Origin of the sequence: Pseudomonas sp. B37(2017) (assembly GCF_002112885.1) — a bacterium.
Taxonomy (GTDB): domain Bacteria; phylum Pseudomonadota; class Gammaproteobacteria; order Pseudomonadales; family Pseudomonadaceae; genus Aquipseudomonas; species Aquipseudomonas paraglycinae.
The window spans coordinates 1-57,671 of record NZ_NEIX01000005.1 but is presented as its reverse complement, the minus strand read 5'-3'; the positions used below and the strand labels follow the sequence as shown (position 1 = coordinate 57,671).

The following is a 57,671-nucleotide window of genomic DNA, read 5'->3' as shown; positions in this document are numbered from 1 at the left end:
GTCTTCGCCAATTCGGACGGCCGCCGGGCTGATGCTCGCAGCGCTGGCTGCATTATGGGTATTGCCTGCTCCGGCGGCGCAAGTGGTTCGGGTGGGCGCGGCGCATTTTCCGCCCTACACCATTCGCCCGGAAAACGGCGCTGATACAGGGCTGCTGCCGGAACTGGTCGCTGCTTTGAACAGCGCCCAGAGCGACTATCGTTTCGAACTGGTGCCCACCTCGATTCCTCGCCGGTTCGGCGATTTCAAGGATGGCCGCACCGACATGGCGATCTTCGAAAACCCCGATTGGGGCTGGAAAGACATTCCCCACATCACCGTAGACATGGGCCTGGAGGACGCGGAGATTTTCGTCGCGCAGAACAAGCCCGGTCGCCAGCAGAATTACTTCGCCGATCTGAAGGGCAAGCGCCTGGCGCTGTACAGCGGCTATCACTACGAATTCGCCAACTTCAACGCCGATCCCAAGTACCTCGCCGAAACCTACAGCGCCACGCTGACTTACTCCCACGACAGCAACCTATTGATGGTCTTGCGCGGGCGCGCAGACATTGCCTTGGTGACCCGCTCGTACCTGTTCGATTACCTGCTGCGCAACGAAAAGGTGCGCGACGAGTTGCTGGTGTCTCAGCGCATCGACCAGATCTACCACCACTACGCGATTCTCAGTCCGAAGGCCCCGATCACCGGCGAAGTGTTCGGCAAGCTGCTGCAAGGATTGCGCGACAACGGGCAGATGCTGAAGATCTTCGACCCTTACAAGATTGCGGTGGTACCGGTACCGCATCAGTGACCGGCGGTTTTTGCCCACCGGCCTAAATTTCCCGCCCCGGCTCACGTCCCATCGTTGAACTGTCGACGATTATCGTGAGCCCGACCCATGTCCAATCTGAATGACCTGACTGCCCTGGCCCTGCCTTCGGGCAGCCAACTGGTAGCCGATGCCACCGAAAGCCGTCTGAGCCTGAGCCTGGACGGGCAACCGCTGATTCGCCTGCGTCTTGATCGTGAAGGCCAGGGGCCGATCCAGATCGATGAACGCTATGCACTGCCGCCGGGCCAGGCGCTGTGGGCGGCCTGTTATTGGCTGTTTGCCCGTGATCCGGCGCGTCAGCAATTGATCTGGCAACTGGATCAGGCGCCCACCGAAGCCTTGCTCAGCGGTTTGCTGGTGGGCACCGAAGTGGCGGGCGAATATCGCTGTGAGCGCACGCTGTTCTGGCAACTGCCGCAGCCGTGGCTCGGCACCTCGCTGACGGGCAGTTATCCGCAGCAGATGGTCATCAGCAACGGCAAGCGCCATCCGCTGCGACCGGTCAAACCGCGTGGGGAAGTCTATCGGCGTTTCGATGCGCGCCTCGGTGCCTGGATTTCCCTGCGAACGGTGGAGATTGAGCAGGACCTGGCGCGTTTCAATCGCTGGCAGAACAGCCCGCGCGTCGCCAGTTTCTGGCAGGAAGAGGGCAGCCTCGAACAGCATCGCGAGTACCTGAGCAAACTCGATGCCGATCCGCATACGCTGACCCTGATCGGTTGTTTCGATGATCAGCCGTTTGCCTATTTCGAAGCCTACTGGGCCAAGGAAGATCGCATCGCGCCGTTCTACGATGCCGACAATTACGATCGCGGCATTCACATGCTGGTCGGTGAGGAAGACCATCGCGGCCCGCACAAAGTGGCGAGCTGGCTGTCGGCGCTGGTGCACTACCTGTTCCTGGATGATCCGCGTACTCAGCGAGTGGTCGCCGAACCGCGCGCCGATAACGCGAAGATGATCGGCCACATGCACAACCAGTGCTTCCATTGCGAGAAGGAATTCGACTTCCCGCACAAGCGCGCGGCACTGATGATCCTCGGGCGCGAGCGGTTTTTTGATCGCTGCAAATTGGCGTGATTTCCCGCTAAAACAAAAAAGATCGCAGCCCTTCGACGAAGGCTGCGATCTTTTTTTGCGGTCGGTTTTATCAGCGACGGTTCGCGGACACTGCATCGGCGCGGCTGCCGGATACCTTGCGGCAGTGCACTAGCGCATCACGGATCATGAAGTTGACCAGGGTCGGCGAAACGCCGAGTTCCTTGGCGATGTCCTTCTGCGGCACGCCGTGCAGACGGTACATCTCGAACGCATAGCGGGTGCGGACCGGCAGCTCGGTCAGCGCATCGGCGATGTGTTCCAGGGTCGAGAAATTGATGTGCGAGGTTTCCGGCGAAGCGCCCTGAATGACCACGTTCAACCCTTCCTCCTCGGGGCCGGCGTACTTCTGCTCCAGCGCCTGTTTGCGGTAGTGATCGATCGCCAGGTTGCGCACGATCTGGAACAGATAACTCAGCTGGGCCTTGATCGACGACGTGATCGGCGGTGCCGACTGCAGTCGGAAGAACGCATCCTGAACCACATCTTCGGCGCGTGACCGGCAGCCGGTAATGCGGGCTGCAATCTTGACCAGAATCAGTCGATTGTCGACGAATGCCTGAAGTAGCGGTGAATCGCACCTGCTTGTGGATACTTGTTCCGTCATGGAAATCACCTTGCTGCCAATAGGTTAGTGGGACGCCTGGGGGACGGGGCCGTCCTACACATCGAGCGACAAATTATGTTGAATGATAATGATTGTCAATTGAGAAAGAGAACTAATGATCCATAACAGTGCGATCTGAGAACTGCGACACGCCGCCGCACTCGCCCAAGCGCCCAGCCCCGTTGGCGATCCAGCCTGCCGACTAATTATTTCAAGACGTCATCCGTTCTCATTGGTGAATGGATCCGGGTACGCAGCCCCGGACCTACCGCATTCCAATGCCTTGCACGGTCGGCGAAGACCGTGTCCCGCATGCCTTGCACGGGCATGCCGCAGCCAACCCGATTCCACCAGCAAGCCGAATTCAGGCAGGAAACCTCATGACCGACGCGTTCGAACTCCCCAGCACCCTGGTCCAAGCCCTCCAGCGCCGCGCGGCCCTGACGCCGGATCGGCTGGCCTTGCGCTTTCTCGCCGAAACCGAGGAACAGGCTGTGGTGCTCAGTTATCGCGAACTCGATCGGCGTGCGCGCACCATCGCTGCCGCATTGCAGGCCGAGGCCGGATTCGGTGATCGCGCGGTGCTGCTGTTTCCGAGCGGCCCGGATTACGTGGCGGCGTTCTTTGGTTGCCTGTACGCGGGCGTGATCGCGGTGCCGGCTTATCCGCCGGAATCGGCCAAGCGTCACCATCAGGATCGCGTGCTGTCGATCATCGCCGACGCCGAACCGCGTCTGCTGCTGACCAGCGCCGACCTGCGCGACGCCCTGCAGCAAATCGAAGGCGCGCCACCGCTGTTGTGCGTCGATACCCTCGATACTGCGCTGGCCGAACGCTGGGTCGAACCGACCTTGCCGCAAGACCACATCGCCTTCCTGCAATACACCTCCGGCTCCACTGCGCTGCCCAAGGGCGTGCAGGTCAGCCACGGCAACCTGGTGGCCAACGAACTGCTGATTCGCCACGGCTTCGGCATCGACGTAAACCCCGACGACGTGATCGTCAGCTGGCTGCCGCTATACCACGACATGGGCTTGATCGGCGGTCTGCTGCAACCGATCTTCAGCGGCGTGCCGTGCATCCTGATGTCGCCGGCGTACTTCCTCGGCCGACCGTTGCGCTGGCTCGAAGCGATCAGCCAATACGGCGGCACCATCAGCGGTGGCCCTGACTTCGCCTACCGACTGTGCAGCGAACGGGTCAGCGAATCGGCGCTGGAGCGTCTCGACCTGAGCCGTTGGCGCGTGGCTTATTCCGGCTCCGAGCCGATCCGTCTCGACACCCTCGAACGCTTCGCCGAGAAATTCACCGCATGCGGTTTCAGCGAAGACAGTTTCATGGCGTCCTACGGTCTGGCGGAAGCGACCCTGTTCGTCGCGGGCACACCGCGCGGCACCGGCATTCCGGCCCTGCGCGTCGACGATCAGGCCCTGGCACAGAACCGCGCCGAAGCGGGCGAGGGCAGCCCGATCATGAGTTGCGGTATCAGCCAGCCCGATCATGCGGTGCTGATCGTCGAGCCGAACACGCTCGAAGAGCTGGCCGACAACGCCGTGGGTGAAGTCTGGGCCGCCGGCCCGAGCATCGCCCTCGGCTACTGGCGCAACCCCGAGGCCAGCGCCAAGACTTTCGTCCAGCACGCCGGCCAGACCTGGCTGCGCACCGGTGACCTGGGTTTCATCCGCGAAGGTGAACTGTTCATCACCGGCCGCCTGAAAGACATGCTCATCGTGCGCGGTCACAACCTCTATCCGCAGGATCTCGAGAAAACTGTCGAGAACGAAGTTGAGGTGGTGCGCAAGGGCCGCGTCGCCGCGTTCGCAGTCAATCATAATGGCGAAGAAGGCATCGGCATCGCGGCGGAAATCAGCCGCAGCGTGCAGAAAATCCTCCCGCCCGAAGCGCTGATCAAAGCCATCCGTCAGGCGGTGGCCGAGGCGTATCAGGAAGCACCGAGCGTGGTGGTGCTGCTCAATCCGGGTGCGCTGCCGAAAACCTCCAGCGGCAAACTGCAGCGTTCGGCCTGCCGCAATCGTCTGGCTGACGGCAGCCTCGACAGCTACGCCGTATTCCCATCAGCCACTGCTGAAACCGCTCAGGACTCGACCGCGTCCGCCTCCGAACTGGAGGCGTTGATCGGCAAAATCTGGGCCGAGCAACTCAACGTCAAACAGGTCAACGCCGACGATCACTTCTTCCTGCTCGGCGGCAACTCGATCGCCGCGACTCAAGTGATCGCCAAGGTCCGCGAAGAACTGAGCCTGGAGCTGAACCTGCGCCTGCTGTTCGAAGCGCCGACCCTGTCCGCCTTCGCCGCCGCCGTGGCGCAGCAGCAACAGGACGGCGGCAGCGCCCAGGGCGAAATCACCGCCCTGTCGCGCACCGAAGCGCTGCCGCAATCACTGGCGCAAAACCGTCTGTGGATCACCTGGCAGCTCGACCCACAGAGCAGCGCCTACAACATTCCCGGTGCCCTGCGCCTGCGCGGCGAACTGGACGAAGACGCCCTGCGCGCCAGTTTCCAGCAACTGATCGAGCGCCATGAATCCCTGCGCACGCGCTTCTTCGAACGCGACGGCGCGGCGCTGCAACAGGTCGAAGCAGCGGGCGAGTTCAATCTGCAACTGATCGACATCAGCGACCTGCCGGCCAGCGAGCGTGAAGCCCGCGCACAACAGATCCGCGAGGACGAAGCCCGCACCCAGTTCGATCTGGAGAAAGGCCCGCTGCTGTGGGTGACGCTGGTTCGCCTCGACGACGAAGATCACCAGTTGCTGGTGACCCTGCACCACATCATCGCCGACGGCTGGTCGCTGAACGTGCTGATCGACGAGTTCTCGCGCCTGTACGCCGCCGCTTCCCAAGGCCAGCGCGCGGAACTGGCGCCGCTGCCAACCCAATACGCCGACTACGGCAGCTGGCAGCGCCAATGGCTGGCGCAAGGCGAGGGCGAGCGGCAACTGGCGTACTGGAAAACGCAGTTGGGTGATGAGCATCCGACGCTGGAGCTGGCGACCGATCATCCGCGTTCTGCCAAGCAAAAGCACAGCGCCGCACGCCATAGCGTTCGTCTGGGGATCAGCCTCAGCGACGCGATCCGCCAGACGGCACAGGCTTATCAATCCACGCCGTTCATGCTGCTGCTCTCGGCGTTCCAGAGCCTGTTGCATCGCTACAGCGGCCAGCGCGACATTCGCATCGGCGTACCCAACGCCAACCGTCCGCGTCTGGAAACCCAGGGCCTGATCGGCTTCTTCATCAACACCCAGGTGCTGCGTGCCGACGTCGATTCGCGTCTGCCATTCACCGAACTGCTGGCGCAAACCCGACAAGCTGCACTCGGTGCTCAGGCGAATCAGGATCTACCATTCGAACAACTGCTCGAAGCCTTCCCGCAGGCCCGCGAACAAGGTTTGTTCCAGGTCATGTTCAACCACCAGCAGCGCGACCTGAGTGCGCTCAAACGTCTGCCGGGCCTGCTGGCCGAAGAACTACCGTGGCACAGCCGCGAGGCCAAGTTCGATCTGCAACTGCACAGTGAAGAAGACCGAAACGGTCGCCTGACGCTGTCCTTCGACTACGCCGATGAACTGTTCGACGCCGCGACCATCGAGCGCCTCGCCGAGCATTTGAGCAACCTGCTGCGTGCCGTCTGCGAACGTCCGGAACAAACCATCGGCGATCTGCAATTGCTGACCGCCGCCGAAAATACTCAGCAAAGCGAATGGAGCATCGCCCCGTGCACCCCGGCGCAACAATGGCTGCCGGAGCTGCTGAATGAACAGGGACGGCAAACCCCTGATCGCACTGCGCTGGTGTGGGACGGCGGCAGCCTGGACTTCGCCGAACTGCACACCCAGGCCAACCGTCTCGCCCACTACCTGCGCGACAAAGGCGTCGGCCCGGACGTCTGCGTGGCGATCGCCGCCGAGCGTTCGCCGCAACTGCTGATTGGCCTGCTGGCGATCATCAAGGCCGGTGGCGCCTACGTGCCGCTGGACCCGGATTACCCGGCCGATCGCCTGGCCTACATGCTCAGCGACAGCGGCGTCGAACTGCTGCTGACCCAGACTGCATTGCTCGACCGCTTGCCGGCCAGCGAAGGCGTCAGCGTGATCGCCATGGACACCCTGCACCTGGAAAACTGGCCGAGCCAGGCACCGGGTCTGCATCTGCACGGCGACAACCTCGCCTACGTGATTTACACCTCCGGCTCCACCGGCCAGCCGAAAGGCGTGGGCAACACTCACGCGGCGCTGGCCGAACGTCTGCAATGGATGCAGAACTCTTATCGCCTGAACGACACCGACGTGCTCATGCAAAAGGCGCCGATCAGTTTCGACGTGTCGGTGTGGGAATGCTTCTGGCCACTGATCACCGGTGCGCGCCTGCTGATCGCCGGTCCCGGTGAACACCGCGATCCGCATCGCATCGCGCAGCTTGTTCAAGAATATGGCGTGACCACGCTGCACTTCGTGCCGCCGCTGCTTTCGCTGTTTATCGATGAATCGTTGAGTGCCGAATGCACCAGCCTGCGCCGCGTGTTCTCCGGCGGTGAAGCGCTGCCGGCGGAACTGCGCAACCGCGTGTTGGCGCAACTGCCAGCGGTGCAACTGCACAACCGTTACGGCCCGACCGAAACCGCGATCAACGTCACTCACTGGCATTGCAGCATGGCGGATGGCGAGCGTTCGCCGATTGGCCGTCCGCTGGGCAACGTGGTCTGCCGCGTGCTCGATAGCGATCTCAATCCTGTGCCGGCCGGTGTGCCGGGTGAACTGTGCATCAGCGGCATCGGCCTGGCCCGGGGTTACCTCGGCCGCCCGGCGCTGACCGCCGAACGTTTCGTGGTCGATCCGCTGGGCGAGCAGGGGGCGCGTCTGTACCGCACCGGTGACCGCGCACGCTGGACGAATGATGGCGTGATCGAATACCTCGGCCGTCTCGATCAGCAGGTCAAACTGCGCGGCTTCCGCGTCGAGCCGGAAGAAATCGAAGCGCGTCTGTTGGCTCAGGACGGCGTGGCTCAGGCAGCCGTGCTGGTGCGCGAAACCGTCGCCGGCCCGCAACTGATCGGCTACTTCACCGCCACTGATGTCAGTGAAGATCAGGACGGGCAAATCGCGCGCTTGAAGGCCGCACTGGCCGCCGAGCTGCCGGAATACATGGTCCCGGCGCAACTGATGCGCCTGGACGCAATGCCCCTGAGCCCGAGCGGCAAACTCGACCGCCGCGCCTTGCCCGAGCCGCAATGGCAGGTGCGCGAACACGTCGAGCCGGTCACCGAGCTGGAACAGCAGATCGCCGCAATCTGGCGCGAAGTGCTGGGCCTGAAACAGGTCGGCCTGCGCGACGACTTCTTCGCCCTCGGCGGTCACTCGCTGCTGGCCACGCAAATCATCTCCCGCACCCGTCAGGCCTGCGACGTCGAGCTGCCGCTGCGTGCCTTGTTCGAACACAGCGAACTGGGTGATTTCGCCGAGCAGATCCGCCAGATCCAGGCCAGCGGTCGCACCAACAAACAGCCGCCGATCGACAAGGTTGATCGCAGCAAGCCGGTGCCGCTGTCCTACTCGCAGCAGCGCATGTGGTTCCTCTGGCAGATGGAACCGGACAGCCCGGCGTACAACGTCGGCGGCATGGCGCGCCTGCGTGGCGTGCTGGATGTCGGGCGTTTCGAGGCGGCGCTGCAAGCGTTGATCCTGCGTCACGAAACCCTGCGCACCACGTTCCCGAGCATCGATGGCGTGGCTCGTCAGCAGGTGCATGCCGAGACCGGCGTGCGCATGGATTGGAAGGATTTCTCGAAACTCGCCGCCGATGTGCGCGAGCAGAAAGTCCAGCAACTGGCCGACGATGAAGCGCACCTGCCGTTCGATCTGGAGACCGGCCCGCTGCTGCGCGCCTGTCTGGTCAAGACCGCCGAGCAAGAGCATTACTTCGTCCTGACCCTGCACCACATCGTCACCGAAGGCTGGGCGATGGACATCTTCGCCCGCGAACTCAGCGCACTGTACGAAGCGTTCGTCGACGATCGCGAATCGCCGCTGGAACCGTTGCCGGTGCAGTACCTCGACTACAGCGTATGGCAGCGCAACTGGCTGGAGTCCGGCGAGCGTCAGCGTCAGCTCGACTACTGGACCGCGCAACTGGGCCGCGAACATCCACTGCTGGAGCTGCCGGGCGATCGTCCGCGTCCGCCGGTGCAAAGTCACCAGGGCGAGTTGTTCCGTTTCGACCTCAGCGACGATCTCGCCGCACGGGTTCGGGCGTTCAACGCGCAGAACGGTCTGACCCTGTTCATGACCATGACCGCCGCACTCGCGACCTTGCTCTATCGCTACAGCGGCCAGACCGATCTGCGCATCGGCGCACCGGTGGCCAACCGTATCCGCCCGGAAAGCGAAGGCTTGATCGGTGCGTTCCTCAACACTCAGGTGCTGCGTTGCCAGCTCGACGGCCAGATGTCGGTCGGCGAATTGTTCGAGCAAGTGCGCCACACCGTGATCGAAGGTCAGTCCCATCAGGACCTGCCGTTCGATCATCTGGTTGAAGCCCTGCAACCACCGCGCAGTGCCGCGTACAACCCGTTGTTCCAGGTGATGTGCAACGTGCAGCGCTGGGAATTCCAGCAGAGCCGCATGCTCGCCGGCATGACTGTCGAGTACCTGGCCAACGATGCGCGGGCGACCAAGTTCGACCTCAACCTGGAAGTCACCGACCTCGACCATCGCCTCGGTTGCTGCCTGACGTACAGCACTGATTTGTTCGACGAGCCGACCATTGCGCGCATGGCCAAACATTGGCGCAACCTGCTGGAAGCGTTGATCGCCAACCCGCAACAACGCCTCAGCGAACTGCCGCTGCTCGATGCGCCTGAGCAACAGCAATTGCTCGACAGCCTTGGCGTCGAGCCGGGCGAGCGTCGTCTCGATCAGTGCATTCATCACCTGTTCGCCGAGCAGGCACTGGCGCGCAAAGATGCGCCGGCCCTGACCTTCGCCGGGCAGACTCTGAGCTACGCCGAACTCGACGCTCGCGCCAATCGCCTGGCCTGGGCCCTGCGTGAACGCGGTGTCGGCCCGCAAGTGCGGGTCGGGCTGGCGCTGGAGCGTTCGCTGGAAATGGTCGTCGGCCTGCTGGCGATCCTCAAGGCCGGCGGCGCCTATGTGCCGCTGGATCCTGAATACCCGCTCGACCGCCTGCATTACATGATCGAAGACAGCGGCGTCGGCCTGCTGCTCAGCGACCGCGCGATGTTCAAGGCACTCGGCGAACTGCCGTCGAACGTGGCGCGCTGGTGCCTGGAAGACGACAGCGCCGCGCTGGCCGATTACCCGGCTACCGAGTTGCCATTCATCAGCCTGCCGCAGCATCAGGCGTACCTGATTTACACCTCGGGTTCCACCGGCAAGCCGAAAGGCGTGGTGGTGTCCCACGGTGAAATCGCCATGCATTGCCAGGCGGTGATCGAGCGCTTCGGCATGCGTTCGGACGACTGCGAACTGCATTTCTATTCGATCAACTTCGACGCCGCCACCGAGCGTCTGCTGGTGCCGCTGCTCAGCGGTGCGCAGGTGGTGCTGCGTGCGCAGGGTCAGTGGGACGCGGAAGAAATCTGCGGCCTGATCCGCGAACATCGGATCAATATTCTCGGTTTCACCCCGAGTTACGGCAGCCAGTTGGCGCAGTTCCTCGCGACGCAGAACGACATCCTGCCGGTGCGCATGATCATCACCGGCGGCGAAGCGCTGACCGGCGAACACCTGCAGCGGATTCGCGCAGCATTTAAACCGAGCCTGTTCTTCAACGCCTACGGCCCGACCGAAACCGTGGTCATGCCGCTGGCCAGTCTTGCGCCTGAAGTGCTGGAAGAGGGCGCCGGCAGTGTGCCGATCGGTAGCGTGATCGGTGATCGCGTGGCCTACATTCTCGACGCCGATCTGGCGCTGGTGCCGCAAGGCGCGACCGGTGAATTGTTCGTCGGTGGCGCCGGTCTGGCGGTGGGGTATCACGAGCGTGCAGGCATCACTGCCGAACGTTTCGTCGCTGACCCGTTTGCCGTCGATGGCGGGCGCATGTACCGCACCGGCGACCTGGTGCGCCAGCGCGCCGACGGTCTGGTGGAATACCTGGGGCGGATCGACCATCAGGTGAAGATCCGTGGTTTCCGCATCGAGCTGGGCGAGATCGAAACCCGTCTGCTCGATCACCATTCGATCCGCGAAGCGGTGGTGCTGGCGCTGGATGCGCCGAGCGGTAAGCAACTGGTCGGCTATCTCGTGACCGAGGTCGCTTCGCGAAGCGAAGCCGAGCAGGCCGAACTGCGCGATGCGCTGAAGGCGCACCTGAAGACGCAACTGCCGGACTACATGGTGCCGACCCATCTGATTCTGCTGGCGAGCATGCCGCTGACCGCCAACGGCAAACTCGATCGCCGCGCCTTGCCGGCGCCGGATCCAGAGCTGAACCGTCAGGATTACGTGGCGCCAAGCAACGAGCTGGAGCAGACCTTGGCGCAGATCTGGTGCGAGGTGCTCAACGTCGAGCAGGTCGGTCTGAACGACAACTTCTTCGAACTGGGTGGCGACTCGATCCTGTCGATTCAAGTGGTCAGCCGGGCGCGTCAGCAGGGCATTCACTTCAGTCCGCGTGATCTGTTCCAGCATCAGACTGTGCAGACCTTGGCCGCCGTTGCCAGCCGCAGTGAAACCGTGACCGCCGAGCAAGGTCTGGTGACGGGCGAATCGCGTCTGACGCCGATCCAGCACTGGTTCTTCGACACCGAGATTCCCGAGCGTCAGCACTGGAACCAGGCGTTGTTGCTGGAGCCGACTGTGGCGCTGGAACCGCACCGTCTGGAGCAAGCGCTGTTGGCGATGATTGAGCAGCATGACGCCCTGCGTCTGCGCTTCACCGAGGTCAACGGCGCATGGCAAGCGACCCATCAACCGGTGACCGATGCTGCCGTGCTGTGGCAAGTTCGCGTGCCGTCGATGGACAAATGCGCCGCGCTGTTCGCCGATGCCCAGCGCAGTCTCGACCTTGCCCAGGGCCCGCTGCTGCGTGCCGTGCTGGTCGATGGGCCGGAAGGTCAGCAACGGCTGTTCGTTGCGATCCATCACTTGGTGGTCGACGGTGTGTCGTGGCGCGTTCTGCTCGACGATCTGCAAACCGTGTATCGCCAGCTCGACGCCGATCAGTCGGTGAAACTGCCGGCGAAAACCAGCGCCTTCAAGGACTGGGCGGCACGCTTGCAGGCCTACGCCGGCAGCGAATCCCTGCGTGAAGAATTGAGCTGGTGGCAAGCGCAACTGGCCGGCCCGAATGCCGATTTGCCGTGCGAACGTCCTGAGGGCGGTCGCGAGAATCGTCATGCGCAAACCGTCAGCGTGCGTCTGGATACCGAGCGCACCAAACAACTGCTGCAGCAGGCACCGAGCGCCTATCGCACGCAGGTCAACGACCTGTTGCTGACCGCGCTGGCCCGCGTGCTGTGCCGCTGGAGCGGTCAGCCGTCGGCGCTGATTCAACTGGAAGGCCACGGCCGCGAAACCCTGTTCGACGAGATCGACCTGACCCGCACCGTCGGCTGGTTCACCAGCGCCTATCCGCTGCGCCTGACCCCGCACAACATCGAAGAGGCCGCCGGGCAGGGCGCTTCGATCAAGGCGATCAAGGAACAACTGCGCGCCGTGCCACACAAAGGCCTCGGCTATGGCGTGCTGCGTTATCTGGCCGACGATGTCAGTCGTCAGAGCATGGCGGCATTGCCGAATGCACCGATCACCTTCAACTACCTCGGCCAGTTCGACCAGAGCTTCGGCAGCGATGCGCTGTTCCGACCGCTGGATGAATCGGTTGGCGCCGCCCACGATCCGCACGCACCGCTGCCGAACGAGTTGAGCGTCGACAGTCAGGTGTACGGCGGGGAACTGCTGCTGCGCTGGATCTTCAGCGCCGAACGGTACGACGCGCAGACCATCAACGAGCTGGCAGACGCCTATGTCGGCGAGTTGCAGAGCCTGATCGAACATTGCCTGCAGGACGAGGCCGGTGGTCTGACGCCGTCGGACTTCCCGCTGGCGAAACTGACCCAGGCGCAACTTGATGCACTGCCGGTGCCGGCGGCGCACATCGAAGACGTGTACCCGCTGACGCCGATGCAGGAAGGCATGCTGCTGCACACCTTGCTCGAACCGGGCACCGGTCTGTATTACATGCAGGATCGCTATCGCATCAACAGCGAACTCGACCCCGAGCGTTTCGCCCACGCGTGGCAAGCAGTGGTCGCCCGTCATGAAGCGCTGCGTGCATCGTTCTGCTGGAACGTCGGCGAAGACATGCTGCAAGTGATCCACACCCCGGGTCGCACGCCGATCGAGTACCTGGACTGGAGCGCCATCGCTGACGCCGAGCAAGAGCCGAAACTGCAAGCGCTGCTCAAAAGCGAGCGCGAGGCCGGGTTCGATCTGCTCAATCAGGCACCGTTCCACCTGCGCCTGATCAAGGTTGGCGCGGCGCGTTACTGGTTCATGATGAGCAACCACCACATCCTGATCGATGCCTGGTGCCGTTCGCTGCTGATGAACGATTTCTTCGAGATCTACACCGCCCTCGGCGAAGGTCGCGAAGCGCAACTGGCAGTGCCGCCGCGCTACCGTGATTACATCGGCTGGCTGCAACGCCAGAGCCTGGCCGAAGCGCGTCAGTGGTGGCAGCAGAACCTGCAAGGCTTCGAGCGCACCACGCCGATCCCGAGCGACCGTCCGTTCCTGCGTGAACACGCCGGCGAAAGCGGTGGCATGATCGTCGGCGACCGCTACACCCGACTGAATGTCGAGGACGGCGCCCGTCTGCGCGAGCTGGCCCAGGCCCATCAACTGACCATCAACACCTTCGCCCAGGCGGCGTGGGCACTGGTGCTGCGCCGCATGAGCGGTGACCGCGACGTGCTGTTCGGCGTGACCGTGGCCGGGCGCCCGGTGGAAATGCCGGAGATGCAGCGCACCGTTGGCCTGTTCATCAACAGCATCGCGCTGCGGGTGCAGATTCCGGCGGACGATCAGCGCGCCAGCGTGCGTCAGTGGCTGAGCGGTCTGCTCGACAGCAACATGCAACTGCGCGAGTACGAATACCTCCCGCTGGTGAACATCCAGGAACAGAGCGAACTGCCGAAAGGCCAGCCGCTGTTCGACAGCCTGTTCGTGTTCGAAAACGCCCCGGTGGAAGTCTCGGTGCTGGACCGTGCGCAGAGCCTCAACGCGACCTCGGATTCGGGCCGTACCCACACCAACTTCCCGCTCACAGCGGTGTGCTACCCGGGCGACGACCTGGGCCTGCACCTGTCTTACGACCAGCGTTACTTCGACGAGTCGACCATCGAGCGCATGCTCGGCGAGTTCAAGCGTCTGTTGCTGGCGTTGGTCGACGGCTTCCATGGCGACATGGCCGACCTGCCGCTGCTTGGCCAAGAGGAACTGGACTTCCTGCTCCACGGCTGCAACCAGAGTGAGCACGACTATCCGCTGGAACAGAGCTACGTCGAGCTGTTCGAAGCGCAGGTCGCACAACATCCGCAACGCATTGCCGCCAGTTGCCTTGATCAGCAGCTGAGCTATGCCGAGCTGAACCAGAACGCCAACCGTCTCGGTCATGCACTGGTCGCGGCCGGGGTGCAGATGGATCAACCGGTGGCGCTGTTGGGCGAACGTAATCTGGATCTGCTGGGCATGATCATCGGCAGCTTCAAGGCCGGTGCCGGTTACCTGCCACTGGATCCGGGCCTGCCGAGCCAGCGTTTGCAACGGATCATCGAGCTCAGCCGCACGCCGGTGCTGGTGTGCACCGAGGCTTGCCGTGAACAGGCGACGACCTTGCTGGATGAGTTCAGCTGTGCCAACCGTCCGCGCTTGCTGGTGTGGGAAGAGGTTCAGGCCGGCGCGATGTCGTCGGCGAATCCGGGAATCTTCAGCGGCCCGGACAATCTGGCCTACGTGATCTACACCTCGGGCTCCACCGGGTTGCCGAAAGGCGTGATGGTCGAGCAGCGCGGCATGCTCAACAACCAGTTGAGCAAGGTGCCGTACCTGAACCTGAGCGACGCCGATGTGATCGCCCAGACCGCTTCGCAAAGCTTCGACATTTCGGTCTGGCAGTTCCTCGCCGCGCCGCTGTTCGGGGCGCGAGTGGACATCGTGCCGAACACCATCGCCCACGATCCGCAAGGTTTGCTGGTGCATGTGCAGCAGCAGGGCATCACCGTGCTGGAAAGCGTGCCGTCGCTGATCCAGGGCATGCTCGCTTCGGATCGTTTGAGCCTCGACGGTCTGCGCTGGATGCTGCCGACCGGTGAAGCAATGCCGCCGGAACTGGCGCACCAGTGGCTGCTGCGTTATCCGGAGATCGGTCTGGTCAACGCCTATGGCCCGGCGGAATGCTCGGACGACGTGGCGTTCTTCCGCGTCGACCTGGCCTCGACTCGCGGCAGTTACCTGCCGATCGGTACGCCGACCGACAACAACTTGCTGTACTTGCTCGATGGCGCGCTGGATCTGGTGCCGTTGGGTGCGGTGGGCGAGTTGTGCGTGGCGGGCACCGGGGTCGGTCGCGGGTATGTCAGCGATCCGTTGCGCACCGCGCCGGTGTTCGTGCCGAATCCGTTCGGTGCGCCGGGCGAGCGTCTGTATCGCACCGGTGACCTGGCGCGCCGTCGCAGTGACGGGGTGCTGGAGTACGTCGGCCGGGTCGACCATCAGGTGAAGATCCGCGGTTACCGGATCGAGCTGGGTGAAATCGAGGCGCGTCTGCACGAGCAACCGGAAGTCCGTGACGGGGCGGTCGGCGTGCAGGAAGGCGTCAACGGCAAGCATCTGGTCGGCTACCTGGTGGCCGCAGATTCCGCACTGAATCAGAGCGAACGCCTGGAGCGGATCAAGCAGCGCCTGCGCGCCGAACTGCCGGAATACATGGTGCCGCTGCACTGGTTGTGGCTTGACCGGTTGCCGCTCAACGCCAACGGCAAACTCGACCGCAAGGCCTTGCCGGTGCTGGAGATCGGCCAGTTGCAGAGCCAGGATTACCTGGCGCCGCGCAGCGAGCTGGAGCAGACCCTGGCCGATATCTGGGCCGAGGTACTGAAGGTCGAGAAGGTCGGGGTACGCGACAACTTCTTCGAACTCGGCGGCCACTCGCTGCTTGCCACGCAAATCGCCTCGCGGGTGCAGAAAGCTCTGCAACGGGACGTGCCGCTGCGGGCGATGTTCGAGTGCAGCACGGTGGAGGAACTGGCCGGGTACATCGAAGGGCTGGCGGCCAGCGACATTACCGAGGAAAAGGTTGATCGGTTGAATGACCTGATGGCAGAGCTGGAGGGGTTGTAGTCTTCAGCGTCTGTGATCTCAACATCGATCAACCGGCACATGGATGTACGTTTGTATAGTTGACGATCCCGAACCGGCAGCCCAGTCTGCCGGTTCTCTTTTTTGTCGCGGGGGTGATCGATGGCTTTCTTCGAAGTTGACGGACAGGCGCTTCACTACATTGATCAAGGCACAGGCCCGGCGGTGTTGCTGGCTGGCAGCTACCTGTGGGACCAGGCCATGTGGGCGCCGCAGATCGCAGCGCTATCGGCGCACTATCGGGTGATTGCACTGGATCTGTGGGGGCACGGCGAATCCGGTCGCTTGCCTGAAGGCACCGCTTCGCTGGACGACATCGCCCGTCAGGCACTGGCCTTGCTCGATCATCTGGACATCGATCGGGTGACGCTGGTCGGGCTGTCCGTCGGCGGCATGTGGGGCGTGCGTCTGGCGTTGTCGGCACCGCAGCGGCTCAACGGTCTGGTGCTGATGGACACTTACGTCGGCGTCGAGCCGGAACCGACCCGCCAGTACTATTTCTCGCTGTTCAAACAGATCGAGGAAAGCGGTGGGATCTCCGAACAACTGCTGGATATCGTGGTGCCGATCTTCTTTCGCCCGGGCATCGATCGAGAGTCGGCGCTGTATCAGGACTTCCGCGCAAAACTGGCCGGGTATTCGGCTGACCGCCTGCGTGACAGCATCGTGCCGATGGGGCGGATCACCTTTGGCCGTGACGATCTGTTGCCGCGCCTGGGCGAGTTGAATGCGGCCACCACGCTGGTGGTCTGCGGCGATCAGGACAAGCCACGCCCGCCGTCGGAAGCACGGGAAATGGCTGAGCTGATTGGTTGTCCGTGTGTGCTGGTGCCGGAGGCGGGGCATATCTCCAATCTGGAGAATCCAACCTTCGTGACCGACACGCTGCTGAAATTTCTGGCTGAACTGAAGTAACGAAAACGCCCACGCATTGCGTGGGCGTTTTTTATTTCGGGCCGAGAATCTTCGCCAGTTTGTCCGGCGTCGGCGCGCCTTGCTGTTGTTGCAGTTCGCCCTTGTCGTCCATGTAAAAGATCGCCGGGGTGGCCTGCAAGTCCAGGTCTTCCATCAGTTGCATGTTCGCGGCAAGTTTGGTCTGCACGGCGACCGGAATGTCCTTCAAGGCCTTGAGGGTGCTGGCCTTGCCGGCCTTCTCATGATCCTCCAGGGCTTTGCTCGGGTCCTTGGCGGCGAGCAGGGCGGCGGATTTGGCCGGGCTGTCTTCGCGGATGATGCCGACCATGATATGCCGCAACTGCACCTTGCCGGCCTTGACCCATGGGCGGGCCTGTTCCCAGAACATGTTGCAATACGGGCAGTTCGGATCACTGAACAGGTACACGGTGCGCGGCGCATCCTTGTTGCCGTCCTGAATCCAGTTGCTCGCTTCGAACTTGGCCCAGACTTCCTTGGCCATTGGCGCGTACACCAGTTTTTGCAGCGGCGCGCTGCTCAGGTCGTTGCCGTCGGCGTCGTACAGATTGCCCAGCAGCACGTGCTTGCCGTCCGGCGTCAGGTACAGCGCCATGCCGCGGTTCTGGTATTGCGCGGCGTAACCGCGCAAGCCGTCCGGCGCGTCGAACTGGCCGACGATTTTCGCGCCCTTGGCTTCGATCTTCTTGATCGCTTCAGGCAGTTCTTCAGCAGCCTGGACCGACGGCAAGTGCAGCAGGGCTGCGCTCATGGTCAGCGTCAGCAGGTGGCGGAGGCGGGGCATGGCAGTTTCCTTGAAGAAGTGGTGGCCGGGTTCGGGCTGGAACCCGGGGTGTCGAAGTTTTCCAAGGCGCGGGCCAGGCTGGCGTTCGACAACTCGCCCAGATGGCTGCCCAGCAGGCGACCGTCCGGGCTATAGAACAGCGTAGTCGGCAGGGCCATGGAACCCACGGCCTGGCCGAGGCGTCCGCTGCGGTCGAACAGCACGTTGTTCAGGCTCAAGCCCTGGGTTTCGAGAAACGTGGCGACGCTTTGCATGCTTTCGGCCTGGTTGACGAACAGGAACGTCAGGTCCGGGCGTTGTTGCTGGGCGTTTTCCAGCACCGGCATTTCCCGGCGGCACGGCGGGCACCAGGTGGCCCACAGGTTGATCACCAGCGGCCCGCCCTGATAGTCGGTGAGTTTCACGGTTTCCCCGGCGGCGTTGCGCAGGGTGATGTCCGGCAGGCGTGTGCCTTGCTCGTAGATGTTCAGCGACAGGGTCGCCAGCACCCAGAACGCCACGCCGCTGACCACGCCGAACCCCAGCGGGCGACGCAAGCCCGGCCGGCGCCAGCCGCGATACAGCGCCGCCAGCAACAGCACGATCACCCCCGGCCAGGCGAGAAAACCGCCGTCGCGCAGATCGATGATCTGCCACAGATCATTGCGATAGTGGCCCCAGTACACAGCGACAAACGCAATGCGCGCCGCCAGCATGCCGAGCAGAAACAGGCTGAACAGCGCCGACTCGGGGTTGTCACCGCCGCGCTTGGCCACCCGCCAGCCGACGAAGGTCGCCAGCGCCAGCGCGCTAATCAGCAGCAAGTGGTTGAGTGCGATGGCAAAGGTGCCGAGGGTGAAGGTCAGCATTAACGGGCGTCTCGGGTGGTGGTCCAGCGTTGCAGAAAAGTATCGGCATCGACCTCGCCGGTGATGCGCTGGCTGCGGCGCTCTTCGCCGTCGGCGCCGATCCACACGAAACTCGGTGGCCCCGGCACTTTATAACGGCCGAGCAGTTCGCGGCTGGCGGCATTGTCGGCGGTGACGTCGAGTCGGAGCAAGCGCACATCGCTCAGGGCCTGCATCACCCGCGCCTGGCCGAACACCTGTTTTTCCATGACTTTGCACGACGTGCACCAGTCGGCGTAGTAATCGAGCAACACCCACTGGCCCTGCGCTTTGGCGGTGTCGAGCTCGCGTTGCAGGGCAGCGGGATCCTTGATCGTCGTGAAGGCTTCGTGGCCGCTGGGCGCCGCAGATCCGATGCGGCCGGCGCTGTACACCTGCAACGGCTGATACGGATCGTCACTGCCGCCTGCCGCACCGACCACCAGCAGACTGCCCCACAAGCCCAGCAACAGCGAACCGGCACCGAACAGGTGAGCCACGCGACCGAAGCCGTCGGACTGTTTCCAGGCACTGTAAGCGGCGATCAATAGCAGTGCGCCGCACAGACCCAGCCACAGCGACGGATCCAGCACCGGTCGCAGCATCAGCAGCGCGGTGGCAAGGAACAGGAAACCGAACACGCCCTTGAGCAGGTTCATCCACGCGCCGGGCTTGGGCAGGAAGCGATTGCCGACGGTCACCAGCAACAACAGCGGTACGCCGATGCCAATCCCGAGCGCAAACAGAATCAAACCACCATGCAGCGCATTGCCGCTTTGCGCGATGTAGAGCAGGGCGCCCGCCAGCGGTGCGGTCATGCACGGGCCGACCAGCAGACCGGACAGTGCGCCCAATACGCCCGCGCCGATCAGACTGCCGCCGCGCTGACTGCGCGAGGCATGTTCCAGTCGATCCCGCAAGGCCACCGGCAATTGCAGCTCGAAGAAGCCGAACATCGGCAGCGCCAGAACTACAAACACCGCCGCGAACGTCCCGAGCAGCCACGGGTTCTGCAACCACGCCTGCAGGTTGGCCCCCAGCAGCGCGGCGATGACGCCCATCGCCGCATACACCAGCGCCATGCAAACCACATAACTGCCGGCCAGCGCGAAACCGCGACGTGGCGTGGCGCCGCTGCCCACCACCATGCCCGCCAGAATCGGCAACATCGGCAACGAACACGGGGCAAACGCCAGCAGCAGGCCTAGGCCGAAGAACACCAGCAGGCTCCAGCCCAGCGAATGCTGTTGCAGACCGCTGGCCAGTGCCTGATCCGGCGCTTCATCTGTCGTTGCTGCGGCTTTGCCGCCGAGATCGATCACTCGGGTTTGCGGTGGATAGCAAAGACCGGCATCGGCGCAGCCCTGATAACTGACCTTGATCTGGCCCTGTGCGGCTGCCGGGATTTTCAGCTCGAGGCCCTGGCGATAAACCGGCTGTTCGCCGAAATACTCGTCGCTGTGGGACTCGCCTTCGGGCAGGGCCGGCACGTTTTGCGTCGCCAGCCCGTCGAACTTCAGACGCTTCTGATACAGGTAATAACCGTCGGCAATTTGCCAGAACAGCTGGGTCTCACCGGAATCCAGACGTTCCGAGGTCAGTACGAACGCCTTGTCGACCGGCAAGAACTCCGGTTTTGATGCAAAGGGATCATTACCTGCCTGGGCCAGACTCGAAATCAACAGTGCAAACAATAGAAAAAAATGACGCATGGAGGAGCCTTGTCCCTGTGCAATTGAGGGGCACAGTGGCGGGCGGCGATTAACCGATGATTAACCGGAGTTATCCATGCGTCGAACCTGCGAGACGCTGCAGCATTGCAAACGAATGAGGGAATCAGAGACCGCGGGTTAACCCGGCGAATGTGCCACTGACATTGCGCACACCTCCCTCGACTGCGCCTTTTTGCATATTGAAAACCACAAACTGGTCATTGGTCAGGAAGATGCACCAGAGATTATCGCTGAACGTCGGATCAATCTGCGCCGCAGTAACAAGGCGATCTTTATAAGGTGCAAGTCCGGGCAGTATTGCATTGGCTTGGTGATTGATTTTTTGCGTCACAGTGTGGAATGTCAGACGAGTTCCGTCATTCAACAGGAAAAGAAACTCGTACTTGTGTCCGATGGCTTCCAGCCAGGTGCCGGCAACGATTCTGTCGAAGTAAGGCAGGATCGGCGTCCAGAGAGAGTTGGATAGATCGTAAAAGGCATCAGCCTTGTCATTGTCCTGGTCATAGGCGCACACCCACGGGCGATCACCGTTGTAGAAGAACAACCAGGCAATGTCCTTGTCGCCTGCCCTTGTTTGCGTAAATCCGAAGCGCAGGTGCTTGGCATAGGCATCGAAACCTGGCCAGTTTCCCTTGATCGGTTTTGGATATTCGTTGGGTACTTTTTCATCGCCATTGTTGTAACGGGAGAATTGATCAGTATCTTTGAAGAAGAAGTAAATCCGGTCAGGGCCGGAGCGCCAGTCGATGGCGACGAAGTTGTTAAGTTTGGACATTTGATGTTTGCTTCTGAAGAATGACAGTTGTTTGATTTGATGTTTGTATATTTTGCAGTTGGAGGTTATATCGATAAATAGTGGTTGTGCACTGATTTAGTGATTGCTGTTTGTGACATTGGGGGGGCAAGTTGTTGCCTGTTAACTTGTTAGTTGTCGTTGCAGTAATTGGCGTTGAGAAAGACCTCGCCCGTGGTCGTATACGTCGGGATCGTGCTTTTCCTTGGCGCGGGCAGTGTCCATAATTGCCGCTTAATCCTCTCCTGCTTGAATCGCGTTTTTTCTCATGGAGCTCCCATGCACGTACTGGTTTGCGAAGACGATGAGTTGATCGCCAGCGGGATCGTCGCCGGGCTGACGGCGCAAGGCCTGACGGTCGAGCACGTCAACACCGCCTCCAAGGCGCGGGCGATCCTCAAGGTTGCCGAATTCGACGTGATGGTGCTCGATCTTGGCCTGCCGGACGAAGATGGCCTCAAACTGCTGCAGCAACTGCGCCAGCAGGGCCTGGAGATTCCGGTACTGATCCTTACCGCGCGGGACTCGGTCACCGACCGTGTCGACGGTTTGCAGTCCGGTGCCGACGACTACCTGCTCAAGCCGTTCGACCTGCGTGAATTGTTCGCCCGTCTGCAAACCCTGTTGCGCCGGGTAGCCGGGCGCAGCGTCAACCTGATCGAACACGGCGCGCTGACCTACGACCCGAGCAGTCGGGAAACCACGCTGGCGGGCCGTTCGGTCGACCTGTCCCGTCGCGAACAATCCCTACTGCAGGCCTTGCTGCACAACCGTGGCCGGGTGCTGTCCACCGAGCAGTTGAAGGACAGCGTCTACGGTTTCAACGATGAACTGGAGAGCAACGCACTCAACGTGCACATCCATCACCTGCGCAGCAAACTGGGTAAAGGCATCGTCGAAACCGTGCGCGGTCTGGGCTATCGCCTCGGCCCGGCCGATGGTGGAGAACCTGACAAGTGATGAGTCTGCGCCTGCGCCTGAGCCTGACCCTCGGCGCCGCGTTCGCGCTGATCTGGGCACTGGCGGCTGCCTGGATGCTCAGCGACTTGCGCAACCAGATGATGTTTTCCCTCGACCAGCGGCTGGTGGCGTCGGCGCGGATGGTCGCCGGGCTGCTGGAACAACTGCCGGCCATCCCGAGCAAAGGCGAAGGCACTCACTTCAGCGCCGAGCAACTGAACATTCCCGGCGGCATGGCCTGTCAGGTCAGTTCGCTGCGCGGGGAAATCCTCGCCCGCAGCCACAACAATCCGGAACAGGCGCTGGAAGCCCAGAAGATGGGCTTCCACGATCAGATGATCGATGGCGCGCCATGGCGCAGCTTCACCCTGGCCCGAGGCGATGTGCGAATCACCACCGCCGACCGGGTAATCGAGCGCGAAGCCCTGAACATGTCGATCCTGCTGGCGGCCTCGGTGCCGGTGGGCGTGGCGCTGCTCGGCTGCCTGTGCCTGTTGTGGCTGGGGATCGGGCAGGGCCTGGCGCCGCTCAATCGCTTGCGTGAAGCCTTGATGCGTCGCAACGCGGATTCGCTCGAGCCGTTGCAGTTGCAGTCTTTCCCCAGCGAGCTGAAACCGCTGCTCGAAACCCAGAATCAACTGTTCCAGCGCATCGGCAAGACCATCGAACGCGAACGTCGCCTGACCGGCGATGCTGCCCATGAATTGCGCAGCCCGCTGACGGCGATCAAGACCCACCTGCAAGTGGCGCGCATGACCGAAGGCAACGCCCGCGATCAGTCCCTGGCCCGGGCCGAGGAGGGCGCCGACCGTCTGCACCGGACCCTCGAACAATTGCTGTTGCTGGCCCGGGTCGAGGGCAGTCTGTCGTTCGACGACGGTGTGCAATGCAGTGCCGAACAGGTGGCGAAACTGGCGATTCAGGATTCGGCCAGCGACCAGCGCCAGCGGATCAGGCTGCACCTGCCTGAACACGTATCCGGTGCGCCCCTGCAAATGCCGGCAGTGCTGTCGATCGCAGCCTTGCGCAACCTGCTGGATAACGCCCTGCGTCATACCCCGACCGACGGCGCGGTGGAGCTGAGCCTGGAAACCACCGCCAATCGCGTGCGTTTCGTGGTGCGTGATCACGGGCCGGGCATTGCCCCGGACGATCTGCAACATCTGACCCAGCGCTTCTGGCGCAACGGCCAGAGCACCGGCTGCGGATTGGGGCTGGCGATTGTCCAGGCCATCGTTCAACGCTGCGCCTGCACCCTGCATTTCGACAGCCGCCCGGATGGTCTGCGGGTAGAGCTGACCATGCCGCTGCAACCGGTCTGACATTTGCCAGGCACATCAAATGTAACCTCTCTCCATTAGTCATCCGCCGGCCGCGACGTTATTGTCGCCCCAGCCTTTGACTCAATGGATTGAGGGAAACAGCGCCATGGAAGCACCCATCCACATCTGTCCCGCCACCTCCGCCGACGCCGGCCTCATCAGCCGGATTCTCGAACGCTCGATCCGCGTCGGTTGCGCGCTTGACCATCGCAACGATCCCCAATTGGTCGACCGCTGGGTTCGCCGACAATCGGCGGAACACATCAGCGGCTGGCTCGCTGATCCGCATCTCTATCTGAATATCGCGCTTCTTCACGATAAGCCGGTCGGGGTCGGCATGGCCGCAGCCAATGGCGAAATCACGTTCTGTCATGTGCAGCCGGAGTGGTTTCGCCGGGGCGCGGGCCGCGCGCTGATGGGCGATCTCGAGGGTTGGCTGCGGGTTCGTGGCCGGCCTTGCGTCATGCTCGCCAGCACGCGCACCGGCGAGGCGTTCTACCGGCGCCTGGGGTATCGCGAAGCGGCGTCTGCCTTCACGCATCACGGCGTTTTAAGCCTGCCGATGCACAAGCCGCTGGCATTGTCGGCCTGACATTCGATCAAGGGTGTAAATCCTCGACACGCTGGTGCGTTTCCAGAACAGGAAAACCAGCATGTGCGCCCCGCGACCGGAACGCGCACCTGCCCGGTGTGCAGTTTTGGTCACTATCCATAGCGTATTGAGGGGTCGAGAGATGTCAGTCGCCACCAGCCTTATCGAAGAAGCGTCGGCCCGGATCGCCTCCGCGCCGGCTGAAACGCTGTATCAGTTCAATGAATCGCCGTTGCTGGCCCGTCAGAGCCAGCAGGAATCCAATGCCCGCAGCTACCCGCGGCGCATTCCCCTGGCACTCAAACGTGCCAAAGGTCTGTACGTCGAAGACGTCGAAGGTCGTACCTTCATCGATTGCCTGGCCGGTGCTGGCACTCTGGCGCTGGGGCATAACCACCCGGTGGTGATCGAAGCGATCCAGCAGGTGCTGGCCGACGGGCTGCCACTGCATACCCTCGACCTGACCACACCGGTGAAAGATCAATTCGTTCAGGACCTGTTCGGTCTGCTGCCACCTGCGCTGTCCAAGGAAGCGAAAATCCAGTTCTGCGGCCCGACCGGCACCGACGCCGTGGAAGCTGCGCTGAAACTGGTGCGCACCGCCACCGGGCGCAGCACCGTGCTGTCGTTCTCCGGCGGTTACCACGGCATGAGCCAGGGGGCCTTGAGCCTGATGGGCAGCCTGGGGCCGAAAAAGCCGCTGGGTGCGCTGCTCAGCAACGGCGTGCAATTCATGCCGTTCCCGTACGACTACCGCTGCCCGTTCGGCCTCGGTGGCGCGGCGGGGGTGAAGGCTAATCTGAGCTACCTGGAAAACCTGCTCAATGATCCCGAGGCCGGCGTGCAATTGCCGGCAGCGGTGATCGTCGAAGCGGTGCAGGGTGAGGGCGGTGTGATCCCGGCGGACATCGAGTGGCTGCGTGGTCTGCGTCGTATCACCGAAAAGGCTGGCGTGGCACTGATCATCGACGAAATCCAGAGCGGCTTCGCCCGTACCGGCAAGATGTTTGCCTTCGAACACGCCGGCATCACTCCGGACGTGGTGGTGCTGTCCAAAGCCATCGGCGGCAGCCTGCCGCTGGCGGTGGTGGTCTATCGCGACTGGCTCGACACCTGGCAGCCGGGCGCCCACGCCGGTACGTTCCGTGGCAACCAGATGGCGATGGCCGCCGGCTCTGCCGTGATGCGTTACCTGGTCGAGCACAAAGTCTGCGAACACGCCGCTGCCATGGGCGAACGCCTGAGCGAGCACCTGCACATCCTGCAGCGTGATTTCCCGCAACTGGGCGACATTCGCGGACGTGGCCTGATGCTCGGTGTCGAGCTGGTCGATCCGAACGGCACGCCGGACGCACTCGGCCATCCACCGGCGTTTGCGCGTCTGGCGCCGCTGGTTCAGCGTGAATGCCTCAAGCGCGGGCTGATTCTGGAGCTGGGCGGGAGGCATGGTGCGGTGGTGCGATTCCTGCCGCCGCTGGTGATCACCGCCGCTGAAGTCGACCGCGTCGCCGAGATCTTCGGTCGAGCGTTGAGCGCTGCGACCGCCGGCCTGTAAATTTTTCGCCACGTCGAACGTTCTTTCTACATACCCGGCTGCACCCGTCGTGCAGCCCACCCTTACAGCGATGGAGACACAGCATGACGTCAGTATTCGACCGCGAGGACATCCTCTTTCAAGTCGTGGTCAACCACGAAGAGCAGTACTCGATCTGGCCGGACTACAAGGCCGTGCCGGAAGGCTGGCGCACCGTCGGCAAGAGTGGCCTGAAAAAGGAATGCCTGGCCTACATCGAAGAAGTCTGGACCGATATGCGCCCGCTGAGCCTGCGCCAGAAAATGGAAGCGCAAGCGGCTGCACAGTAAGTCTTCAGGCAAAAAGAAACCCGCTGGACTGGAAACAGTCAGCGGGTTTTTCATGTCCGAAAGATCGGCCTTGATGATCGTTCCCACGCTCTGCGTGGGAATGCCTCATTGGACGCTCCGCGTCCGCTTCGGAAGGGACGCGGAGCGTCCCGGGCTGCATTCCCACGCAGAGCGTGGGAACGATCACTTCTCCTCAGGCGCCGGCCAGGCCCTTGAGCAGCACATCCACATTGCCTTCCAGCTCTGCCACCGGATCCGCCGCATCGGTGCTGAGCACCAGCAGATGACTGCCCGATTCGGTAATCGCCGCTTTCACCGCGTCCGACGGCTGTCGATGGTGCAGCACCACTGCCACGTCATTGTCTTTCAGGGTGGCGGTGAGTTTTTTCAGATCTTCCGGCGTCCACTCGGCATCCGGTCGCGCGTCCTGACCGATCAATTCCAGATTCAGGCTGCCGATCAGGTAACCGAAGTGATCGCTCAGGCTCATTACGCTCAGGTTGTCGGCACTGGCCAGACGCGCCTCGCTGTCGGCACTGAGTTTCAGCAGGCGCTGCTTCAGTGCCGCCAGATTGGCCTCGATTTTCGGTTTGTCCTTCGGCGCCAGGCGCACCAGGTCCGCCGCCATCACGTCGGCCATGCGCCCCATGTTGTTGCTCGCCAACCACGGCTGGCTGTTCAAACCGTCGACCTTGAGCCCCGGTTGCACGGCAATGCCGGGCAGGGCGCCGTCCACCGGGCGGGCAGCGTCGACTTCGACGATGCGGATGTTGCTGCGGCGGGCGATCGGGTACAGCGGATCGTCGGTCCATAGCGAGCGTACGCCGATCACCGCATCGGCGCCGGTGGCCAGTTTGCTCAGCGCCGGGGCGCCGCGCCCGGTGAAGTAGGCGGTCTGGCGACTGCCCGGCAGATTCGCCGGCGCCGCGCGCTCGAGGCTGATGTCAGTGCCCTTGAGCAGGACTTCGCCCAGACCATAAGTGATGGGCAACGAGGCCAGCACCCGCAGCGGTTTCTCGGCAGCCAGCAGAGGGCTGGAAACCGCGCCGCTGAGGGCGATGGCCAGGGTCAGTTGTCGCAATGAAAAAGCCATTTATCCAAGGTTCCCTTTCAGACTGGGGACGACGCCCCGGGCAATCGCGGCGAGGGCGAAGGCGATACCGGCGACCAGAATGATCGCGGCGCCGGACGGAATCGGCAGGTCGAACACGATCGGCGCGAGAATCCCGCACAGCGTACTGACCGTGGCAATCAGCACTGAACACCAGAAAAAGCCTTTGAGCGACTGGCTGAGCAGACGCGCTGCCGCCGCCGGAATCACCAGCAGCGCACCGACCAGAATCGCGCCGATGACTTTTACTGCGGCGACGGTGATCAGCGTCACCAGAATCACGAACAGGTAATCCAGGGTTTTCACCGCGACGCCGCGCACCGCTGCCAGTTGCGGATTGAAGCTGGCCAGCATGATGCGGTTGTACAGCGGCAGGGCCAGCGCCATGACTAGCGAGCCGACTATCGCCAGTACCAGCAGATCGTTACCGTTGACCGTCAGCACCGAGCCGAACAACACGTTTTCCAGAATGTGCACGTTGATCTTTCCCGCCAGAATCAGCAGCAGGCTGGCGCCCAAAGCGAGAGACACCGACAGGAACACGCCAATCAATGTGTCGGGTGCCAGGCCGGTGCGGTTGCGCAGGTAGTTGAGCAAAATGCCGAACAACAGGCAGTAGCCGAACAGGCTGCCGTACGGGCCGGTGTAGGGTTCGCCGAGCAGAATGCCGATGGCCACGCCGGTCAACGCCGCGTGACCCACCGCCTCTGAGAAAAACGCGAAGCGCTTGACCACCACCAGCGTGCCGAGGCCACCGAGCACCGGGCCGATCAGCAGACCGGCCAGCAGCGCATTGACCACAAACCCGTAGGCCAGGGCTTCCGGCAAGTAACCGGAGGAGGCCCAGCCTTGCACCATCAAACGAAAGGCTTCGTAACTCATCAGGCAGCGCTCCGTGGATGGGTCGAGAACAGGGTCAGCAGGCGTTCCGGGGTCAGGGCCTGTTGCGGCGAGGCGTCGAACAGCACGCGGCGGTTGAGGCCGGTGACGCGATTGGCCAGTCGCCCGACCGCTTCCAGATCGTGCTCGATCCACAGCACCGTGATGCCCGCCGCACGCCAGTCGCCGAGCAGGCGTTCGAACACCTGGATCCCGGCTTCGTCGAGGGCCGACATCGGTTCATCCAGCACCAGCAATTGCGGCGCTGGAATCAGTCCCTGAGCAAGCAGTACCCGCTGGCGTTCGCCACCGGACAGCGCACCCATCCGGCGCTTGCGCTTGTCCTGCATGCCGACTCGCTCCAGCGCATCACCGATGGCGCCGGCGTAGCGTTTGCTCAAGCCGAGGAAGGCCGGGCGACGCTGACACATGGCGGCCATGAAATCATCGACGGTCATCGGCAGACCCCGATCGAACTCCAGCGCCTGCGGCACGTAACCGATGGTGCCGGGTTCGCCGGGCCATTGCAGGCTGAGCCGGCCCTGATGGGGCATCTGCCCGAGCAGGGTTTTGATCAGCGAGCTCTTGCCGCCGCCGTTGGGGCCGACCAGCGCGTGCACGCTGCCGGGCTGCACCTGGAAGGTGACTTTGTCGAGGATCGTCGTGCGGCCGAGGGTCAGGCTGACGTCCGCGAAATCCAGGGTCGGGCCGTTATGGGTGATTGAGAGGTTTTCCTGAGCCGTCATGCGCCGGACTCCTGAATCGCCCGAACCACGGTGTTGAGGTTGCCGGTCATTTCCTTTTCGTACTTGTCGGCGGTGTATTCGCCGTAGGAAATGTGCGACAGCGGGTACAGCTTCACACCGGACTCACGCTGGATGGTTTCGACGTAGGTGGACGGGAAATCCATCTCGGAGAAGATCACTTTCACGTCCAGCTCGCGCAGTTGGTCGATGGTTTTCTTCAACTGGCTCGGACTCGGCTCGATGCCGTGGGCCGGCTCGACCACGGCGGTGACTTCCAGACCGAATTCGCGCAGCAGGTAGTCATAGGCGGCGTGCACCGTGGCCACTCGCAGTTCGGCGTTCGGCGCCTGGGTCAGTTTGGCCAGGGCGTCGGCGCGCATCTGCCGCAGGCGTTTGCCATAGGCGCGGGCGTTCTGGGTGTAGGTCTTGGCATTGTCCGGGTCGAGCTTGCCCAGTTCCCGGGCGATGTTGTTGACCTGGGCAATCGAGGCGCTGATCGACAGGAACGTGTGTGGGTTCACCACTTTGCCGGCACCGCGCGCGGCAACCCCGGTGGCGGCCAGCAACGGCACGTTTTCGTTGGCTTCGATGGTCTTGATGTTCGGCGTTTCGCTGGCGGCGATCATGCGGTCGGCGAAGTCGTCATGACCGACGCCGTTGAGCACGATCACGTCCAGCCCGCTGATACGCTTGATGTCTTCGGCGCGCGGCTCGTAGGCGTGCGGGTTGAAGCCGGCGGGAATCAGCGGCACGACCTCGGCCTTGTCGCCGACGATGTTCGCCACATAACTGTAATACGGATGCAGGGTAATGCCGATGCGCAGGCGTTTGGCCTGATCGGCGCTGGCCAGCGGGCTCAGCAGGCAGGCGCACAGGCCGATCAGCAGCAGGCGCAGGAAAGGACGGCGTTGAGATGAACTAGGCATGGGCAAGCGGTCTTCTCTCGAATGAAGGCGAGGGTTCAATGACGATGTTCGCGGGTCACCCCGGCATCGAATTGCGCGACGATCTGTTTCCAGCCGGCGGCGGACAGCGCTGCGTCGGACAGGTCTGCCGGCGCTTGCAGGTCGGTGGCGCGGTTGAGCCAGATGTCCGGCGCGGCGTCATCGGCTGCGTTCAGGCGCATCAGAAACGAACCGGCCACGGCCGGTGCCTGGCTGTGGCCGAAGTAGGCGCGGTCGGCCAGCAACTGCCAGGCATGACCACCACGACTCACGGAACTGGCGTCCTGGGCGAACGGCGCGAAACCTTCATCCGCCAGGTTCTGCGGGGTTGGCAGCTTTTGCTGTTCTTCGCGCAGCAGGTGGATTTCGTCGAGGGTTACTCGCAGGTCGGCGTAGATGCCTTGCTCGCTGGCGCCGAGGTCGCGACGGGCATCGAGCTGATGGCTGGAAACCGGTTCGGGTTCGTGGGACACCCCGCGCCACGCCACCACGGAACCGGCGACCGCGAGGATCAACAGGCACATCAACAGCACATTGAGGGTTTCGTGCCCGGCACCGGCCGGGCGTACAACCTGGGTAGTCGGCGTGGTCATGGGGCTTCGATATCCGCTTGGTCGATTTCGACCACGTGACCGGGACCTGCGTCGAACAGCACGTAGAACTCGGCGCCGGGTTTCTTGAACGTCAGGGTCGAATCGGCGCCGAGCTTGCCCGGCACGAGGATAGTTTCGTCGTAGCCGATCACATCGAGGGTCACCCCCGGTGCGCCGCTACCGTCGGAGAAGCCGCCGGTGCATTTGATCTGCTCGGCGTCGATGGCCTTGCACTCGCACATCGGGTTGTGGGCCAGGGCGCTGGCGCTGAAACCGGCACACAGCACCAGCATCAGGCTGCTCAGGCGCAGGCGGGAAAAGCGTCGGGCGAGAGTCATGGTTTGGCTCCTTGTTTGTTCAGCCAGGCGATGGTGGCGGGGGAGGCCTGGCTCAGGGGGATCGAGGCCTGATGCATGCTGCCGTCCCAGCCTTCCATGGTGATCCACAGTTCGGCGTCGGTTCGGGTCTTTTCCGGAATCGGCAACTGGGTGCCCATGCGATACGGCGTGCCGAAGAAGATCACCCCGGCGGCGCGCAGGCTTCGCGGTTTGCCGATGCGCAGGTAGGTGGCCTTGACCTGATCGATGCAGGCATCACACAACGCGACATTGAAGCTTTTCATGTGGCCGGCAGGCCCGGCGGGGCGGGGCGCCTCGTCACGGAATTCGGCCATGCGCAGGCTCCAGGGGCCGACCTGGACTTCTCCGACTTCGCGTTCGCCCAGGCCAGTGTCGCCGCGAAACAGAGACTGGTCCGCAAAGTACCGGGGCATGAAGCCCAGCGGGATCAACAGCAGCAACACGTTGATGTGGAAGCGCCACTTGTGCCAGAACAGGCTCAGGCGTGAAGGACGGTTTGCAACGTTGGACTGGCTCACGGGTTGACCTCCGACGGTTCACGGTTCAGGGCCGGTTGCGCCTTGACGCGTTGCTTCTTGTGCTCGCGCTTGAGGGCGTTGGCGGTGGCCAATGCGGTGCGTTTGGTCCAGATCAGCAGTCCGCTGAGCACCATCATGCTCAGCAACAGCCCGAAGAAGAACCAGATCAACTTGATCCACAACCCGCCGAAGTCACCGGTGTGCAACGGCCGCATGGATTCGGTGACGAACTCCAGCGAAGTCCGGTCGGACAGCAGGCGCGAGGCAGCGATTTCGCCGTTGTACGGATTGATCGTCGCGCGCTGATACATCAACGGATACCAGCCGCGCCCCCCGATATCGAGGTGGCTGTAGGCGTTGCCCGGCAGGCTGACATAGCTGGTTTCCAGCCCGGGGATTTTCTGCTGGGCGATCTCGATCGCGCGATCGAGGCTGATCTGCGGGGCCGGCGAACCGTCCGCCGAGAGGGGCACGCTCTCACGGGACATGGCCGGAATCACCGGTTCGCTCGAGATGGAAATGTGGTTGTCGGCCAGCAGCGCCTGAATCAGGAACCAGGTGCCGGTAATCGAAATCACCGCAATGAACCAGATCGACCAGATGCCGCTGAGGCGGTGGAAATCGCCCCAGAAAATCCGCGCGCCGTGGCGAAATCGCAAGGTCGGGCTGAAAAAGCCTTTCCAGAAGCGCTTGTACACCACCAGCCCGGTCACCAGCGAGGCGAGCATGGGCAGGCCGAGGATCGACACCAGGTACCAGCCCCAGCTGTAGCCATTGGTGAAGGGCACCAGCCACCAGCCATGCAGGGCGCGGGTGAAACCTTTGAAATTGAACGCCGGGGCTTCGCCCTGAATGACGCCCGTGTACGGGTTGACGTAGACCGTCAGCGAGCGCCCGTCGGGGTAGCTCACGCGGACATCGAGGGCAAAGTGCGATTCATCGGGGCGGTCGATCTCTTGCACGACCGTTTGCGGCTCGGCTTTCTTGATGGCTGCGATGATCTGGTCGTAGCTGAGCAGCGGCGCATCGTCCGACGGCGCGCTGGCGCGCATCTGCGGGTTGGCCAGCCAGACGATTTCCTGGCTGACCACCGCCAGGGTGCCGGTGACGCAGACGATCAGCACGAAAAACCAGATCGGCAACGCCAGCCAGCTGTGTACCAGGAACCACAGTTTCGAGCGGGATTTCTTCGACATGATGACAAGTCTTGATTCAGAGTGAGGGGGCGGTACTACGGGCTTCGCAGCACGGGGTTCCCCTGAAAGGCCGGTCGTGGCTTTTGCCTACGCGACCAGCCCGCATCTCTATAAGACGGATGACCGAAGCAAATCCCGATAAACGATATGAAAGTAAATGTTTCGCGATTGCATGTTGCTGTCGCGTGGGCAGATTTCTGCGGGGGAGGCGAAGCAGTCCGACGGCACATGCCGTCGGATTGAAGGAGGGGGAATCAGCGGAGAAAGTCGAGCACTTCGTTGAGCAACAACTCAGGGACTTCTTCGGCGAGGTAATGCCCGGCAGGCAAAGCCTCGCCCCGTACGTCGGTGGCAACCTGTTGCCATTCCTTGAGCGGATCGAAGCAGCGACCGACCGTGCCCTCGGCGCCCCACAGCACCAGCAGCGGCAGGTTCAGGTGACGACCGGCCGCGAGATCGGCGCGATCATGTTCCAGGTCGATGCCGGCACTGGCGCGGTAGTCCTCGCAGATCCCCCGAGCACTGCCGGGACGTTCCAGGCAACGCCGGTATTCGCTGAAGGCCTCGTCGGTGAAGGGCGCGAGCCCGGCGCTGCGGCTGCCCATGACACTGCGCAGGTAACCTTCGGGATCGGCTTCGATCAGGGTTTCCGGCAACGGCGCCGGGCGGATCAGGAAGAACCAGTGCCAGTAGGCCCGGGCGAAGGCTTCATTGGTCTGGCTGTACATCGCCAGCGTCGGCGCGATGTCGAGCAGAACCATGCGCTGTACGACGGCGGGATGATCGAGCGCCAGGCGATGGGCGACCCGCGCGCCACGGTCATGGGCAAGGATCGAGAACTGCGTGAAGCCCAGCGCTTTCATCAATTCCACGCCGTCGCGGGCCATTTCGCGTTTGGAATAGTTGGTGTGCCGCTCATCGGCCGGCGGTCGGCTGCTGTCGCCATAACCGCGCAGGTCGGCGGCGATCACCGTGAAGTGCTCCGCCAGTTGTTCGGCGATCTTGTGCCAGATGACGTGGGTCTGCGGGTGCCCGTGCAACAGCAGCAGGCCCGGGCCGCTGCCTTTGAGGCGGTAGCTGATGTCCACACCGTTGACGTGGCGCTGGTCTTTGACGAATCCGGCAAACATCGGGTGATCCTTTATTCAGGCGAGTGGCCTGCATCCTGAAATCGCCGGGCGTTCATGACAAGACGTGAAGCGTGGTTCGACGGTTCATGAATCGTGTTCGCCCATCCCCGCGCGCTGCGCGGGAATGGACACTCGGCGTTGCTAACCCTGCTGAAACATCTCCTTCGCCCGCTGCTCGATCTGCTCTTGTGTCAGATCCTCCTTGCGCGTGGCGAGGAACCACAGATGCCCATACGGATCTTTCAACGTCCCGCTGCGGTCGCCGTAGAACTGATCCTTGACCTCTGATACCGAGGTAGCGCCGGCATCCAGTGCGCGCTGAAAAGATTTGTCGACATCGGTCACGTACAGATGCAAACCGACCGAAACGGCTTTGTCCGGATTGCTCAACGGCCCTTGATCGCACGGCGAGCCGAGCATGATCGCGCTGTCACCGATGCGCAGTTCGGCGTGGCCGATGCCGCCGTCGGGCATGCTCAGGCGCATGACTTCGGTGGCACCGAACGCCTTCTTATAGAAGTCGATGGCTTCGGCAGCTTTGTGAATGCCGAGGTACGGGGTAATGCTGTGATACCCCTCGGGAATGGGTTTGACGCTCATGGCGGTACTCCCTGTTATTTGTTGCCTGGTTTTTATTAGAGGTTGAAGGTGTGCCTTCGCCGGGGTTGCCGGTCGCTCAACTATAGATCCGTACCATCGCCCTGAACGACTACCCGACGAGCAGCCACCGCACTGTTCAGCCATCGACAGTGAAGCAACAGAATGCGCGGGTTTTTCATCGTCAGATACCCTGAAAATCCGCTGTAACCCCCGAAAGACAAGGCCTGTCGGTCAGGCACAGAAGCTGCAATGACCCGGTACAACACCGATACCGAGAGTCATCCATGTCTGAATCTGCCGTTTATCCGATCAACCCGCCGGCCGCCCACCGGATCGCCGACGACGTTGAAGCCTTGCGCGTGGCCGCGCAGGTCGCCGCCGTCTTGCAGGAACACGCCGCCGAGCGTGACCGCAGCCGCGAAGTGCCCGCCGAGATCGTCGATCTGTATTCCAACAGTGGCCTGTGGGGCATCACCGTGCCGAAGGAATACGGCGGCGCGCAGGTGTCCTGTGCGGTGCTGGCGCAGGTGATTGCGATCATTTCCGCCGCCGATCCGTCGCTCGGGCAGATCCCGCAAAACCATTACTGCCTGCTCGAAGACATCCGCCTGCAAGGCACCCCGGCGCAGCAGGCGCATTTCTTTGAGCTGGCGCTGCAAGGTCATCGTTTCGCCAACGCGCTGTCGGAAACCGGCGGCAAGAATGTGCAGGACATTCAGGCGACCCTCCGCCGTTATGGCGACGGTTTCGTGATCAACGGTCGCAAGGGCTACTGCACCGGTTCGCTCTACGCCCACTGGCTGGCGGTGCTGGCGCTGGATGAAGAACAGAAGGGCCAGCTGGCCTTTGTCGAGCGCGGCACGAAAGGGCTGGTGATCGTTGATGATTGGGACAGCATCGGCCAGCGCACTACCTCCAGCGGCACGGTGCTGGCGGAAAATCTGCAAGTGGCGCCATTCAATCTGTTTCCGACGTACCGTTCCTACGAGAACCCGACCCTGGCCGGGCCGTTCGCCCAGTTGACCACCGCCGCCATCGACGCCGGCATCGCCCGGGCAGCCTTGCGCGATACCGTGGAATTTGTCCGCCAGTTCGCCCGACCGTGGATCGATGCGGGTGTGGAAAAGGCCAGTGAAGATCCGCTGACGATCATTCAGATCGGCGCGCTGGAAATCCGCCTGGAAGCCGCCGAAGCCTTGCTCGAACGCGCGGGTTGGGCGCTCGACGCTGCACGTCCGGCACCGGATGAAGACAACGTCGCGCTGGCGTCCCTGGCCGTGGCCAAGGCCAAAGTGCTGACCACCGAAATCGCCATCGAGGCCAGCAACAAGCTGTTCGAACTCGGCGGTACCCGCTCGACCCTGAAGAAGCACAACTTCGACCGCCACTGGCGCAACGCTCGGGTCCATACCCTGCATGACCCAGTGCGCTGGAAATACCACGTGGTCGGCAACTGGCTGCTCAACGGGGTCAAACCACCGCGCCACGACTGGTCCTGATCATGGCCGAATGGTTCAAACACATTTACTGGGCCGACATCGCTCAGGCCTGTCTCGACACCCTGAGCATGCTCGGCGCGGCGCTGCTGTTCACGGTGTTGCTGGGCTTGCCGCTGGGGTTGCTGCTGTTCCTCACCGGCAAGCGCCAGTTGCATGAAACCGTCGGCCTGTACCGGGTGCTGTCGGTGATCGTGAACATGCTGCGTTCGCTGCCGTTCATCATTTTGCTGATCGTGCTGATTCCTCTGACCACGTTGCTGGTGGGCACCTCGCTGGGCGTGCCCGGAACGATTCCGCCGCTGGTGGTCGGTTGCACACCGTTCTTTGCGCGACTGGTGGAAACCGCATTGCGCGAAGTCGATCGCGGCGTGGTCGAGGCGACCCAGGCGATGGGCGCCAACACCTGGCAGATCATCCGCCACACCCTGTTGCCGGAAGCCCGCGGCGGGTTGCTGGCGGCAGTCACGGTCACCGCCATCGTGCTGGTGGATTACACGGCGATGGCCGGCGTGATTGGTGGCGGCGGGCTCGGTGATCTGGCGATCCGCTACGGCTATCAGCGCTTTCAGACTGACGTGATGGTGGTCACCGTGGTGTTGCTGCTGATTCTGGTGCAGGCCCTGCAAATGACCGGCGACCGTCTGGTGGCGCACTACAGCCGACGCTGACAAAACAAGTTCAACCCATAAAGGCCCCACGTTCACCCCACGACGGCCACTCAAATCTGCCTTGGAGCACAGCATGAAAAAGACCCTGGCCGTACTGGCTGCCGTTCTGTCGTTTGGCGCCCATGCCAACGAAAAACTGATCGTCGGTGCCACCCCGGTGCCGCACGCGGAAATCCTCGAGTTCGTCAAACCGACCCTGGCCAGGGAAGGTGTGGATCTGGACATCAAGGTCTTTACCGACTTCATCCAGCCCAACCAGCAACTGGCGCTGAAAAACCTCGACGCCAACTATTACCAGTACCGGCCGTTTCTCGATGATTTCAACAAGACTCGCCATACCGATCTGGTGCCGGTGGTCGGCGTGCACATCGAACCGTTCGGTGCTTACTCGACCAAGATCAAGAACATCTCGGAGCTGAAGGACGGCGCCAGCGTGTCGATCCCCAACGACCCGGTGAACACCGGTCGCGCCTTGGTGCTGTTGCACGAGGCGGGGCTGATCAAGCTCAAGGATCCGAGCAACACCCTGGCCACCCAGCGCGACATCGTCGAAAACCCCAAGCACCTGAAAATCCGTGAACTGGAGGGCGCGTTGCTGGCTCGTTCGGTGAGTCAGGTGGACCTGGCGTTCGTGTTCGCCAACTACGCGCTGGAAGCCGGGATCGACACCAACAGCGCGCTGATCGTCGAGAAGGGCAAGAGTCTATACATCGAGTTTCTGGTCGCACGTCCCGACAACATCAACGACCCGGGCCTGCAGAAACTGGCCAAGGCGTTGAATTCCGATGAAGTGCGTCAGTTCATTCTGACCCGCTACAAAGGGCAGATTGCGCCGGGCTTCTGATGGATCGAATTGGGGGTTCCCATGGCATGGGAACCCTCACTTGGGTACGTCGAGAAAGTGCGCCCCCGGCCCTTGCTCGCCCAGCACATCGCCCTGATTGCGCAGCGGGCAGGCTTCCATCGACAGGCATCCGCAGCCGATGCAACCGGTCAGTCGATCCCGCAGCAGCATCAACTGATTGATCCGCTCGTCCAGCTCCCGCCGCCACTGCTCCGACAACACTTTCCAGTCCGCCGCCGTTGGTGCGCGGTTGTCCGGTAGCTGTTTCAACGCCTCGCCGATTTCTGCCAGCGGAATGCCCAGGCGTTGCGCCACCTTGATCAGCGCCACCCGCCGCAGTACTTCCCGTGGATAACGCCGCTGGTTGCCGGCATTGCGCTGGCTCTTGATCAACCCTTTGGATTCATAAAAGTGCAGGGCGGTGACCGCCACACCGCTGCGGGCCGCGACTTCGCCGACGGTCAATTGCTTGTGCACATTTTCCGCAGTGACCATTTGCAAATTGCCCCTTGACCTCTAGTTAACTCGAGGTTTTACCCTGCAGGCCTTCGAATCGCAAGATTCGTCTGACAGAGTGGGGATGTCATGCAAGCACCAGCGAAAAACCGCAGCTTTACCCAATTGATCGAATTTGAAATCGAACCCGGCCAGCAACCGGCGCTGGTCTCGGCGCTGGCGGTGCAGACTGAACGTCTGGCCCAGCGTTACGCCGGTTTCGTCAGCGCCAGCGTCCAGGCCAGCGACGATGGCCGGCGAGTGTTGAGCTTTCTGCAATGGCAGTCCCGCGAGGCGGGGGAGGCGGCGTTCCAGAGTTTCGAAACCGGCGAGCAGGATTTCTGGCAACTGATCCGCACCCATCAGGCGCGCACCGTGACCTTCGGTTCATTCCAGGTGCTGAGCAGCATCGCCCGCAGTCATGACGACGGCTTGCACTGCCAACTGGTTGGCTAGATCGACAGCTGGATCAAGCGCTCGCCTTGCAGGTTTTCCGTGGGTCGCCGCTTGTTCACCGCCAGTTCGCCGATCTTGATCAGCCGCGTGCGGGTGACGTTGCGGCTCAGGCCGAGCAGGGACGCAGTGTGCACCTGGTTGTAATGGCAGAAGCGATAAGCCGCGCGCAGCAACGCGTCTTCGACTTTTTCATGCAGGGCGCCGGCCTGTTGCTCGAAGAGTTTCTGGAAGGCGCGTTCCAGCAGCGCTTCCGGTGAGTCGTCGGCGGTCGCGTGCTGATCGTCCGGACGGTCGATGCGCAGGTTCGACAGGCGCAGATCGTCGCGTTCGATCACGCCGTTACGGCAGATCAACAGCGTGTGATGGATGACGTTTTCCAGTTCGCGGATGTTGCCCGGCCAACTGTAGCCGCGCAGCTTGTGCTCGGCGCCGGGGCTGATGGTGATGCGTCCGTAGCCCAGGCGCTGACTGTAGGCCTCGATGAAATGCCGGGTCAGCGGCAGGATGTCGCCGGGCCGATCGCGCAACGGGCTCAGCTCCAGATTGACCACGTTCAGCCGGTAATACAGATCCTCGCGGAAATGCCCGGCGTTGATGGCTTTCTCCAGTTGCACGTTGGTCGCCGCCAGCACTCGCACATCGATGGGAATGCTCTTGCGCGAACCCAGGCGCACCACTTCACGCTCCTGCAACACCCGCAGCAATTTGACCTGAATGGCCATCGGCAGATCGCCGATTTCATCAAGGAACAAGGTGCCGCCATCCGCCTCTTCAAACCATCCGGCCTTGGCGCTGAGGGCGCCGGTGAAGGCGCCTTTTTCATGGCCGAACAGTTCGGCTTCCACCAGCGATTCGGAAAACGCCCCGCAGTTCACCGCAATGAACGGCCGGTTGCGCCGGTTGCTCAGGTTGTGGATGTGCCGCGCTACCAACTCTTTGCCGGTGCCGGTTTCGCCGATGATCAGCACGCTGGCTTCGCTCGGCGCGACCTGTTGCAGATGCGCGAGCAGGGCCTGGGATTTCGGGTCTTCGAACACCTGGGCAGTGGCGCGAATCGAAGTGGCCAGGGCGGGTGAGGGCGGCAGGGTCAGCAGTTGCATGGGTCTCGCTCCACGAAAGGAAATCAGGAATAGAACGTCGGCACCGGCAGGGACTGGTTCAGCGCCCAGTCGCCCAGCTCGTGGAGTTTGTAATCCAGCGGGTCGTGCAAGGTTTGCGTGCGCAGGTTGCGCCAGTGTCGGTCGAGACGTAGCGACGCGTGGGTCGAACGGGCGCCGGTGACTTCGAACAATCGGCTGCAAATCTCCAGGCCCTGACGACTGGCGGCGACCTTGGCGGTGGCAATCGCCGTGGCGAGGTGACCGCGTTCTTCGGCGCTGAGGTTCGGGCCTTTGGCCCAGGCCTCGTCGAGCAACGCAGCGGCGCGTTCCACCAACAACCGGATGCCTTCGAGGGCGACCCAGAACTCGCCGTAATGCGCCAGCACATAAGGATCTTCACGCACCTCGCGCACCGAGGATTTGTGCCAGACGCGGGTTTCACTCAGGGTGTATTGCCGCGCCTCTTCGAACGCCCCTTCGGCGATGCCGAGAAACATGTGGGTGAACGTCAGTTGTGCAATCAACGGGCGCAAACAGGCGAACGGTGTGCTCAACGGGCCCGGATCCAGCAACAGTTCCGATTCTTCGACCCGCACCCGTTCGAACGTGGCGCTGCCGCTGTCGGTCTGGCGCTGGCCGATGTTGTTCCAGTCGTTGTGCAGGGTGATGCCGCTGCGGCCGCTGGGGATCGCCGCGATCAGCAGTTTTCCGCCGTTGCTTTCGTCCACCGCCGAGGCAATCAGCATCTGTGAATCGCTGGCGCCGGAGCAGAAGCTCTTCTTGCCGGAAAACTCGCGCCAGCCACCCAGATCCTTGACCACGGTGCGGGTGTCCAGCGGATTGAGCGCGTTGCCCCAGAACCAGTTCTGCCGCGCGGTCTGTTCGAACCACGGCTGCCATTGTTCCGGGCGGGAAAACAACCGGACGGTGGCGAGCATCAAATGATGAAAGCCGAAGACGTGGGCGATCGAGCTGTCGACCTTGGCGAACTCGCGCACGACTTCCAGGGTTTCGCTCCAGCGCGCGCCGAGGCCGCCGTAACGGGTGGGAATGCTCAGGGCCAGCAGCCCGCTGTCGCGCAGGGCGTCGCGTTCGGCTTTCGGCGTGCCGCCGCGTTCGTCGCGCTCGACGGCGGTCAGGGCAAATTCGGCGGCCAGTTGGCGGGCGGTCTGCAACGGGGAGAGCAGGGTGCTTTGCGGTTTGGCAGTCACTCGGTCTTCCTCAGGCGTTGGCTTTGGCGGGCAGAACATCGTTGGCGATCATTTCGCCGAACGGCCCGGTGAGGTTGGTGACACCGCGTCCAGCCAGGCTCGCGTACGGCTCGGGCAGCAGCGGGAACACCAGCTCGGCAAAGCGGTAGGCCTCTTCCAGATGCGGATAACCGGAGAAGATGAAGCTCTCGATGCCCAGATCCGCGTACTCCTTGATTCGCGCCGCCACTTGCTGCGGATCGCCGACCAGCGCGGTGCCGGCACCGCCGCGCACCAGGCCGACGCCGGCCCACAGATTGGGGGCGATTTCCAGGTTGTCGCGGCGCCCGTCGTGCAAAGCAGCCATGCGCCGCTGGCCCTCGGAGTCGAAACGCGAAAAGGATTTCTGCGCGGCCTCGATGGTTTCGTCGCTGATGTGTTCGATCAGTTTGTCGGCGGCTTTCCAGGCTTCTTCGGCGGTCTCGCGCACGATCACGTGCAGGCGAATGCCGAACTTCACCTTGCGTCCGTGACGGGCGGCGCGTTCGCGCACATCGGCGAGTTTTTCGGCGACGGCGGCCGGTGGTTCACCCCAGGTCAGGTACACGTCGACCTGCTCGGCGGCCAGATCGTGGGCTGCGTCGGAGGAACCGCCGAAGTACAGCGGCGGATAGGGTTTCTGCACCGGTGGATACAGCGCCTTGGCGTTCTGTACTTTCAGATGTTTGCCTTCGAAATCCACCGCTTCGCCTTGCAACACGCGACGCCAGATCTTGAGGAATTCGTCGGTGACTTCGTAGCGTTCGCTGTGGCTGAGGAAACTGCCGTCGCCACGGTTTTCGTCGGGATCACCGCCGGTCACGACGTTGATCAGCAAGCGGCCGTTGGACAGTCGATCGAGGGTCGCGGCCATGCGCGCCGAGACGGTCGGCGAGATGATCCCCGGACGGATCGCCACCAGATAACGCAGGCGTTCGGTCAGCGGCACCAGCGCCGAGGCGATCACCCACGAATCCTCGCAGGAACGGCCGGTGGGAATCAGCACGCCGTGGTAACCGAGGCTGTCGGCGGCTTGCGCCACCTGTTTCAGGTAATTGAGGGTGACCGGGCGCGCGCCTTGGGTGGTGCCCAGATAGTGACCGTCGCCGTGGGTCGGCAGGAACCAGAAAACATCCATGAACAGCTCCTTAAGCGATCTTCAGCAACGGTTTGATGTGAGTGCCAAACAGCGGCGCGGCGCGTTCGGCGGCCAGGCGGATGCGCGCCTTGAGCGGTTCGCTGGTGATCTGGTAGTCGGCGAAATCGGCTTCGGTGGCGTACACGCCGATCGGCAGGGTCACGGCCTGGAAGAAACTGAACAGTGGGCGCAACTGGTGATCGAGGACCAACGCGTGGCGTTCGCTGCCACCAGTGGCGGCGAGCAGCACAGGCGTGTCGATCAGCGCATTCAGGTCGATCAGGTCGAACAAATGCTTGAGCAGTCCCGGATAGGAGCCGCGATAGACCGGCGCGGCGACGATCAGCAGATCAGCCTGTTCGATGGCCTGCAGTTCGGCTTCGATCTCGGCCGGCAGTTCTTGACGGGACAGTGCGGCGCCGAGTGGGCGGGCGATGTCACCCAGTTCGATCAGGTGACTCTCGACCAGCAGGTGCCCGGACAATTCGGCCAGCAGGGCCTGGGTCAGCACCAGGGTGCGGGACGGACGCCAGGTTCCGCCGGACAGGGCGACGACTTTCAGTGGACGCGACATGGTCAGTTCCTTTTTCAACAGTTGCTCGGCGAGCAGTGAGTAGTCACTGGAGCAGAGCAAGCGCTGTACCAATTCCTGTAAGGCCCGTATTCCGGGGCTTTGAGCGTTGACGGTGGCTGTGCTCATGTGACTTTCAGGCCGGTTTGTTGAACCGCTGTTGCCTGGGAAACAGTTGCTGGAGCAACAGTGCCGAACGCGATGAAGGATTTATAAAGGCTGACTGTTATTCCGTAAAAGACTGTTAATTGATATTGATAGGTCTTTTGGGAATATTCAGGACGAATCCTTCCCGAATTCTGATAGCCACTATTGAGAGCGTTGATTTCTGCCAAAGCGTGCCCGGGCGTACCTTTTCTCCATCGACCCACACTGCTCGCCAGGACGCTCCCATGAATCGTTTACTGACTGTTTCGCTGATGTTCGCTGTCTCCGTTCTCGCCGGTTGCGCGAGCCACGTCTCCCCGGAACTGCGCCCTTACACGGCGGAAGAAACCCGCGAACTGGCGCTGGAAACCCTGAACCGCAGCGGCTTGTCGTTTGAGGAATACCACGCGAAGAAAGCCCAACTACTCGGCCAGCCACAGAAGGCTTTCGGGTTTGATAGCAAGGGTGAGATGAGTGCTGAGCGGGCCGTACAGCTGCACGGTCGTCCTAGCTGATCCGTAACTGTACTGCTCGAAGTTTTACCCAACTGTCCGTGGGTTTGCGCGGCGCCGTGGGATAGGGTCAACACCTGAATGACCCTGACGGACTGCCTGCCATGACCCTCTCGCTCGACCTGCTGCTGGGCTTTGCCCTGTTTGCCCTTGTCACCTCGATCACACCGGGGCCGAACAACACCATGTTGCTGGCATCGGGCGTGAACTTCGGCTTTAACCGCACCATCCCCCATATGCTCGGCATTACCTGCGGTTTCTTCGTGCTGGTGGTGGCGGTGGGTTTTGGCCTGGGCGCGGTGTTCCAGACTTATCCGCTGCTTTATTCGGTGCTGCGTTACGTGGGCGCGGCGTACTTGCTCTATCTGGCTTGGAAGATCGCTCACTCCGGCCCGGTCGGTGATAGCGAGCAGGGCGAGGCGAAACCGATCAGCTATCTCGGCGCGGCGGCTTTCCAGTGGGTCAATCCAAAGGCGTGGATCATGGCCATCGGTGCCATCAGCACGTACACACCGATGCAGGGTTATTTCACCAACGTGATCGTGATTGCGGCGGTGTTTGCCATCATCAACCTGCCGAGCGTCGGCGTCTGGGCGGCTTGCGGGACTCTGTTGCGCAACGTACTGAAGGATCGCCGCTGGTTGCGGTTGTTCAACTGGGGCATGGCAGCGCTGCTGGTGATTTCGCTGTATCCGTTACTCCTTGAAAGCTTTAGCTGACGCAGTGCTACAACCGCCGGCCCGATGCCTGTTAAAGTCGCGTTCAGGAGCGTTCCTACGCACTTTTAAATGAAGTTGTTCTTCTTTAACGGCATCCGATCAGGTATTGATGACGCTCTCGAACCCGGACGCAGCTCACAAGGCTGCGTCGTGCCGTTTGTAGACACGAGCTTCCTGATCCCGGAACACGCTCTGCGAGTCTTTTTATGAACACACGTCCGCTGTATTTCGATTACGCCGCCACCACCCCGGTGGACGAGCGGGTCATCCAGGTGATGATCGAGTGTCTGGGTTTCAACGGTAACTTCGGCAACCCGGCCTCCAGCTCCCACGCTTTCGGCCAGCAGGCCCGGCAAACGGTCGAGAACGCTCGCCGACAAGTCGCCGAACTGGTCGGCGCCCAGGCGCAGCAGATCGTCTGGACCTCCGGCGCTACAGAATCCAACAACCTCGCCCTTAAAGGTGTGGCTCAGGCCCGTGGTGTGTCCGGCGGGCACATCATCACCAGTCAGATCGAACACAAGGCCATCCTCGACACCGCCCGGCAATTGCAGGACGCGGGTGTCGCCGTGACTTATCTGGTGCCGGATGCCGAAGGCCTGATCACCCCGCAAGCGGTCAGCGAAGCGATGCGCGATGACACCTTTCTGGTGTCGCTGATGCTGGTCAACAACGAACTCGGCACCGTCAACGACATCCCGGCCATCGGCGAAGTGGTGCGTGGGCGTGGGGCGTTGTTCCATGTCGATGCTGCCCAGGGCGCCGGCAAGGTCGCGATCGATCTGGCGCAGTGGCCGGTGGACCTGATGTCGTTCTCGGCGCACAAGCTTTACGGCCCTAAAGGCATCGGCGCGCTGTACGTCGGCCCGCATGCGCAGCAGCGTTTGCAGGCGCAGATTCACGGTGGTGGCCACGAGGGCGGGTTGCGTTCCGGAACGCTGGCGACTCACCAGATCGCTGCCATGGGCTCGGCATTTGCCTTGGCCGCCGAAGCTTTCGATGACGAGAAGAAAACCATCGTCGCGCTGCGCGAGCGTCTGCTCGAACAACTCTTGAGCCTGCCTGGCGTGCGCCTCAATGGCAGCAGCACCCAACGTATCCCGCACACCTTGAGCCTGACCTTCAGCGAAGGCGAGTTCAACCCGGCAGCGCTGAGCCATTCGATCGCGTTTTCCGCGACCTCGGCCTGCAATTCCGCCAGCAACGCGCCGTCCCACGTCTTGCTGGCATTAGGGCATGACGCGCACCTGGCCGGCCGTACCATTCGCCTGAGCCTCGGCCGTTTAACCACCGCCGAGGACATCGACAAGGCTGTAGAACTGATCAAGACCGCCTGCGCCAGTGCTCCGGCATTCTGGGCGACAGGACTTTAACCAGCCGACCTGACGGCTACGAACAATAACGATGCATTGATTGGCAGGAGACATGATGAGTACCCAGACTTTGACCGAAGGAACGGTTCCCCAGCGCCTCGCGCACACCCGTGAATTGATGCGTCGCGAAGGTATCCATGCGTTGCTGGTGCCGTCCGCCGACCCGCACCTGTCGGAATACTTGCCGGGTTACTGGCAGGGCCGGCAATGGCTGTCGGGTTTTCATGGCTCGGTCGGCACGTTGATTGTCACCACCGATTTCGCCGGGGTCTGGGCCGACAGTCGCTACTGGGAACAGGCGACCAAGGAACTCAAGGGCAGCGGCATCGAACTGGTGAAACTGCAACCGGGTCAGCCGAGCCCGCTGGACTGGCTGGCCGAGCAGACCCCGGAAGGTGGCGTGGTCGCGGTCGATGGTGCAGTGATGGCCGTCGCGTCGGCGCGTACGCTGGGCAGCAAGCTAGAAGCGCGGGGCGCCAGTCTGCGTACCGACATCGACTTGTTGAAAGAAGTCTGGAGCGATCGCCCGGCGTTGCCGAATGCGCCGATCTATCAGCATCTGCCACCGCAGGCGACTGTCAGCCGTGGCGAGAAACTCGGCAAACTGCGCGAAACCTTGCAGGAACGCGGCGCCGATTGGCACTTCATCGCCACCCTCGACGACATCGCCTGGCTGTTCAACCTGCGCGGCGGCGATGTGTCGTTCAACCCGGTATTCGTTTCCTTCGCCCTGATCAGCCAGCAACAAGCCACGCTGTTTGTCGCACTGAGCAAGGTCGATGCTGAGCTGCGTGCCGTCCTGGAAAAAGACGGCGTGACCCTGCGTGACTACAGCGAAGTCGCTGACGCCTTGCGTGCTATTCCGGGTGACGCGAACCTGCTGGTGGATCCGGCGCGGGTCACCAGTGGTCTGTTGGATAACCTCGACACTGGCGTGAAACTGGTCGAAGGCCTGAACCCGACCACACTGGCCAAGTCGCAGAAGAGCCTGGCGGACGCCGCACACATTCGTCAGGCGATGGAGCAGGACGGCGCGGCGCTGTGCGAGTTTTTCACCTGGCTGGAATCGGCTTGGGGTCGTGAGCGCATTACCGAACTGACCATCGACGAGAAGCTCACTGCTGCTCGTGAGCGTCGCCCGGATTATGTGTCGCTGAGTTTCAACACCATTGCCGCGTACAACGCCAACGGCGCGATGCCGCATTACCACGCCACACCGGAAGAGCACGCGGTGATCGAGGGTGATGGCTTGTTGCTGATCGATTCCGGTGGTCAATACCTGGGCGGCACTACCGACATCACGCGCATGGTGGCTGTTGGTACGCCGACGGATGAGCAGAAGCACGATTGCACTCGTGTGCTGAAAGGCGTGATTGCCTTGTCCCGTGCGCGATTCCCGAAAGGCATTCTGTCGCCGTTGCTGGATGCGATTGCCCGCGCGCCGATCTGGGCCGAGAACGTGGACTATGGTCACGGCACCGGTCACGGCGTGGGTTACTTCCTCAACGTTCACGAAGGTCCGCAGGTGATCGCCTATCAGGCGGCGCCGGCACCACAAACCGCCATGCAACCGGGGATGATCACTTCCATCGAACCGGGCACTTATCGTCCGGGCCGCTGGGGTGTGCGGATCGAGAACCTGGCGATGAACGTTGAAGCGGGAAGCAGCGAATTCGGTGAGTTCCTCAAGTTCGAAACCCTGACCCTGTGCCCGATCGACACTCGCTGCCTGGAACCGTCGTTGCTGACGCAGGAAGAGAAACAGTGGTTCAACGCCTATCACGCCGAAGTGCGCGAGCGCCTGAGTCCGCTGCTTGAAGGCGCGGCACTGGAATGGCTGAACACGCGTACTGCCGCTATCTGATCGGTTGAAGCTCGGGCGCTGCAGCCAGCGCCTGGGTCATGAAATCGACAAACGCGTTGACCCTGGCGGACTGGCGACGGTTCGCCGGGGACACAGCGTGAATCGGCAATGATCGGGTCTTGTAGTCCTGCAGCAGGGCGATCACTCGGCCCGCCTTCAAATCCTCGCTGAACAACCAGACCGGTGACAGCGAAATCCCCAATCCTCCCAAGACCATTTCGCGGATCGCTTCAGAGTTGTTGCTCTGGGCGTTGCCCTGGATGCGTACGTCGTGGTGCTGGCCATCCTTCTCGTAGGTCCACAGGTTCTGAGTGCTGAGCAGGTTGAATTGCAGGCAGTTGTGCTGCGCAAGATCCTGAGGTGATTGTGGGTGACCGTGCCGTTGCAGGTAATCGGGCGTCGCCACCGTGAGCCGGTGGGTGGTGCCAATGCGCCGGGCGATCATGCCGCTGTCGTTCAACTCGCCGATGCGCAGGCTGACGTCCAGGCCTTCGCTGACCAGATCCAGATTCTGATCGCTCAGTTGCAGGTCGACCTGCACCTGCGGATAGCGCTGCAGAAATTCCGCCAGTCGCGAAGCGATCTGCAAGCGGCCGAAGCTGACGGAGGAGCCGATTCGCAGAGGACCGGCCACGGTTTCCCTGCCGGACTGGAAGCTGTGCTCGGCGGCATCCACGGCAGCGAGGATATTTCGACATTCGTTGTAGTACCGCTGACCTTCATCGGTCAGTGACAGCTTGCGTGTACTGCGGGCAATCAGCTTGCCGCCCAATTGACTCTCAAGAGCGCGCAGGACTTTGCTGATGGTCGGCTGGGTGGTGTGCAGTTCCCGGGCAACGGCGGAGAAACTGCCGCGTTCGACCACCCGGACGAAGATGGTCATTGCGTTGAGCTTGTCCATGAAGCGCCTCATTCATGCCGATTTGGCATGATCACTATAGTCATTTGGCGTCTTATCGGCATGGAGCTGCTGCGGGAACATGGCTTCACTTTCTCCCGCAGGAATGACCGAAATGACTGACTCACTGAACATGAAAGCCCTGATAGTGGACACCCCGAACGGGCCGTTACGCTTGGTTTCCCTGGAGCGCCCCGTGGCAGAGGCCGGGCAGGTATTGGTGCGGATCAAGGCCAGCGGTGTGAATCCGCTGGATCTGAAAATCCGAGCAGGGCAGGCCGCCCATGCCCGGCAACCGTTGCCAGCGGTGTTGGGGTTGGATCTGGCGGGTGTGATCGAAGCGGTGGGTGAGGGCGTGCAGGATTGGGCGCCGGGCGATGAGGTGTATGCGTTTGCCACGGGGATTGGTGGCGCGCAAGGTTCGCTGGCCGAGTTTGCAGTGGTGGACGCTCGACTGCTGGCGCGTAAGCCTTTGAACCTGAGCCCGCGCGAGGCCGCGAGCCTGCCATTGATATTGATCACGGCGTGGGAAGGCCTGGTGGATCGGGCTCGGGTGAGTGCGGGGCAGAAGGTGTTGATTCACGGTGGTGCGGGTGGTGTCGGGCATGTCGCCGTTCAACTGGCCCGAGCATTCGGTGCTGAAGTATATGCAACGGGGTCTGCGGGACAACGCTCGATCATCGAGGGTTACGGCGCGACGTTCATCGATTATCGAGAGAGCTCGGTGGAGGACTATGTCGCCGAGTTCACGGCGGGGGAGGGGTTCGACATTGTCTATGACACGGTCGGGGGAGAGACGCTGGACGCCTCGTTCAAAGCCGCACGGACCTACAGCGGGCATTTACTCAGTTGCCTCGGTTGGGGGCAGCACAGTCTTGCGCCGTTGTCGTTTCGTGGGGCGACGTATTCGGGCGTGTTCACCTTGTTGCCGTTATTGACCGGCAGGGGCTGTGAGCATCATGGCGAGATTTTGCGACAGGCTGCCGCGCTGATTGAGTCCGGTCAGCTGCGACCTCTGCTTGATCCGCGTCGGTTCACGCTGGAAACCGCCGGGGAAGCCCATGAGCTGCTGGCGACGAAAGCAGCTCAGGGGCGTCTGGTGGTGGAGATTTAGCGAAGGGCTTCCACTACAAAGTCGAGCCGGTCCTGACCGAAGAACAACTGGTTGTCGATGAACATGCTCGGCGCACCGAAGACGCCACGCTTCACGGCGATTTCGGTGTTGTCCTTTAGTGCGGCCTTGACTGCTTCATCGTTGGTCAATGCCAGTACTTCTTCAGGATTGAAGCCATGTTCAGTCAGCACGGCGGCAACCGCTGCCGGCTCATCGAGGGGGCGGCCTTCAACCCACAGCGCTTTGAACAGGCAATCGATGAATGCCAGGAAGCGATCAGGATGACGCAGTTGAATGCCGGTGACCGCGCGCATCAACATCAGGGTATTGATCGGGAAATGCGGGTTGAATTTAAGGGGCATGCCGTAGCGTTTGGCGTAGCGGTCCAGGTCCTGAAACATGTAGCGACCCTTGGCCGGGATCATTGCCGGCGACGCGTTACCGGTGGCTTTGAAGACGCCGCCCAGCAACATCGGAATGTAGATCAACTGGCTACCGTTTTCGGCGCAGATTTTCGGCAGTTGGGTGTACGCCAGATAAGTGGCGGGGCTGCCGAGATCGAAATAGAACTCCACGGTTTTGCTCATGTTCGCTGCACTCTGTTTTTGTTATTGGGGGGATTACCAGCGCTCGTTCCACGGACGCAGATCCAGTTCGAACGTCCAGGCATCCCGTGGCTGGCTATGCAGATACCAGTAGTTCTCGGCGATGTGTTCTGGATTGAGAATGCCGTCCTGGTCCTTGGTGGCGTATTTGTCAGGGAAGTTGTCGCGGATGAAATCGGTATCGATGGCGCCGTCGACCACGACGTGGGCGACATGGATGTTCATCGGGCCAAGCTCTCTGGCCATGCTCTGTGCCAGAGCCCGGATACCGTGCTTGGCTCCGGCGAATGCGGCGAAGCCTGAGGCGCCGCGTAATCCGGCAGTTGCGCCGGTGAACAGGATCGTGCCGCGGCTACGGATCACCATCCGTTTGGCGACTTCCCGGGCATTGAGGAATCCGGAAAAACAGGCCATTTCCCAGATCTTGAAATACTTGCGTGCGGTTTCTTCGAGGATGCTGCAGGGCACGTTGGCGCCGATGTTGAAAACGAATGCTTCAATCGGACCGAGGCGGGTTTCGATATCTTCGATCAGCGCAATTACGTCTTCTTCCTTGCGCGCGTCGCAGGCAAAACCGTGGGCCTCGCCGCCATCCGCCTGAATCGCTTCCACCAATGGCTGCAATTTGTCGGCGCTGCGCCGCGTGACGCATGCGACGAAACCTTCCTTGGCGAACCGCTTGGCGATGGCGCCGCCCGTGGCATCACCTGCACCGACAACCAATACGACCTTCTTGTTATTCATGGGTAGATCCCTTTAGTAAACGATCGTTAAGTGAACGAACGTTATGCTAGGATTTGCTCAGCGTCAAGGCACTCAATGTGAGGACAAATACATGCGGTACTCCGCCGGTCACAAGCTGGAAACCAAAGAAAAGCTCCTGCAAAGCAGCTCGCTGTCTGCGAAAAAGACCGGGTTTTCATCAATGGGCGTCGATGGCCTGATGAAGGCAATCGGCTTGAGCGGGGCGGCGTTCTACAGCCATTTCTCGTCCAAGGACGCCTTGTTTGCGGCTATCGTCGAGCGAGAGTTGTGCCAGAGTCTGGAGCGCTTGGGCGGGCAGGGTACGCAGGATCGCGAACGGCTGGAGCGGTGCCTGAAACTGTATCTGAACATGGCCCATGTCGAGCAACCCGAACTGGGCTGCGCATTACCTGCGCTGGGCGCCGAGATAGCGCGGTCGGATATTGTTGTGAGGGAGCAGGCCGAGCTGTGGATTTGCAAGCTTCAGGAAAGTTGGGCGCAGATTCTGGAAAGCGACAGCCTGGCTTGGGCGATTCTGTCGCAATGTGTCGGAGCGCTGGTCGTGGCACGTATGCTGGCGTCACCGAAGATTCAGCAGCGGGTGCTGAACTCCTGTCATGAAGAGATCGGACACCAGCTCGCCGCTTCGCGAGTGCAGTAGCGGCGACGGTTTATTTGCAGATGACGATCATGCTGCGGCTGGTATAGCCGGCGGGGTTGAGACCGAAGGGGTAATCACCCGGTTCTTCCACGGCATCGCCTGACTTTGCGATGACCTTGTAGCCCTTAGGTGCGCAAGAGTTTGCAGCGCTGGCGTAGCACTTGTCCCAAGAGGAGGACAACCCCGAACAGTTGATGTGCAGCCCTTTCTTGCCATGCTTGACCTGGGTCTTCGACGTCGCCGCGCAGCCCGCAACGGCGAGTATGGCGATCAGTATCAAAATTCGTTTCATTACCGTCCTTATGGCGGCCTCGAGTCTGGCGCTCGGGTCTGCCTGTATGCGCTCTCGCTTGACGCGTTCCGATGTCCGTATCCGAAAAAATCCATGTCTGGCATTGGGTTGCGAGGCTAAACATGGCCTAAATGAGCGCCAAATGCCAGACCTTCGTTCAATCCCCTTTCAATCCGCCGCGATGGCGGGTTTGGCAGTGCTGCCCATGGTCATGGTTGCACCGACGGAGGCCAGAATAATGCACAGGATCGCCATCCATTGTGACAAAGAAAGGTATTCCTGAAGGAATAGCAGGCCCGACAGTGCGCCGAAGGCCGGTTCGATGCTCATCAGGGTGCCGAAGGTGCGGGCGGGCATGCGGGTGAGGGCGACCATTTCCAGTGTGTAGGGGAGGGCGGTAGACAGGATTGCGACGCCGATAGCGATCGGGATCAGTGCCGGAGTCAGCAATGCGCTGCCTGCGTGGACGATACCGATGGGGGCGACGAACAGGGCTGCGATCATCACGCCAAGCGCCGCGGTGGTCACGCCGTTATCGGCGCCGGCCTTCTGGCCGAACAGAATGTATAGCGCCCAGCAAACGCCGGCTCCCAGTGCATAACCTGCACCCACCAGATCGATACCCGCTGTCGTAGCGCCGGTTGGTATCAACAGCAACAAGCCGATGGCAGCCAAGGCAATCCATAGAAAGTCGATTGCGCGGCGTGAGGCATAGATGGCGACGGCCAGCGGCCCGGTGAACTCCAGGGCGACGGCGATGCCGAGGGGGACAGTGCGCAACGACATATAGAAGAGGAAGTTCATCCCTCCTAGCGCCATCCCGTAGACAATCACTGTACGCAGCGATTTGGCTGTCAGCTTCGCTCTCCAGGGTTTTAGCAATAACAGCATGATCACGCTGGCGAAGATCAGGCGCAGGGTGGTAGTGCCTTGAGCGCCAACGATGGGGAACATGCTTTTAGCCAGCGAGGCGCCGGACTGGATTGATGCCATGGCTATTAATAGAAGGCCAACCGGGAACAGGGTTGAGGCAAGGCTGCGAGGCTGGTCGTTCATTGCGTGGCATCATCCGGGGAAGGAACTGAGGTGTGTTGGGCAATATAGTGCGCACTCGCTGCGTTCGCGTCTATATAGAAGCGGCCTTTTTCCCTCTCTTGATAGAAAACGCAAATTAAGGGTTGACGGCAGATTCTGAGTCTCTATAATTCGCCCCACTTCCGGCGCAGTCGAAACGGAAAACTCCTTGAGATTCAATGAGTTAAGTAGGTTTCGAGAGCGGGTCGCTTCAGTTCATCGAAGCCTGGAAGGAGTTGAAATGCCGGTTTGTTGGGTGCTTTCAACGGTTCGATCTTCTCGGTCGAAAGCGGAGAAAAAGAGGTGTTGACAGCAGCGTGTAACGCTGTAGAATTCGCCTCCCGCTAACGAGAGATCGGAAGCGCAAGTGGTTGAAGTTGTTGAAGAAATCTTCGAAAACTTCTGAAAATAATCACTTGACAGCAAATGAGGCTGCTGTAGAATGCGCGCCTCGGTTGAGACGAAAGATCTTAACCAACCGCTCTTTAACAACTGAATCAAGCAATTCGTGTGGGTGCTTGTGGAGTCAGACTGATAGTCAACAAGATTATCAGCATCACAAGTTACTCCGCGAGAAATCAAAGATGTAACCAACGATTGCTGAGCCAAGTTTAGGGTTTCTTAAAAACCCAAAGATGTTTGAACTGAAGAGTTTGATCATGGCTCAGATTGAACGCTGGCGGCAGGCCTAACACATGCAAGTCGAGCGGATGAAGGGAGCTTGCTCCTGAATTCAGCGGCGGACGGGTGAGTAATGCCTAGGAATCTGCCTGGTAGTGGGGGACAACGTTTCGAAAGGAACGCTAATACCGCATACGTCCTACGGGAGAAAGCAGGGGACCTTCGGGCCTTGCGCTATCAGATGAGCCTAGGTCGGATTAGCTAGTTGGTGAGGTAATGGCTCACCAAGGCGACGATCCGTAACTGGTCTGAGAGGATGATCAGTCACACTGGAACTGAGACACGGTCCAGACTCCTACGGGAGGCAGCAGTGGGGAATATTGGACAATGGGCGAAAGCCTGATCCAGCCATGCCGCGTGTGTGAAGAAGGTCTTCGGATTGTAAAGCACTTTAAGTTGGGAGGAAGGGCAGTAAATTAATACTTTGCTGTTTTGACGTTACCGACAGAATAAGCACCGGCTAACTCTGTGCCAGCAGCCGCGGTAATACAGAGGGTGCAAGCGTTAATCGGAATTACTGGGCGTAAAGCGCGCGTAGGTGGTTCGTTAAGTTGGATGTGAAATCCCCGGGCTCAACCTGGGAACTGCATCCAAAACTGGCGAGCTAGAGTATGGTAGAGGGTGGTGGAATTTCCTGTGTAGCGGTGAAATGCGTAGATATAGGAAGGAACACCAGTGGCGAAGGCGACCACCTGGACTGATACTGACACTGAGGTGCGAAAGCGTGGGGAGCAAACAGGATTAGATACCCTGGTAGTCCACGCCGTAAACGATGTCAACTAGCCGTTGGGAGCCTTGAGCTCTTAGTGGCGCAGCTAACGCATTAAGTTGACCGCCTGGGGAGTACGGCCGCAAGGTTAAAACTCAAATGAATTGACGGGGGCCCGCACAAGCGGTGGAGCATGTGGTTTAATTCGAAGCAACGCGAAGAACCTTACCAGGCCTTGACATCCAATGAACTTTCCAGAGATGGATTGGTGCCTTCGGGAGCATTGAGACAGGTGCTGCATGGCTGTCGTCAGCTCGTGTCGTGAGATGTTGGGTTAAGTCCCGTAACGAGCGCAACCCTTGTCCTTAGTTACCAGCACGTTATGGTGGGCACTCTAAGGAGACTGCCGGTGACAAACCGGAGGAAGGTGGGGATGACGTCAAGTCATCATGGCCCTTACGGCCTGGGCTACACACGTGCTACAATGGTCGGTACAAAGGGTTGCCAAGCCGCGAGGTGGAGCTAATCCCATAAAACCGATCGTAGTCCGGATCGCAGTCTGCAACTCGACTGCGTGAAGTCGGAATCGCTAGTAATCGCGAATCAGAATGTCGCGGTGAATACGTTCCCGGGCCTTGTACACACCGCCCGTCACACCATGGGAGTGGGTTGCACCAGAAGTAGCTAGTCTAACCTTCGGGGGGACGGTTACCACGGTGTGATTCATGACTGGGGTGAAGTCGTAACAAGGTAGCCGTAGGGGAACCTGCGGCTGGATCACCTCCTTAATCGACGACATCAGCTGCTCCATAAGTTCCCACACGAATTGCTTGATTCATTGAAGAAGACGAAAGAAGCAGCCCGAAATTGGGTCTGTAGCTCAGTTGGTTAGAGCGCACCCCTGATAAGGGTGAGGTCGGCAGTTCGAATCTGCCCAGACCCACCAATTTTGTGTGGGAAACGCCTGTAGAAATACGGGGCCATAGCTCAGCTGGGAGAGCGCCTGCCTTGCACGCAGGAGGTCAGCGGTTCGATCCCGCTTGGCTCCACCACTACTGCTTCTGAAGTAAGAGCTTAGAAATGAGCATTCCATCGTTGTGATGGTGAATGTTGATTTCTAGTCTTTGACTAGTTCGTTCTTTAAAAATTTGGGTATGTGATAGAAAGATAGACTGAGATCCACTTTCACTGGTGGTGATCAGGCTAAGGTAAAATTTGTGAGTTCTCTTAGTTGAGAAATTCGAATTTTCGGCGAATGTCGTCTTCACAGTATAACCAGATTGCTTGGGGTTATATGGTCAAGTGAAGAAGCGCATACGGTGGATGCCTTGGCAGTCAGAGGCGATGAAAGACGTGGTAGCCTGCGAAAAGCTTCGGGGAGTCGGCAAACAGACTTTGATCCGGAGATGTCTGAATGGGGGAACCCAGCCATCATAAGATGGTTATCTTGTACTGAATACATAGGTGCAAGAGGCGAACCAGGGGAACTGAAACATCTAAGTACCCTGAGGAAAAGAAATCAACCGAGATTCCCTTAGTAGTGGCGAGCGAACGGGGACTAGCCCTTAAGTGGCTTTGAGATTAGCGGAACGCTCTGGAAAGTGCGGCCATAGTGGGTGATAGCCCTGTACGCGAAAGTCTCTTAGTCATGAAATCGAGTAGGACGGAGCACGAGAAACTTTGTCTGAATATGGGGGGACCATCCTCCAAGGCTAAATACTACTGACTGACCGATAGTGAACTAGTACCGTGAGGGAAAGGCGAAAAGAACCCCGGAGAGGGGAGTGAAATAGATCCTGAAACCGTATGCGTACAAGCAGTGGGAGCAGACTTTGTTCTGTGACTGCGTACCTTTTGTATAATGGGTCAGCGACTTATTTTCAGTGGCGAGCTTAACCGAATAGGGGAGGCGTAGCGAAAGCGAGTCTTAATAGGGCGTCTAGTCGCTGGGAATAGACCCGAAACCGGGCGATCTATCCATGGGCAGGTTGAAGGTTAGGTAACACTGACTGGAGGACCGAACCGACTACCGTTGAAAAGTTAGCGGATGACCTGTGGATCGGAGTGAAAGGCTAATCAAGCTCGGAGATAGCTGGTTCTCCTCGAAAGCTATTTAGGTAGCGCCTCATGTATCACTGTAGGGGGTAGAGCACTGTTTCGGCTAGGGGGTCATCCCGACTTACCAAACCGATGCAAACTCCGAATACCTACAAGTGCCGAGCATGGGAGACACACGGCGGGTGCTAACGTCCGTCGTGAAAAGGGAAACAACCCAGACCGTCAGCTAAGGTCCCAAAGTTATGGTTAAGTGGGAAACGATGTGGGAAGGCTTAGACAGCTAGGAGGTTGGCTTAGAAGCAGCCACCCTTTAAAGAAAGCGTAATAGCTCACTAGTCGAGTCGGCCTGCGCGGAAGATGTAACGGGGCTCAAACCATACACCGAAGCTACGGGTATCACGTAAGTGATGCGGTAGAGGAGCGTTCTGTAAGCCTGTGAAGGTGAGTTGAGAAGCTTGCTGGAGGTATCAGAAGTGCGAATGCTGACATGAGTAACGACAATGGGTGTGAAAAACACCCACGCCGAAAGACCAAGGTTTCCTGCGCAACGTTAATCGACGCAGGGTTAGTCGGTCCCTAAGGCGAGGCTGAAAAGCGTAGTCGATGGAAAACAGGTTAATATTCCTGTACTTCTGGTTATTGCGATGGAGGGACGGAGAAGGCTAGGCCAGCTTGGCGTTGGTTGTCCAAGTTTAAGGTGGTAGGCTGGAATCTTAGGTAAATCCGGGATTCCAAGGCCGAGAGCTGATGACGAGTTGCCTTTAGGCGACGAAGTGGTTGATGCCATGCTTCCAAGAAAAGCTTCTAAGCTTCAGATAACCAGGAACCGTACCCCAAACCGACACAGGTGGTTGGGTAGAGAATACCAAGGCGCTTGAGAGAACTCGGGTGAAGGAACTAGGCAAAATGGCACCGTAACTTCGGGAGAAGGTGCGCCGGTGAGGGTGAAGCACTTGCTGCGTAAGCCCACGCCGGTCGAAGATACCAGGCCGCTGCGACTGTTTATTAAAAACACAGCACTCTGCAAACACGAAAGTGGACGTATAGGGTGTGACGCCTGCCCGGTGCCGGAAGGTTAATTGATGGGGTTAGCTAACGCGAAGCTCTTGATCGAAGCCCCGGTAAACGGCGGCCGTAACTATAACGGTCCTAAGGTAGCGAAATTCCTTGTCGGGTAAGTTCCGACCTGCACGAATGGCGTAACGATGGCGGCGCTGTCTCCACCCGAGACTCAGTGAAATTGAAATCGCTGTGAAGATGCAGTGTATCCGCGGCTAGACGGAAAGACCCCGTGAACCTTTACTATAGCTTTGCACTGGACTTTGAATTTGCTTGTGTAGGATAGGTGGGAGGCTTTGAAGCGTGGACGCCAGTTCGCGTGGAGCCATCCTTGAAATACCACCCTGGCAACTTTGAGGTTCTAACTCAGGTCCGTTATCCGGATCGAGGACAGTGTATGGTGGGTAGTTTGACTGGGGCGGTCTCCTCCTAAAGAGTAACGGAGGAGTACGAAGGTGCGCTCAGACCGGTCGGAAATCGGTCGTAGAGTATAAAGGCAAAAGCGCGCTTGACTGCGAGACAGACACGTCGAGCAGGTACGAAAGTAGGTCTTAGTGATCCGGTGGTTCTGTATGGAAGGGCCATCGCTCAACGGATAAAAGGTACTCCGGGGATAACAGGCTGATACCGCCCAAGAGTTCATATCGACGGCGGTGTTTGGCACCTCGATGTCGGCTCATCACATCCTGGGGCTGAAGCCGGTCCCAAGGGTATGGCTGTTCGCCATTTAAAGTGGTACGCGAGCTGGGTTTAGAACGTCGTGAGACAGTTCGGTCCCTATCTGCCGTGGACGTTTGAGATTTGAGAGGGGCTGCTCCTAGTACGAGAGGACCGGAGTGGACGAACCTCTGGTGTTCCGGTTGTCACGCCAGTGGCATTGCCGGGTAGCTATGTTCGGGAAAGATAACCGCTGAAAGCATCTAAGCGGGAAACTTGCCTCAAGATGAGATCTCACTGGAACCTTGAGTTCCCTGAAGGGCCGTCGAAGACTACGACGTTGATAGGTTGGGTGTGTAAGCGCTGTGAGGCGTTGAGCTAACCAATACTAATTGCCCGTGAGGCTTGACCATATAACACCCAAGCAATTTGACTACTCGAAAGAGCATCAGATTGCGGTGTGTGAAGACGCAATGAACCGAAAGTTCGACGCTCACAAAACACCGAAAACTGTCACATACCCAATTTGCTGAAGCGAGGCCCTCTGGCCACGACTCAGTACCCGAATTTCTTGACGACCATAGAGCGTTGGAACCACCTGATCCCATCCCGAACTCAGAAGTGAAACGATGCATCGCCGATGGTAGTGTGGGGTTTCCCCAT

General features: G+C 61.0%; 44 protein-coding genes, 2 tRNA genes and 3 rRNA genes (1 of these 49 running past the window's edge). 24 read left to right on the top strand and 25 right to left on the bottom strand.

The features are described from left to right. A protein-coding gene (locus CAF90_RS14495; RefSeq protein ID WP_085607099.1) for an ABC transporter substrate-binding protein crosses the window boundary here: on the top strand, positions 1 to 793 show its 3' portion. It extends 5 nt beyond the left edge of the window; 793 of the gene's 798 nt are visible here — the last part of the coding sequence; the start codon falls outside the window, past its left edge; the stop codon is at positions 791 to 793. A gap of 87 nt (positions 794 to 880) precedes the next feature. After that, positions 881 to 1,894 (top strand): GNAT family N-acetyltransferase, encoded by a 1,014-nt coding sequence (locus CAF90_RS14490; protein WP_085607097.1) that lies wholly within the window; start codon positions 881 to 883, stop codon positions 1,892 to 1,894. A gap of 70 nt (positions 1,895 to 1,964) precedes the next feature. On the opposite strand, the gene CAF90_RS14485 is transcribed toward CAF90_RS14490, so the two are convergent. Further along, positions 1,965 to 2,519 (bottom strand): RNA polymerase factor sigma-70, encoded by a 555-nt coding sequence (locus CAF90_RS14485; RefSeq protein WP_007955779.1) that lies wholly within the window; start codon positions 2,517 to 2,519, stop codon positions 1,965 to 1,967. Positions 2,520 to 2,899: 380 nt separating this feature from the next. Between CAF90_RS14485 and CAF90_RS14480 the strand changes: the two genes are divergently transcribed. Continuing rightward, positions 2,900 to 15,901: a non-ribosomal peptide synthetase gene (locus CAF90_RS14480; RefSeq protein ID WP_085607095.1), complete on the top strand. Its 13,002-nt coding sequence runs from the start codon at positions 2,900 to 2,902 to the stop codon at positions 15,899 to 15,901. Between the two features lie 120 nt (positions 15,902 to 16,021). After that, a complete protein-coding gene (locus CAF90_RS14475) occupies positions 16,022 to 16,834 on the top strand; it encodes an alpha/beta fold hydrolase (protein ID WP_085607093.1) in 813 nt (270 codons plus the stop codon). Positions 16,835 to 16,865: 31 nt separating this feature from the next. Here the strand turns inward: CAF90_RS14475 and dsbG are convergent, their stop codons facing one another. The 4 genes from dsbG to CAF90_RS14455 all read right to left on the bottom strand — a co-directional run bounded on the left by dsbG (position 16,866) and on the right by CAF90_RS14455 (position 21,010). Then, a complete protein-coding gene (dsbG, locus tag CAF90_RS14470) occupies positions 16,866 to 17,636 on the bottom strand; it encodes a thiol:disulfide interchange protein DsbG (protein ID WP_007955786.1) in 771 nt (256 codons plus the stop codon). Further along, positions 17,612 to 18,484: a TlpA disulfide reductase family protein gene (locus CAF90_RS14465; protein WP_085607091.1), complete on the bottom strand. Its 873-nt coding sequence runs from the start codon at positions 18,482 to 18,484 to the stop codon at positions 17,612 to 17,614. The genes dsbG and CAF90_RS14465 overlap by 25 nt, the downstream gene beginning before the upstream one ends. After that, positions 18,484 to 20,214: a protein-disulfide reductase DsbD gene (gene dsbD / locus CAF90_RS14460; RefSeq protein ID WP_085607089.1), complete on the bottom strand. Its 1,731-nt coding sequence runs from the start codon at positions 20,212 to 20,214 to the stop codon at positions 18,484 to 18,486. Before dsbD ends, CAF90_RS14465 begins: the two co-directional genes overlap by 1 nt. A 124-nt stretch (positions 20,215 to 20,338) precedes the next feature. Next, on the bottom strand, positions 20,339 to 21,010 hold the full coding sequence (locus tag CAF90_RS14455; RefSeq protein WP_085607087.1) for a hypothetical protein: 672 nt from the start codon (positions 21,008 to 21,010) through the stop codon (positions 20,339 to 20,341). A gap of 297 nt (positions 21,011 to 21,307) precedes the next feature. Between CAF90_RS14455 and CAF90_RS14450 the strand changes: the two genes are divergently transcribed. From CAF90_RS14450 to CAF90_RS14430, 5 genes are all read left to right on the top strand, one after another. Then, on the top strand, positions 21,308 to 21,988 hold the full coding sequence (locus CAF90_RS14450) for a response regulator (RefSeq protein ID WP_085607085.1): 681 nt from the start codon (positions 21,308 to 21,310) through the stop codon (positions 21,986 to 21,988). Continuing rightward, a complete protein-coding gene (locus CAF90_RS14445) occupies positions 21,988 to 23,310 on the top strand; it encodes an ATP-binding protein (RefSeq protein ID WP_085607083.1) in 1,323 nt (440 codons plus the stop codon). Before CAF90_RS14450 ends, CAF90_RS14445 begins: the two co-directional genes overlap by 1 nt. Before the next feature lie 106 nt (positions 23,311 to 23,416). Then, the gene (locus CAF90_RS14440; protein WP_085607081.1) at positions 23,417 to 23,902 is read left to right on the top strand and encodes a GNAT family N-acetyltransferase; all 486 of its coding nucleotides are present in this window, start codon (positions 23,417 to 23,419) and stop codon (positions 23,900 to 23,902) included. A gap of 142 nt (positions 23,903 to 24,044) precedes the next feature. Then, on the top strand, positions 24,045 to 25,457 hold the full coding sequence (locus CAF90_RS14435) for an aspartate aminotransferase family protein (protein WP_085607079.1): 1,413 nt from the start codon (positions 24,045 to 24,047) through the stop codon (positions 25,455 to 25,457). 83 nt (positions 25,458 to 25,540) lie between these two features. Continuing rightward, positions 25,541 to 25,765, top strand: coding sequence for an MbtH family protein (locus CAF90_RS14430; RefSeq protein ID WP_007917715.1), 225 nt, complete (start codon positions 25,541 to 25,543; stop codon positions 25,763 to 25,765). A 193-nt stretch (positions 25,766 to 25,958) separates the two neighbouring features. Here the strand turns inward: CAF90_RS14430 and CAF90_RS14425 are convergent, their stop codons facing one another. From CAF90_RS14425 to CAF90_RS14380, 10 genes are all read right to left on the bottom strand, one after another. Continuing rightward, entirely contained in the window at positions 25,959 to 26,858 is a 900-nt protein-coding gene (locus CAF90_RS14425) for a metal ABC transporter solute-binding protein, Zn/Mn family (RefSeq protein ID WP_085607078.1), read from the bottom strand. After that, positions 26,859 to 27,758 carry a metal ABC transporter permease gene (locus CAF90_RS14420; RefSeq protein WP_003226663.1) on the bottom strand — a complete coding sequence of 300 codons (900 nt, stop codon included), beginning with the start codon at positions 27,756 to 27,758 and terminating at the stop codon, positions 26,859 to 26,861. It lies immediately after the preceding gene. Next, on the bottom strand, positions 27,758 to 28,501 hold the full coding sequence (locus CAF90_RS14415; RefSeq protein WP_085607076.1) for a metal ABC transporter ATP-binding protein: 744 nt from the start codon (positions 28,499 to 28,501) through the stop codon (positions 27,758 to 27,760). Before CAF90_RS14415 ends, CAF90_RS14420 begins: the two co-directional genes overlap by 1 nt. Then, entirely contained in the window at positions 28,498 to 29,427 is a 930-nt protein-coding gene (locus CAF90_RS14410; protein ID WP_064598220.1) for a metal ABC transporter substrate-binding protein, read from the bottom strand. The genes CAF90_RS14415 and CAF90_RS14410 overlap by 4 nt, the downstream gene beginning before the upstream one ends. Before the next feature lie 35 nt (positions 29,428 to 29,462). After that, on the bottom strand, positions 29,463 to 30,038 hold the full coding sequence (locus tag CAF90_RS14405; protein ID WP_085607074.1) for a DUF6162 family protein: 576 nt from the start codon (positions 30,036 to 30,038) through the stop codon (positions 29,463 to 29,465). Then, positions 30,035 to 30,376: a hypothetical protein gene (locus tag CAF90_RS14400; protein ID WP_007955813.1), complete on the bottom strand. Its 342-nt coding sequence runs from the start codon at positions 30,374 to 30,376 to the stop codon at positions 30,035 to 30,037. Before CAF90_RS14400 ends, CAF90_RS14405 begins: the two co-directional genes overlap by 4 nt. Continuing rightward, entirely contained in the window at positions 30,373 to 30,915 is a 543-nt protein-coding gene (locus CAF90_RS14395) for a thiamine pyrophosphate-binding protein (RefSeq protein ID WP_085607072.1), read from the bottom strand. Before CAF90_RS14395 ends, CAF90_RS14400 begins: the two co-directional genes overlap by 4 nt. Beyond that, on the bottom strand, positions 30,912 to 32,111 hold the full coding sequence (locus tag CAF90_RS14390; protein ID WP_085607070.1) for a PepSY domain-containing protein: 1,200 nt from the start codon (positions 32,109 to 32,111) through the stop codon (positions 30,912 to 30,914). Before CAF90_RS14390 ends, CAF90_RS14395 begins: the two co-directional genes overlap by 4 nt. 254 nt (positions 32,112 to 32,365) lie before the next feature. Continuing rightward, a complete protein-coding gene (locus CAF90_RS14385) occupies positions 32,366 to 33,241 on the bottom strand; it encodes an alpha/beta fold hydrolase (RefSeq protein ID WP_085607069.1) in 876 nt (291 codons plus the stop codon). 141 nt (positions 33,242 to 33,382) lie between these two features. After that, on the bottom strand, positions 33,383 to 33,841 hold the full coding sequence (locus CAF90_RS14380) for a VOC family protein (protein WP_085607067.1): 459 nt from the start codon (positions 33,839 to 33,841) through the stop codon (positions 33,383 to 33,385). 284 nt (positions 33,842 to 34,125) lie between these two features. On the opposite strand from CAF90_RS14380, the gene CAF90_RS14375 reads away from it, so the two are divergent. The 3 genes from CAF90_RS14375 to CAF90_RS14365 all read left to right on the top strand — a co-directional run bounded on the left by CAF90_RS14375 (position 34,126) and on the right by CAF90_RS14365 (position 36,852). Further along, entirely contained in the window at positions 34,126 to 35,340 is a 1,215-nt protein-coding gene (locus CAF90_RS14375) for an SfnB family sulfur acquisition oxidoreductase (RefSeq protein ID WP_085607065.1), read from the top strand. A 2-nt stretch (positions 35,341 to 35,342) separates the two neighbouring features. Next, positions 35,343 to 36,008 carry a methionine ABC transporter permease gene (locus tag CAF90_RS14370; RefSeq protein ID WP_007955819.1) on the top strand — a complete coding sequence of 222 codons (666 nt, stop codon included), beginning with the start codon at positions 35,343 to 35,345 and terminating at the stop codon, positions 36,006 to 36,008. A 73-nt stretch (positions 36,009 to 36,081) separates the two neighbouring features. Further along, entirely contained in the window at positions 36,082 to 36,852 is a 771-nt protein-coding gene (locus CAF90_RS14365; RefSeq protein ID WP_085607063.1) for a MetQ/NlpA family ABC transporter substrate-binding protein, read from the top strand. A 36-nt stretch (positions 36,853 to 36,888) separates the two neighbouring features. On the opposite strand, the gene soxR is transcribed toward CAF90_RS14365, so the two are convergent. Further along, on the bottom strand, positions 36,889 to 37,347 hold the full coding sequence (soxR, locus tag CAF90_RS14360; RefSeq protein ID WP_085607061.1) for a redox-sensitive transcriptional activator SoxR: 459 nt from the start codon (positions 37,345 to 37,347) through the stop codon (positions 36,889 to 36,891). A gap of 90 nt (positions 37,348 to 37,437) precedes the next feature. On the opposite strand from soxR, the gene CAF90_RS14355 reads away from it, so the two are divergent. Further along, positions 37,438 to 37,803 (top strand): antibiotic biosynthesis monooxygenase, encoded by a 366-nt coding sequence (locus tag CAF90_RS14355; protein WP_007955823.1) that lies wholly within the window; start codon positions 37,438 to 37,440, stop codon positions 37,801 to 37,803. Here CAF90_RS14355 and CAF90_RS14350 read toward each other — a convergent pair. The 4 genes from CAF90_RS14350 to msuE are packed head-to-tail and all read right to left on the bottom strand — an operon-like array spanning position 37,800 to position 41,844. Next, positions 37,800 to 38,903: a sigma-54-dependent Fis family transcriptional regulator gene (locus tag CAF90_RS14350; RefSeq protein ID WP_007955824.1), complete on the bottom strand. Its 1,104-nt coding sequence runs from the start codon at positions 38,901 to 38,903 to the stop codon at positions 37,800 to 37,802. The genes CAF90_RS14355 and CAF90_RS14350 overlap by 4 nt on opposite strands. A gap of 23 nt (positions 38,904 to 38,926) precedes the next feature. Then, on the bottom strand, positions 38,927 to 40,114 hold the full coding sequence (locus CAF90_RS14345) for an acyl-CoA dehydrogenase family protein (RefSeq protein WP_007955826.1): 1,188 nt from the start codon (positions 40,112 to 40,114) through the stop codon (positions 38,927 to 38,929). Between the two features lie 10 nt (positions 40,115 to 40,124). Next, positions 40,125 to 41,270 carry an FMNH2-dependent alkanesulfonate monooxygenase gene (ssuD, locus tag CAF90_RS14340; RefSeq protein WP_007955828.1) on the bottom strand — a complete coding sequence of 382 codons (1,146 nt, stop codon included), beginning with the start codon at positions 41,268 to 41,270 and terminating at the stop codon, positions 40,125 to 40,127. A 10-nt stretch (positions 41,271 to 41,280) separates the two neighbouring features. Beyond that, positions 41,281 to 41,844: an FMN reductase gene (gene msuE / locus CAF90_RS14335; protein WP_085607464.1), complete on the bottom strand. Its 564-nt coding sequence runs from the start codon at positions 41,842 to 41,844 to the stop codon at positions 41,281 to 41,283. 389 nt (positions 41,845 to 42,233) lie between these two features. Here msuE and CAF90_RS14330 point away from each other — a divergent pair, with 389 nt between their 5' ends. The 4 genes from CAF90_RS14330 (at position 42,234) to CAF90_RS14315 (ending at position 46,456) form a co-directional block, all read left to right on the top strand. Next, positions 42,234 to 42,503, top strand: a complete 270-nt coding sequence (locus CAF90_RS14330; RefSeq protein WP_085607059.1) for a hypothetical protein — start codon at positions 42,234 to 42,236, stop codon at positions 42,501 to 42,503. A gap of 101 nt (positions 42,504 to 42,604) precedes the next feature. After that, on the top strand, positions 42,605 to 43,219 hold the full coding sequence (locus CAF90_RS14325) for a LysE family translocator (protein ID WP_085607057.1): 615 nt from the start codon (positions 42,605 to 42,607) through the stop codon (positions 43,217 to 43,219). A 206-nt stretch (positions 43,220 to 43,425) separates the two neighbouring features. Further along, positions 43,426 to 44,592, top strand: a complete 1,167-nt coding sequence (locus CAF90_RS14320) for an aminotransferase class V-fold PLP-dependent enzyme (protein WP_085607055.1) — start codon at positions 43,426 to 43,428, stop codon at positions 44,590 to 44,592. A 55-nt stretch (positions 44,593 to 44,647) separates the two neighbouring features. Then, the gene (locus CAF90_RS14315; RefSeq protein WP_085607053.1) at positions 44,648 to 46,456 is read left to right on the top strand and encodes an aminopeptidase P family protein; all 1,809 of its coding nucleotides are present in this window, start codon (positions 44,648 to 44,650) and stop codon (positions 46,454 to 46,456) included. On the opposite strand, the gene CAF90_RS14310 is transcribed toward CAF90_RS14315, so the two are convergent. Then, the gene (locus tag CAF90_RS14310) at positions 46,449 to 47,357 is read right to left on the bottom strand and encodes a LysR family transcriptional regulator (protein WP_085607051.1); all 909 of its coding nucleotides are present in this window, start codon (positions 47,355 to 47,357) and stop codon (positions 46,449 to 46,451) included. The genes CAF90_RS14315 and CAF90_RS14310 overlap by 8 nt on opposite strands. A gap of 112 nt (positions 47,358 to 47,469) precedes the next feature. Between CAF90_RS14310 and CAF90_RS14305 the strand changes: the two genes are divergently transcribed. Beyond that, positions 47,470 to 48,468: a zinc-dependent alcohol dehydrogenase family protein gene (locus tag CAF90_RS14305; protein ID WP_085607049.1), complete on the top strand. Its 999-nt coding sequence runs from the start codon at positions 47,470 to 47,472 to the stop codon at positions 48,466 to 48,468. Here CAF90_RS14305 and CAF90_RS14300 read toward each other — a convergent pair. Both CAF90_RS14300 and CAF90_RS14295 read right to left on the bottom strand, forming a co-directional pair. Then, on the bottom strand, positions 48,465 to 49,055 hold the full coding sequence (locus CAF90_RS14300) for a 2-hydroxychromene-2-carboxylate isomerase (RefSeq protein WP_085607047.1): 591 nt from the start codon (positions 49,053 to 49,055) through the stop codon (positions 48,465 to 48,467). The genes CAF90_RS14305 and CAF90_RS14300 overlap by 4 nt on opposite strands. 33 nt (positions 49,056 to 49,088) lie before the next feature. Further along, on the bottom strand, positions 49,089 to 49,817 hold the full coding sequence (locus CAF90_RS14295; protein ID WP_085607045.1) for an SDR family oxidoreductase: 729 nt from the start codon (positions 49,815 to 49,817) through the stop codon (positions 49,089 to 49,091). A 91-nt stretch (positions 49,818 to 49,908) separates the two neighbouring features. Here CAF90_RS14295 and CAF90_RS14290 point away from each other — a divergent pair, with 91 nt between their 5' ends. Further along, positions 49,909 to 50,478: a TetR/AcrR family transcriptional regulator gene (locus CAF90_RS14290; protein ID WP_007955849.1), complete on the top strand. Its 570-nt coding sequence runs from the start codon at positions 49,909 to 49,911 to the stop codon at positions 50,476 to 50,478. A 10-nt stretch (positions 50,479 to 50,488) separates the two neighbouring features. Here CAF90_RS14290 and CAF90_RS14285 read toward each other — a convergent pair whose 3' ends face one another. Both CAF90_RS14285 and rhtA read right to left on the bottom strand, forming a co-directional pair. Beyond that, a complete protein-coding gene (locus CAF90_RS14285; protein WP_085607043.1) occupies positions 50,489 to 50,770 on the bottom strand; it encodes a hypothetical protein in 282 nt (93 codons plus the stop codon). A gap of 168 nt (positions 50,771 to 50,938) precedes the next feature. Beyond that, positions 50,939 to 51,826 carry a threonine/homoserine exporter RhtA gene (gene rhtA, locus CAF90_RS14280; RefSeq protein WP_007955853.1) on the bottom strand — a complete coding sequence of 296 codons (888 nt, stop codon included), beginning with the start codon at positions 51,824 to 51,826 and terminating at the stop codon, positions 50,939 to 50,941. 659 nt (positions 51,827 to 52,485) lie between these two features. Here rhtA and CAF90_RS14270 point away from each other — a divergent pair. From CAF90_RS14270 to rrf, 5 genes are all read left to right on the top strand, one after another. Continuing rightward, a 16S ribosomal RNA gene (locus tag CAF90_RS14270) occupies positions 52,486 to 54,022 on the top strand. 81 nt (positions 54,023 to 54,103) lie between these two features. Further along, a tRNA-Ile gene (locus tag CAF90_RS14265) sits at positions 54,104 to 54,180 on the top strand. 30 nt (positions 54,181 to 54,210) lie between these two features. Further along, positions 54,211 to 54,286: transfer RNA gene (locus CAF90_RS14260), tRNA-Ala, on the top strand. Between the two features lie 244 nt (positions 54,287 to 54,530). Next, positions 54,531 to 57,421 (top strand): 23S ribosomal RNA (locus CAF90_RS14255). Between the two features lie 157 nt (positions 57,422 to 57,578). Beyond that, positions 57,579 to 57,671: ribosomal RNA gene (gene rrf / locus CAF90_RS14250) — 5S ribosomal RNA — on the top strand; the annotation flags it as partial.

Bases quoted from the DNA above. Each gene is read 5' to 3' on its own strand.
- CAF90_RS14490 (WP_085607097.1), top strand. From the start codon at position 881: ATGTCCAATCTGAATGACCTGACTGCCCTGGCCCTGCCTTCGGGCAGC.
- CAF90_RS14485 (WP_007955779.1), bottom strand. From the start codon at position 2,519: ATGACGGAACAAGTATCCACAAGCAGGTGCGATTCACCGCTACTTCAG.
- CAF90_RS14480 (WP_085607095.1), top strand. From the start codon at position 2,900: ATGACCGACGCGTTCGAACTCCCCAGCACCCTGGTCCAAGCCCTCCAG.
- CAF90_RS14475 (WP_085607093.1), top strand. From the start codon at position 16,022: ATGGCTTTCTTCGAAGTTGACGGACAGGCGCTTCACTACATTGATCAA.
- dsbG (WP_007955786.1), bottom strand. From the start codon at position 17,636: ATGCCCCGCCTCCGCCACCTGCTGACGCTGACCATGAGCGCAGCCCTG.
- CAF90_RS14465 (WP_085607091.1), bottom strand. From the start codon at position 18,484: ATGCTGACCTTCACCCTCGGCACCTTTGCCATCGCACTCAACCACTTG.
- dsbD (WP_085607089.1), bottom strand. From the start codon at position 20,214: ATGCGTCATTTTTTTCTATTGTTTGCACTGTTGATTTCGAGTCTGGCC.
- CAF90_RS14455 (WP_085607087.1), bottom strand. From the start codon at position 21,010: ATGTCCAAACTTAACAACTTCGTCGCCATCGACTGGCGCTCCGGCCCT.
- CAF90_RS14450 (WP_085607085.1), top strand. From the start codon at position 21,308: ATGCACGTACTGGTTTGCGAAGACGATGAGTTGATCGCCAGCGGGATC.
- CAF90_RS14445 (WP_085607083.1), top strand. From the start codon at position 21,988: ATGAGTCTGCGCCTGCGCCTGAGCCTGACCCTCGGCGCCGCGTTCGCG.
- CAF90_RS14440 (WP_085607081.1), top strand. From the start codon at position 23,417: ATGGAAGCACCCATCCACATCTGTCCCGCCACCTCCGCCGACGCCGGC.
- CAF90_RS14435 (WP_085607079.1), top strand. From the start codon at position 24,045: ATGTCAGTCGCCACCAGCCTTATCGAAGAAGCGTCGGCCCGGATCGCC.
- CAF90_RS14430 (WP_007917715.1), top strand. From the start codon at position 25,541: ATGACGTCAGTATTCGACCGCGAGGACATCCTCTTTCAAGTCGTGGTC.
- CAF90_RS14425 (WP_085607078.1), bottom strand. From the start codon at position 26,858: ATGGCTTTTTCATTGCGACAACTGACCCTGGCCATCGCCCTCAGCGGC.
- CAF90_RS14420 (WP_003226663.1), bottom strand. From the start codon at position 27,758: ATGAGTTACGAAGCCTTTCGTTTGATGGTGCAAGGCTGGGCCTCCTCC.
- CAF90_RS14415 (WP_085607076.1), bottom strand. From the start codon at position 28,501: ATGACGGCTCAGGAAAACCTCTCAATCACCCATAACGGCCCGACCCTG.
- CAF90_RS14410 (WP_064598220.1), bottom strand. From the start codon at position 29,427: ATGCCTAGTTCATCTCAACGCCGTCCTTTCCTGCGCCTGCTGCTGATC.
- CAF90_RS14405 (WP_085607074.1), bottom strand. From the start codon at position 30,038: ATGACCACGCCGACTACCCAGGTTGTACGCCCGGCCGGTGCCGGGCAC.
- CAF90_RS14400 (WP_007955813.1), bottom strand. From the start codon at position 30,376: ATGACTCTCGCCCGACGCTTTTCCCGCCTGCGCCTGAGCAGCCTGATG.
- CAF90_RS14390 (WP_085607070.1), bottom strand. From the start codon at position 32,111: ATGTCGAAGAAATCCCGCTCGAAACTGTGGTTCCTGGTACACAGCTGG.
- CAF90_RS14385 (WP_085607069.1), bottom strand. From the start codon at position 33,241: ATGTTTGCCGGATTCGTCAAAGACCAGCGCCACGTCAACGGTGTGGAC.
- CAF90_RS14380 (WP_085607067.1), bottom strand. From the start codon at position 33,841: ATGAGCGTCAAACCCATTCCCGAGGGGTATCACAGCATTACCCCGTAC.
- CAF90_RS14375 (WP_085607065.1), top strand. From the start codon at position 34,126: ATGTCTGAATCTGCCGTTTATCCGATCAACCCGCCGGCCGCCCACCGG.
- CAF90_RS14370 (WP_007955819.1), top strand. From the start codon at position 35,343: ATGGCCGAATGGTTCAAACACATTTACTGGGCCGACATCGCTCAGGCC.
- CAF90_RS14365 (WP_085607063.1), top strand. From the start codon at position 36,082: ATGAAAAAGACCCTGGCCGTACTGGCTGCCGTTCTGTCGTTTGGCGCC.
- soxR (WP_085607061.1), bottom strand. From the start codon at position 37,347: ATGGTCACTGCGGAAAATGTGCACAAGCAATTGACCGTCGGCGAAGTC.
- CAF90_RS14355 (WP_007955823.1), top strand. From the start codon at position 37,438: ATGCAAGCACCAGCGAAAAACCGCAGCTTTACCCAATTGATCGAATTT.
- CAF90_RS14350 (WP_007955824.1), bottom strand. From the start codon at position 38,903: ATGCAACTGCTGACCCTGCCGCCCTCACCCGCCCTGGCCACTTCGATT.
- ssuD (WP_007955828.1), bottom strand. From the start codon at position 41,270: ATGGATGTTTTCTGGTTCCTGCCGACCCACGGCGACGGTCACTATCTG.
- msuE (WP_085607464.1), bottom strand. From the start codon at position 41,844: ATGTCGCGTCCACTGAAAGTCGTCGCCCTGTCCGGCGGAACCTGGCGT.
- CAF90_RS14330 (WP_085607059.1), top strand. From the start codon at position 42,234: ATGAATCGTTTACTGACTGTTTCGCTGATGTTCGCTGTCTCCGTTCTC.
- CAF90_RS14325 (WP_085607057.1), top strand. From the start codon at position 42,605: ATGACCCTCTCGCTCGACCTGCTGCTGGGCTTTGCCCTGTTTGCCCTT.
- CAF90_RS14320 (WP_085607055.1), top strand. From the start codon at position 43,426: ATGAACACACGTCCGCTGTATTTCGATTACGCCGCCACCACCCCGGTG.
- CAF90_RS14315 (WP_085607053.1), top strand. From the start codon at position 44,648: ATGAGTACCCAGACTTTGACCGAAGGAACGGTTCCCCAGCGCCTCGCG.
- CAF90_RS14310 (WP_085607051.1), bottom strand. From the start codon at position 47,357: ATGGACAAGCTCAACGCAATGACCATCTTCGTCCGGGTGGTCGAACGC.
- CAF90_RS14305 (WP_085607049.1), top strand. From the start codon at position 47,470: ATGACTGACTCACTGAACATGAAAGCCCTGATAGTGGACACCCCGAAC.
- CAF90_RS14300 (WP_085607047.1), bottom strand. From the start codon at position 49,055: ATGAGCAAAACCGTGGAGTTCTATTTCGATCTCGGCAGCCCCGCCACT.
- CAF90_RS14295 (WP_085607045.1), bottom strand. From the start codon at position 49,817: ATGAATAACAAGAAGGTCGTATTGGTTGTCGGTGCAGGTGATGCCACG.
- CAF90_RS14290 (WP_007955849.1), top strand. From the start codon at position 49,909: ATGCGGTACTCCGCCGGTCACAAGCTGGAAACCAAAGAAAAGCTCCTG.
- CAF90_RS14285 (WP_085607043.1), bottom strand. From the start codon at position 50,770: ATGAAACGAATTTTGATACTGATCGCCATACTCGCCGTTGCGGGCTGC.
- rhtA (WP_007955853.1), bottom strand. From the start codon at position 51,826: ATGAACGACCAGCCTCGCAGCCTTGCCTCAACCCTGTTCCCGGTTGGC.